Origin of the sequence: Mycobacterium sp. M26 (assembly GCF_001494595.1) — a bacterium.
Taxonomy (GTDB): Bacteria; Actinomycetota; Actinomycetes; order Mycobacteriales; family Mycobacteriaceae; genus Mycobacterium.
The window spans coordinates 1380178-1437848 of sequence record NZ_LN929908.1; the positions used below are offsets into that span (position 1 = coordinate 1380178).

Annotated in this window: 49 protein-coding genes, 2 tRNA genes and 1 pseudogene (2 of these 52 only partly in view); 35 read left to right on the forward strand and 17 right to left on the reverse strand. The window is 67.1% G+C overall.

Annotated elements, in window-relative coordinates; translation table 11 throughout:
- From BN3385_RS15865 to BN3385_RS15920, 11 genes and pseudogenes are all read left to right on the forward strand, one after another.
- A protein-coding gene (locus BN3385_RS15865) for a hypothetical protein (protein WP_156432773.1) crosses the window boundary here: on the forward strand, positions 1-23 show its end. It extends 238 nt beyond the left edge of the window; only the last 23 of its 261 coding nucleotides appear in the window; its start codon lies off the left edge, out of view; its stop codon occupies positions 21-23.
- 117 nt (positions 24-140) lie between these two features.
- A complete protein-coding gene (locus BN3385_RS15870; RefSeq protein ID WP_059022019.1) occupies positions 141-1610 on the forward strand; it encodes a wax ester/triacylglycerol synthase family O-acyltransferase in 1470 nt (489 codons plus the stop codon).
- A complete protein-coding gene (locus BN3385_RS15875) occupies positions 1607-3262 on the forward strand; it encodes an HAD-IB family hydrolase/lysophospholipid acyltransferase family protein (protein ID WP_059017965.1) in 1656 nt (551 codons plus the stop codon). The genes BN3385_RS15870 and BN3385_RS15875 overlap by 4 nt, the downstream gene beginning before the upstream one ends.
- Positions 3259-5595 (forward strand): glycerol-3-phosphate 1-O-acyltransferase, encoded by a 2337-nt coding sequence (locus BN3385_RS15880; RefSeq protein WP_059017967.1) that lies wholly within the window; start codon positions 3259-3261, stop codon positions 5593-5595. Before BN3385_RS15875 ends, BN3385_RS15880 begins: the two co-directional genes overlap by 4 nt.
- Positions 5579-7667, forward strand: a pseudogene (locus tag BN3385_RS29440) (bifunctional copper resistance protein CopD/cytochrome c oxidase assembly protein); the annotation flags it as partial. The gene BN3385_RS15880 and the pseudogene BN3385_RS29440, both read left to right, overlap by 17 nt.
- Positions 7668-7807: 140 nt before the next feature.
- Entirely contained in the window at positions 7808-8269 is a 462-nt protein-coding gene (locus tag BN3385_RS15895) for a single-stranded DNA-binding protein (protein WP_059017969.1), read from the forward strand.
- Between the two features lie 112 nt (positions 8270-8381).
- The gene (ettA, locus tag BN3385_RS15900; RefSeq protein WP_059017971.1) at positions 8382-10055 is read left to right on the forward strand and encodes an energy-dependent translational throttle protein EttA; all 1674 of its coding nucleotides are present in this window, start codon (positions 8382-8384) and stop codon (positions 10053-10055) included.
- Between the two features lie 53 nt (positions 10056-10108).
- Complete coding sequence (locus tag BN3385_RS15905) at positions 10109-14977, forward strand: NAD-glutamate dehydrogenase (protein ID WP_059017973.1); 4869 nt, start codon at positions 10109-10111, stop codon at positions 14975-14977.
- On the forward strand, positions 14970-15383 hold the full coding sequence (locus BN3385_RS15910) for an acyl-CoA thioesterase (protein WP_156432927.1): 414 nt from the start codon (positions 14970-14972) through the stop codon (positions 15381-15383). The genes BN3385_RS15905 and BN3385_RS15910 overlap by 8 nt, the downstream gene beginning before the upstream one ends.
- Entirely contained in the window at positions 15380-16015 is a 636-nt protein-coding gene (locus tag BN3385_RS15915; RefSeq protein WP_059017977.1) for a DUF8010 domain-containing protein, read from the forward strand. The genes BN3385_RS15910 and BN3385_RS15915 overlap by 4 nt, the downstream gene beginning before the upstream one ends.
- Before the next feature lie 96 nt (positions 16016-16111).
- Complete coding sequence (locus BN3385_RS15920) at positions 16112-16768, forward strand: DUF1345 domain-containing protein (RefSeq protein ID WP_059017979.1); 657 nt, start codon at positions 16112-16114, stop codon at positions 16766-16768.
- On the opposite strand, the gene BN3385_RS15925 is transcribed toward BN3385_RS15920, so the two are convergent.
- Genes BN3385_RS15925 through BN3385_RS15935 form a run of 3 tightly spaced genes read right to left on the reverse strand, consistent with a single transcriptional unit; the run spans position 16765 to position 19422 of the window.
- The gene (locus BN3385_RS15925; protein ID WP_059017981.1) at positions 16765-18312 is read right to left on the reverse strand and encodes a glycoside hydrolase family 13 protein; all 1548 of its coding nucleotides are present in this window, start codon (positions 18310-18312) and stop codon (positions 16765-16767) included. The genes BN3385_RS15920 and BN3385_RS15925 overlap by 4 nt on opposite strands.
- 6 nt (positions 18313-18318) lie before the next feature.
- Positions 18319-18975, reverse strand: coding sequence for a TetR family transcriptional regulator (locus tag BN3385_RS15930; RefSeq protein ID WP_059017983.1), 657 nt, complete (start codon positions 18973-18975; stop codon positions 18319-18321).
- Between the two features lie 51 nt (positions 18976-19026).
- Complete coding sequence (locus BN3385_RS15935) at positions 19027-19422, reverse strand: globin (RefSeq protein ID WP_059017985.1); 396 nt, start codon at positions 19420-19422, stop codon at positions 19027-19029.
- 129 nt (positions 19423-19551) lie between these two features.
- Between BN3385_RS15935 and BN3385_RS15940 the strand changes: the two genes are divergently transcribed.
- The 3 genes from BN3385_RS15940 to BN3385_RS15950 are packed head-to-tail and all read left to right on the forward strand — an operon-like array spanning position 19552 to position 20909.
- Complete coding sequence (locus BN3385_RS15940) at positions 19552-20184, forward strand: HNH endonuclease (protein ID WP_059017986.1); 633 nt, start codon at positions 19552-19554, stop codon at positions 20182-20184.
- Positions 20168-20443, forward strand: coding sequence for an aa3-type cytochrome oxidase subunit CtaJ (ctaJ, locus tag BN3385_RS15945; protein ID WP_502688070.1), 276 nt, complete (start codon positions 20168-20170; stop codon positions 20441-20443). Before BN3385_RS15940 ends, ctaJ begins: the two co-directional genes overlap by 17 nt.
- A complete protein-coding gene (locus tag BN3385_RS15950; RefSeq protein ID WP_059017991.1) occupies positions 20430-20909 on the forward strand; it encodes a DUF5130 domain-containing protein in 480 nt (159 codons plus the stop codon). Before ctaJ ends, BN3385_RS15950 begins: the two co-directional genes overlap by 14 nt.
- Here BN3385_RS15950 and BN3385_RS15955 read toward each other — a convergent pair.
- Together BN3385_RS15955 and pepN are read right to left on the reverse strand one after the other, a co-directional pair.
- Positions 20866-21228, reverse strand: coding sequence for an HNH endonuclease (locus tag BN3385_RS15955; RefSeq protein ID WP_059017993.1), 363 nt, complete (start codon positions 21226-21228; stop codon positions 20866-20868). The genes BN3385_RS15950 and BN3385_RS15955 overlap by 44 nt on opposite strands.
- Positions 21229-21251: 23 nt before the next feature.
- Positions 21252-23828, reverse strand: coding sequence for an aminopeptidase N (gene pepN / locus BN3385_RS15960; protein WP_502688071.1), 2577 nt, complete (start codon positions 23826-23828; stop codon positions 21252-21254).
- A gap of 76 nt (positions 23829-23904) precedes the next feature.
- Between pepN and BN3385_RS15965 the strand changes: the two genes are divergently transcribed.
- The 7 genes from BN3385_RS15965 to BN3385_RS15995 are packed head-to-tail and all read left to right on the forward strand — an operon-like array spanning position 23905 to position 30389.
- A complete protein-coding gene (locus tag BN3385_RS15965; protein ID WP_059017997.1) occupies positions 23905-24513 on the forward strand; it encodes a mycothiol-dependent nitroreductase Rv2466c family protein in 609 nt (202 codons plus the stop codon).
- Positions 24514-24558: 45 nt separating this feature from the next.
- Entirely contained in the window at positions 24559-25968 is a 1410-nt protein-coding gene (locus tag BN3385_RS15970) for a purine-cytosine permease family protein (protein WP_059017999.1), read from the forward strand.
- On the forward strand, positions 25965-26411 hold the full coding sequence (locus tag BN3385_RS15975) for a nucleoside deaminase (protein ID WP_059018000.1): 447 nt from the start codon (positions 25965-25967) through the stop codon (positions 26409-26411). The genes BN3385_RS15970 and BN3385_RS15975 overlap by 4 nt, the downstream gene beginning before the upstream one ends.
- Positions 26408-27361 (forward strand): isopenicillin N synthase family dioxygenase, encoded by a 954-nt coding sequence (locus BN3385_RS15980; RefSeq protein ID WP_059018003.1) that lies wholly within the window; start codon positions 26408-26410, stop codon positions 27359-27361. The genes BN3385_RS15975 and BN3385_RS15980 overlap by 4 nt, the downstream gene beginning before the upstream one ends.
- A gap of 23 nt (positions 27362-27384) precedes the next feature.
- The gene (locus BN3385_RS15985; protein WP_059018006.1) at positions 27385-27858 is read left to right on the forward strand and encodes a ribose-5-phosphate isomerase; all 474 of its coding nucleotides are present in this window, start codon (positions 27385-27387) and stop codon (positions 27856-27858) included.
- A gap of 2 nt (positions 27859-27860) precedes the next feature.
- The gene (locus BN3385_RS15990) at positions 27861-28652 is read left to right on the forward strand and encodes an Fpg/Nei family DNA glycosylase (RefSeq protein ID WP_059018008.1); all 792 of its coding nucleotides are present in this window, start codon (positions 27861-27863) and stop codon (positions 28650-28652) included.
- 45 nt (positions 28653-28697) lie between these two features.
- Positions 28698-30389 (forward strand): cation:proton antiporter, encoded by a 1692-nt coding sequence (locus BN3385_RS15995; protein ID WP_059018010.1) that lies wholly within the window; start codon positions 28698-28700, stop codon positions 30387-30389.
- Here the strand turns inward: BN3385_RS15995 and BN3385_RS16000 are convergent.
- From BN3385_RS16000 to BN3385_RS16010, 3 genes are all read right to left on the reverse strand, one after another.
- Positions 30386-31303 (reverse strand): hypothetical protein, encoded by a 918-nt coding sequence (locus BN3385_RS16000; protein ID WP_059018012.1) that lies wholly within the window; start codon positions 31301-31303, stop codon positions 30386-30388. The genes BN3385_RS15995 and BN3385_RS16000 overlap by 4 nt on opposite strands.
- A gap of 54 nt (positions 31304-31357) precedes the next feature.
- Complete coding sequence (locus BN3385_RS16005) at positions 31358-32539, reverse strand: serine hydrolase domain-containing protein (RefSeq protein WP_059018014.1); 1182 nt, start codon at positions 32537-32539, stop codon at positions 31358-31360.
- Positions 32540-32675: 136 nt separating this feature from the next.
- Entirely contained in the window at positions 32676-33920 is a 1245-nt protein-coding gene (locus tag BN3385_RS16010) for a carboxylate--amine ligase (protein WP_059018016.1), read from the reverse strand.
- A 150-nt stretch (positions 33921-34070) separates the two neighbouring features.
- On the opposite strand from BN3385_RS16010, the gene BN3385_RS16015 reads away from it, so the two are divergent.
- A complete protein-coding gene (locus BN3385_RS16015) occupies positions 34071-35606 on the forward strand; it encodes a hypothetical protein (protein ID WP_059018018.1) in 1536 nt (511 codons plus the stop codon).
- A gap of 2 nt (positions 35607-35608) precedes the next feature.
- On the opposite strand, the gene BN3385_RS16020 is transcribed toward BN3385_RS16015, so the two are convergent.
- Entirely contained in the window at positions 35609-36439 is an 831-nt protein-coding gene (locus BN3385_RS16020; protein ID WP_059018019.1) for a hypothetical protein, read from the reverse strand.
- Positions 36440-36558: 119 nt separating this feature from the next.
- Positions 36559-36629, reverse strand: a tRNA-Gly gene (locus tag BN3385_RS16025).
- Positions 36630-36765: 136 nt separating this feature from the next.
- Between BN3385_RS16025 and BN3385_RS16030 the strand changes: the two genes are divergently transcribed.
- The 5 genes from BN3385_RS16030 to clpX all read left to right on the forward strand — a co-directional run bounded on the left by BN3385_RS16030 (position 36766) and on the right by clpX (position 41295).
- A tRNA-Pro gene (locus BN3385_RS16030) sits at positions 36766-36839 on the forward strand.
- Positions 36840-36888: 49 nt separating this feature from the next.
- Positions 36889-38304: a trigger factor gene (gene tig, locus BN3385_RS16035; RefSeq protein ID WP_059018021.1), complete on the forward strand. Its 1416-nt coding sequence runs from the start codon at positions 36889-36891 to the stop codon at positions 38302-38304.
- A gap of 129 nt (positions 38305-38433) precedes the next feature.
- Positions 38434-39024, forward strand: a complete 591-nt coding sequence (locus BN3385_RS16040) for an ATP-dependent Clp protease proteolytic subunit (RefSeq protein WP_179967456.1) — start codon at positions 38434-38436, stop codon at positions 39022-39024.
- The gene (locus tag BN3385_RS16045) at positions 39017-39679 is read left to right on the forward strand and encodes an ATP-dependent Clp protease proteolytic subunit (protein ID WP_059018025.1); all 663 of its coding nucleotides are present in this window, start codon (positions 39017-39019) and stop codon (positions 39677-39679) included. The genes BN3385_RS16040 and BN3385_RS16045 overlap by 8 nt, the downstream gene beginning before the upstream one ends.
- Positions 39680-40014: 335 nt before the next feature.
- Positions 40015-41295, forward strand: coding sequence for an ATP-dependent Clp protease ATP-binding subunit ClpX (gene clpX / locus BN3385_RS16050; protein ID WP_059018027.1), 1281 nt, complete (start codon positions 40015-40017; stop codon positions 41293-41295).
- A gap of 9 nt (positions 41296-41304) precedes the next feature.
- Here clpX and BN3385_RS27715 read toward each other — a convergent pair whose 3' ends face one another.
- Positions 41305-41679, reverse strand: a complete 375-nt coding sequence (locus BN3385_RS27715) for a helix-turn-helix domain-containing protein (RefSeq protein WP_082690503.1) — start codon at positions 41677-41679, stop codon at positions 41305-41307.
- A gap of 137 nt (positions 41680-41816) precedes the next feature.
- Here BN3385_RS27715 and BN3385_RS28245 point away from each other — a divergent pair, with 137 nt between their 5' ends.
- A complete protein-coding gene (locus BN3385_RS28245) occupies positions 41817-42251 on the forward strand; it encodes a hypothetical protein (RefSeq protein ID WP_156432775.1) in 435 nt (144 codons plus the stop codon).
- 281 nt (positions 42252-42532) lie between these two features.
- On the opposite strand, the gene BN3385_RS16055 is transcribed toward BN3385_RS28245, so the two are convergent.
- From BN3385_RS16055 to BN3385_RS16075, 5 genes are read right to left on the reverse strand one after another with little or no spacing between them, the layout of a single operon-like run.
- Complete coding sequence (locus BN3385_RS16055; RefSeq protein WP_059018029.1) at positions 42533-42982, reverse strand: hypothetical protein; 450 nt, start codon at positions 42980-42982, stop codon at positions 42533-42535.
- 2 nt (positions 42983-42984) lie between these two features.
- A complete protein-coding gene (locus tag BN3385_RS16060) occupies positions 42985-43962 on the reverse strand; it encodes a ferritin family protein (RefSeq protein WP_059018032.1) in 978 nt (325 codons plus the stop codon).
- 44 nt (positions 43963-44006) lie between these two features.
- A complete protein-coding gene (gene fdhD, locus BN3385_RS16065; protein ID WP_059018033.1) occupies positions 44007-44834 on the reverse strand; it encodes a formate dehydrogenase accessory sulfurtransferase FdhD in 828 nt (275 codons plus the stop codon).
- Positions 44822-47137, reverse strand: coding sequence for an FdhF/YdeP family oxidoreductase (locus tag BN3385_RS16070; protein WP_059018035.1), 2316 nt, complete (start codon positions 47135-47137; stop codon positions 44822-44824). The genes fdhD and BN3385_RS16070 overlap by 13 nt, the downstream gene beginning before the upstream one ends.
- Before the next feature lie 60 nt (positions 47138-47197).
- Complete coding sequence (locus BN3385_RS16075; protein ID WP_059018037.1) at positions 47198-48256, reverse strand: hypothetical protein; 1059 nt, start codon at positions 48254-48256, stop codon at positions 47198-47200.
- A gap of 327 nt (positions 48257-48583) precedes the next feature.
- On the opposite strand from BN3385_RS16075, the gene BN3385_RS16080 reads away from it, so the two are divergent.
- Positions 48584-50758 carry a glutamine synthetase III family protein gene (locus BN3385_RS16080; RefSeq protein ID WP_059022021.1) on the forward strand — a complete coding sequence of 725 codons (2175 nt, stop codon included), beginning with the start codon at positions 48584-48586 and terminating at the stop codon, positions 50756-50758.
- 185 nt (positions 50759-50943) lie between these two features.
- Here BN3385_RS16080 and BN3385_RS16085 read toward each other — a convergent pair whose 3' ends face one another.
- On the reverse strand, positions 50944-51411 hold the full coding sequence (locus BN3385_RS16085) for a nitroreductase family deazaflavin-dependent oxidoreductase (RefSeq protein WP_502688103.1): 468 nt from the start codon (positions 51409-51411) through the stop codon (positions 50944-50946).
- 359 nt (positions 51412-51770) lie between these two features.
- Between BN3385_RS16085 and BN3385_RS16090 the strand changes: the two genes are divergently transcribed.
- From BN3385_RS16090 to BN3385_RS16115, 6 genes are all read left to right on the forward strand, one after another.
- The gene (locus BN3385_RS16090; RefSeq protein ID WP_231748745.1) at positions 51771-53204 is read left to right on the forward strand and encodes a DHA2 family efflux MFS transporter permease subunit; all 1434 of its coding nucleotides are present in this window, start codon (positions 51771-51773) and stop codon (positions 53202-53204) included.
- Positions 53201-53956: a dihydrofolate reductase family protein gene (locus tag BN3385_RS16095; protein ID WP_059018043.1), complete on the forward strand. Its 756-nt coding sequence runs from the start codon at positions 53201-53203 to the stop codon at positions 53954-53956. Before BN3385_RS16090 ends, BN3385_RS16095 begins: the two co-directional genes overlap by 4 nt.
- 25 nt (positions 53957-53981) lie before the next feature.
- On the forward strand, positions 53982-54359 hold the full coding sequence (locus BN3385_RS16100; protein WP_059018044.1) for a VOC family protein: 378 nt from the start codon (positions 53982-53984) through the stop codon (positions 54357-54359).
- A gap of 43 nt (positions 54360-54402) precedes the next feature.
- Positions 54403-55215, forward strand: a complete 813-nt coding sequence (locus BN3385_RS16105; protein WP_059022023.1) for a PfkB family carbohydrate kinase — start codon at positions 54403-54405, stop codon at positions 55213-55215.
- A gap of 308 nt (positions 55216-55523) precedes the next feature.
- Entirely contained in the window at positions 55524-57446 is a 1923-nt protein-coding gene (locus BN3385_RS16110) for a 2-oxoacid:acceptor oxidoreductase subunit alpha (protein WP_059022025.1), read from the forward strand.
- On the forward strand, positions 57443-57671 hold the beginning of the coding sequence (locus BN3385_RS16115) for a 2-oxoacid:ferredoxin oxidoreductase subunit beta (RefSeq protein ID WP_059018046.1). The gene runs 845 nt beyond the window's last position; only the first 229 of its 1074 coding nucleotides appear in the window; it begins with the start codon at positions 57443-57445; its stop codon lies off the right edge, out of view. Before BN3385_RS16110 ends, BN3385_RS16115 begins: the two co-directional genes overlap by 4 nt.

Sequence of the window (57671 nt, forward strand, 5' to 3'; positions counted from 1 at the left end):
TGCCCCCGCTCTGCGTGGCCTGAGGTCACAGACGACTCACAATCCCCACCACCACCGGCGCGGGCCGACTAGCGTGGTTGGCGCGTTTCATGTCGGCCTTGTGGGTACAGGAGGGTGCTGGTGTCGATGAGGAGGGATCGATGAGCCGACCCGTCGACGAACTGGGCCCCCTGGACATGCTGCTGCATCGCGGTGAAGCCAACCCCCGCACCCGTTCCGGGATCATGGCGTTGGAGATCCTGGACACGACCCCGGACTGGGACCGGTTCCGCGCCTGCTTCGAGAACGCCTCGCGCAAGGTCCTGCGGCTGCGTCAGCGCGTGGTGGTGCCTACGCTGCCTACCGCACCGGCCCGCTGGGTCGTCGACCCGGACTTCAATCTCGACTTCCACGTCCGCCGGGTCAGGGTGCCCGAGCCGGGCACCCTGCGCCAGGTGCTCGACCTCGCCGAGGTCAGTCTGCAGTCACCGCTGGACATCTCCCGGCCGCTGTGGACGGCCACCCTCGTCGAAGGTCTGGAAGGCGGCAAGGCCGCGACCCTGCTGCACCTGAGTCACGCCGTCACCGACGGCGTCGGCGCCGCCGCGATGTTCGCCGAGATCTACGACCTGGAGCGCGAACCTCCGCCGCGGCCCGCGCCGCCCATGCCGGTGCCGCAGGACCTGACACCCAACGATCTGATGCGCGAAGGGCTCAACCAGATCCCGGGCGCTGTCGTCGGCGGGGTGCTCGGTGCGGTGGCCGGCGGGCTGTCGGTGATCGGACGCGTGGTGCGCAGTCCGGGCACCGCGGTCTTCGACGCGGTCGACTATGCGCGCTCGGGTCGACGGGTGATGGGCCGGGCCGCCGAGCCGTCGCCGCTGCTGCGCCGGCGCAGTCTGTCCTCTCGTAGTGAGGCCATCGAGATGCGGCTGGCCGACCTGCGGGCGGCCGCGCACGCTGCCGGCGGATCGATCAACGACGCCTACCTCGCCGGGTTGTGCGGCGCGCTGCGGCTCTACCACGAGGCGCTCGGCGTCCCGGTGAACAGCCTGCCCATGGCGGTCCCGGTGAGTCTGCGGGCCGAGGCCGACCCGGCCGGCGGCAACCGGTTCGCCGGGGTCAATCTGGCCGCTCCCATCGGTGTCGCCGACGCCGCGCTGCGGATCCAGAAGATCCGCAAGCAGATGACCTCGCGCCGGGAAGAGGCGGCCATCGACCTGATCGGCTCGGTGGCGCCGGTGCTCACCCTGCTGCCCGACGCCGTGCTCGAAGCGATGAGCGGGTCAGTGGTCGCCTCCGACGTCCAGGCCAGCAACGTTCCCGTCTACGCCGGCGACACCTACATCGCCGGGGCGAAAGTGTTGCGGCAGTTCGGACTTGGTCCACTCCCCGGTGTCGCGATGATGGTGGTGCTGGTATCCCGCGGCGGCTTTGTCACCGTGACCACCCGCTATGACCGCGCATCGATCACCAACGAAGCCCTGTTCGCCCAATGCCTGCGACGCGGGTTCGACGAAGTGCTGGCGCTGGCCGGTGATCCGCCTCCGCGGGTGGTGCCGGCATCGTTTCCTGATTCCGCCGACGACTCGGCGTCCACCCCTGCGAGCGGATCGGTGGCTTACTCATGAGCGAGAAGAACATGCGCCTGCCCGGTTCGGTCGCCGAGGTGATGGCCAGCCCACCCGGCCCGAAGATCGGGGCGTTCTTCGATCTGGACGGCACCCTGGTGGCCGGCTTCACCGCGGTCATCCTGACCCGGGAACGGTTCCGCAGCCGCGACATGGGGATCGGCGAGCTGATCACGATGATCTCCGCCGGGCTCAACCATCAGCTGGGCCGACTGGAGTTCGAGGAACTGATCACCAAAGCCTCCCAGGCCCTGCGCGGTCGTGCGCTGTCGGATCTGCACGAGATCGGTGAGCGGCTCTTCGTGCAGAAGATCGAAAAGCGGATCTACCCCGAGATGCGCGAACTGGTGCACGCCCACATGGAACGCGGACACACTGTGGTGCTGAGTTCGTCGGCGCTGACTCTTCAGGTCGAGCCGGTGGCGCGCTTCCTGGGTATCGAGAACACGCTGACCAACCGCTTCGAGGTCGACGAGGACGACGTGCTCACCGGTGAGGTGGTCCGGCCCATCCTGTGGGGACCGGGGAAGGCCAACGCGGTGCAGAAGTTCGCCGCCGACAACGACATCGACCTCAAGAAGTCCTACTTCTATGCCGACGGCGACGAGGACGTCGCGCTGATGTACCTGGTGGGCAACCCGCGCCCGACCAACCCCGAGGGCAAGATGGCGGCCGTTGCTAGGCGCCGCGGCTGGCCGATCCTGCAGTTCAACAGCCGCGGCAGCGGCGGGGTGTTGGGCCAGGTACGCACGCTGCTCGGTGTCGGATCGCTGGTGCCCGCCGCCTACGGTGCCCTCGGCTGGGGTCTGCTGACCCGCAGCAGGCGCCGCGGCGTAAACTTCTTCACCACCGCATTCCCGAACATGTTGTTGGCGGCCAACGGGGTTCGGCTCAACGTGCTCGGCGAGGAGAACCTCACCAAGAAGCGGCCCGCGGTGTTCATCTTCAACCACCGCAACAACTTCGATCCGGTCATCTCCGCGGCCCTGCTCAAGGACAACTGGACCGGGGTGGGCAAGAAGGAGCTCGAAAGCGACCCTGTCATCGGCACATTGGGCAAACTGGTCGACACCGTCTTCATCGACCGGGAAGATCCCAAGGCTGCTGTCGAGTCGCTGCAACATGTCGAGGATCTGGTCAGCAAGGGGTTGTCGATCCTGATCGCGCCGGAAGGCACCCGGCTGGACACCCGCACCGTCGGCCCGTTCAAGAAGGGGCCGTTCCGGCTGGCGATGGCTGCCGGCGTGCCGATCGTGCCGATCGTGATCCGCAACGCCGAGGTGATCGCACCGCGTGATTCCTCGACGATGAGCCCGGGCACCGTCGATGTGGTTGTCTATCCGCCGATTTCGGTGCAGGACTGGACGCTGGAGGACCTCCCGGACCGGATCGCCGCGGTACGTCAGCTCTACCTGGACACCCTCAAGGACTGGCCGGAGGACACGCTGCCAGTACCGGACGTCTACAAGAAAACCCCCGGCAAGAAGGCTCCGGCTAAGAAGGCGCCCGCGGACAAGGCGGCCGCCAAGAAGGCTCCGGCCAAGAAAGCGGCGGCGAAGAAAGCTCCGGTGAAGAAGGCGGCGGCCAAGAAGGCGCCTGCCAAGAAGACTGCGGCACAGGGTGAGACGCCCACGGTCAGGGGACGGCGATGACCTCCAGCGACCACTTGGCCGACTTCAGCACCACCGACGACGCGCTGGTGCTCGCCTCGGTGTCGTCCAAAGCCGAGTTCGATCTGCTGCATGACTGGCTGCACGCCCAGCGCCAAGCCCACCCCGACACCAAGGTCGAGGTGCTGCAGCTTCCCGCCGGCGATCCGCCCCCCGGGGTGGTGGCCCAGCTCGTCGAGGAACTCGCCGGCAGCGAGGACCGGCTGGTGGTTCCGGTGCGGGTGTTCTGGGTGCCCGGCGGACTGCCGACCCGGGTAAAAGTGGTCGGCTTGATCTCCGGTCGCGACACCTACCGGCCGCCGGAGATCCTGCAGCGCAGCATCCTTCGCAAGGATCCGTCCCGGGCCCGCATCGTCGCCGGTGAGCCGGCGAAGGTCTCCGAGCTGCGTCAGCAGTGGCAGGAGAACACCGTCGCCGAAAGTCCGCGGGACTTCGCCCGCTTCGTGCTGCGCCGGGCCACCCTGGCCATCGAACGGATGGAACTGCGGCTGCTGGGCCCGGAGTACAAGTCGCCGCGGCTGATCACCGATGAGCTGATGGCGTCGTCGCGGTTCATGGAGGGGCTCGAGAAGATTCCCGGCGCCAGTCCCGCCAAGGCCGAGGAGATGCTCAACGAGCTGGCCACCGGTTGGAGCCGGTTCTCGGTCGACCTGATTCCGAACCTCGGACGTGCGATCTTCAGCCGGGGCTTCGACCCACGGATCGACTACGACCCGGCCGAGATCGAGTCGATGCGGCGCTCGCTGGAGGACCATCCGGCAGTTCTGCTGTGGTCGCACCGGTCCTACCTCGACGGTGTGATCGTGCCGGTGGCCATGCAGGAGAACAAACTTCCGCCGGCGCACACCTTCGCCGGGATCAACCTGTCCTTCGGATTCATGGGCCCGTTGATGCGGCGGTCCGGGGTGATCTTCCTGCGCCGCAAGCTCGACGACCCGCTGTACAAGTACGTGCTGCGCCAGTTCGTCGGCTTCATTGTGCAGAAGCGGTTCAACCTGAGTTGGTCGATCGAGGGCACCCGGTCGCGCACCGGAAAGATGTTGCCGCCCAAGCTCGGTCTGCTGGCCTATGTCGCCGACGCCTACCTGGACGGCCGCAGCGAGGACATCCTGCTGCAGCCGGTGTCGATCAGCTTCGACCAGTTGCACGAGACCGCCGAGTACGCGGCCTACGCCCGCGGCGGGGAGAAGACGCCCGAAGGCGCGGAGTGGCTCTACAAGTTCATCAAGGCTCAGGGCGAACGCAACTACGGCAAGATCTACGTGCGTTTCCCGGATGCGGTGTCGATGCGCCAGTACCTCGGGGAGCCGGGTGGGCCGGTCGGATCGGACCCGGCCGCCAAACGCCTTGCGCTGCAGAAGATGGCGTTCGAAGTCGCCTGGCGGATCCTGCGGGCCACCCCGATCAACGCCACCGGTCTGGTCTCGGCGCTGCTGCTCACCACCCGCGGGCGCGCGCTGACACTGCAGCAGTTGCACCACACCCTGCAGGACTCGCTGGACTATCTCGAGCGCAAGCAGAGCCCGATCACCAACTCCGCGTTGCGACTTCGCACCCCTGAAGGAGTGCGTGCGGCCGCTGACGCGCTGTCCAACGGCCACCCGGTGACCCGGGTCGACGGTGGCCATGAGCCGGTGTGGCGGATCGCTCCCGAGCACGAGCATGAGGCGGCGTTCTACCGCAACTCGATTATCCATGCGTTCCTGGAGACCGCGATCGCCGAACTGGCGCTGGCCCACGCCGGCCGCGCGCCTGACGGGGATCGGGTGGCGGTGTTCTGGGAGCAGGCGATGCGGTTGCGCGATCTGCTGAAGTTCGACTTCTACTTCGCCGACTCCGCCGCGTTCCGTGAGCATCTCGCCGAGGAGCTCGCCTGGCAGGAGGATTGGGAGATCCAGGTCTCCGCGGGCGGCGACGCGGTGGACCGCCTGCTGCGGGCCAAGCAGCCGCTGATGGCACACGCCATGCTGCGCCCGTTCTTCGAGGCCTACGAGATCGTCGCGGACGTGTTGTGTGACGCCCCGGCCGATATCGGCGAGAAGGAACTGTCCACCATCGCGCTCGGCGTCGGCGCCCAGTACGCCGCGCAGGGCCGGATCCGCAGCAATGAGTCGGTGTCGGCGCTGCTGTTCGCCACCGCTCGGCAGGTGGCCGCTGATCAGAACCTGCTGGCCGCGGCCCCCGACCTGCGCGAGCGGCGGCAGGCCTTCCTGCACGAGCTGCGTGCCATCCTGGGTGACATGGACCGCATCCACGAACTGTCGACCGAACAGTTCTACGCCCGTGAGCTGTCGGTGCGTGACCAGGCAGGCTGATCGCAGCTCGGTGTGGCCGCTGCTGTCGGTGGTGGCACTGCTCGCCGGGACCATCGCCGCCGGTATCGGGGCGCTTGCGCTGGCCGACGCGCTGTCGGCGACGGGGCTGCCCGACCCGGGACCGGTGACCACCCTGGGCTTGCCGTTCGTGCGGGCGGCCGGTGAGATCGCCGCCGTCCTCGCCATCGGATCATTCCTGCTGGCAACGTTTTTCGTGCCGCCCCAGCAGACCGGCGTGCTCGACGTCGCCGGCTACCGCGCGCTGCGTCTGGGCACCGTGGCGTCCGGGGTGTGGACGGTGTGCGCGGCGCTGCTGGTGCCGCTGACCATCTCCGACGTGTCGGGACAGCCGCTCAATGACCACCTTAACCCGGTGCAGCTGTGGGCGGTGACGAGCCTGGTGGATACCGCGAGTGCCTGGCGGTGGACGGCGTTCCTGGCGTTGATCGTCACCCTCGCCAGTTCGGCGGTACTGCGGTGGGGGTGGACGCCGTTCCTGCTGGCCGGATCGCTGATCACGTTGATCCCGTTGGGGCTCACCGGGCATTCATCGGCGGGCGGGTCGCACGACCTGGGTGCCAACAGCCTGCTGATCCATCTGGTGGCCGGCGCGTTGTGGGCCGGTGGGCTGCTGGCCCTGCTGGCCCACGCGATGCGCGGCGGCGAGTACGCCGATCTGGCGGCCCGACGCTTCTCGGCGGTGGCGCTGTGGTGCTTCGTGGCGATGGCGTGTTCCGGAGTCATCAACGCCTTCATCAGGATTCGGGTCTCCGACCTGTTCACCACCGAGTACGGCGCGCTGATCCTCGCCAAGATCATCGCGCTCACCGCGCTGGCGGTGTTGGGCTGGCGGCAGCGCCGCACCGCGGTCGCGGCACTGCAGGCCGATCCGGAGAACCGGCGTCCGCTGATCCGGCTTGCCACTGTCGAGGCTCTGATCTTCGGGGCGACGTTCGGCATCGCGGTCGGGCTGGGGCGCACCCCGCCACCCCCGCCGGTGAACGCCAACCCGTCGCCCACCGAGGTCGCGATCGGTTACGACCTGGCCGGCCCGCCAACGGTGGCGCGGATCCTGCTGGACTGGCGGCTCGCCCCCCCCGCCGGTGAACGCCAACCCGTCGCCCACCGAGGTCGCGATCGGTTACGACCTGGCCGGCCCGCCAACGGTGGCGCGGATCCTGCTGGACTGGCGGTTCGACCTGATCTTCGGCACCGCGGCGATCGTGCTGGCCGCGGTCTACGTCGCCGGGGTGATCCGACTGCACCGCCGCGGCGACCCGTGGCCCGCGGGGCGCACGGCGGCCTGGCTGCTGGGCTGCGCGCTGTTGTTGTTCACCACCTCGTCCGGGCTCGGGCGCTACATGCCGGCGATGTTCAGCGTGCACATGACGGCGCACATGCTGCTGTCGATGCTGATTCCCATCCTGCTGGTCCTCGGAGCCCCGGTAACGCTGGCCCTGCGGGCGTTACCCGCTGCGGGCAAGGACAATCCGCCCGGACCGCGCGAGTGGCTGCTCGACGGCCTGCACAGCCACTGGTCGCGGTTCTTCACCCACCCCGTCGTCGCCACGATCATGTTCGTCGCCGGGTTCTATGCGCTGTACTTCGGCGGCATCTTCGACGCCGCGGTCAGCCACCACGGCGCACACGTGCTGATGAACCTGCACTTTCTGATGAGCGGCTACCTGTTCTACTGGGTGGTGATCGGGGTCGATCCCGCGCCGCGTCAACTGCTGCCGGTGGCCAAGATCGGGATGGTGTTCGCCACCCTTCCGATGCACGCGTTCTTCGGTGTGGTGCTGATGGGCATGAAGCAGGTGCTCGGTGAAAGCTTCTACCGCTCACTGCAATTGAGCTGGCATACCGACCTGGTGGGGGATCAGCATCTCGGTGGATCGATCGCGTGGGCGGCCGGTGAGATCCCGCTTGTGGTGGTGATGATCGCGCTGCTGGTGCAGTGGAGCCGCAGTGACCGGAGGACCGCGAAACGGACGGACCGCGCCGCCGAGCGCGACCACGATGCGGATCTGGCCGCCTACAACGCGATGCTGGCCGAGCTCGCGCGGCGCGACGCCGGCGGCTAGCGCGGCTGGGTTGTCCACAGTCCCGGATTGATCCACAACCGGCTTGGCTCAGCTGATGATGGCCGGCCGGCTGTCGGTGGGCTGAGGCCCACTGAGGGTCCAGTGATCAACCAGAAAGGACCCCAGCCATGTTCGAAACCCATCTGACGGTCGTCGGCCGCATCGTCACCGACCTTCGCCGCAGGATCGTCAACAACCAGGAACTGATCAGCTTCCGGGTGGCCAGCAACTCGCGCCGCCGCAACGGCGAGGGCACCTGGGAGCCGGGCAATTCGCTGTTCATCACGGTCAACTGCTGGGGCAAGCTGGTCACCGGCGTGGGCGCCGCGTTGTACAAGGGCGCGCCGGTGATCGTCGTCGGCGACGTGTTCACCAGTGAGTACGAGGACAAGGACGGTCTGCGACGGTCATCGCTGGAGATGCGCGCTACCGCGGTGGGCCCGGATCTGTCCCGGGCGATCGTCCGCATCGAACAACCCCAGCCCAAGCCTGCCGAAGCGCCCGTCGAGGAGCCGGCCCCCGATGTCGCCGACGTGATCGACGAGATCGACGAGGCCGACGAGGAGCCGGAGATGGCGCTGTCGGTGTGAGGGGGCAGGCGGCCGCGCGGGGGAGACCCGGCGCGGCCGCTCAGCCGCGGTCTGCAGCCGCCTAGGATGGTCCGCGAGATATACGCAAAAGACGGAAGGCGACACCGCGGCAATGGCCGAATACATCTACACGATGCGGAAGGTCCGCAAGGCACACGGCGACAAGGTCATCCTCGACGACGTCACCCTGGCCTTCCTGCCCGGAGCCAAGATCGGCGTCGTCGGCCCCAACGGTGCGGGTAAGTCCAGCGTGCTGCGCATCATGGCCGGCCTCGACCAGGCCAACAACGGCGATGCGCTGCTGGCGCCCGGCGCCACGGTCGGCATCCTCATGCAGGAGCCGGTGCTCGACGAGACCAAGACGGTGCGCGAGAACGTCGAGGACGGCGTGGCCATCAAGGCCAAGCTCAACCGGTACAACGAGGTCGCCGAATTGATGGCCACCGACTACACCGACGAGCTGATGGACGAGATGGGCAAGCTCCAGGAGGAGCTGGACGCCGAGGACGCCTGGGATATCGACTCCCAGCTGGAGCAGGCGATGGATGCCCTGCGCTGCCCGCCGCCCGACGAGCCGGTCACCCACCTCTCCGGTGGTGAGAAGCGCCGCGTTGCCCTGTGCAAGCTGCTGCTGAGCAAGCCCGACCTGCTGCTGCTCGACGAGCCCACCAACCACCTCGACGCCGAGAGCGTGCTGTGGCTCGAACAGCACCTGGCCGCCTACAAGGGCGCCATCCTGGCCGTCACCCACGACCGGTACTTCCTGGACAACGTCGCCGAGTGGATCCTCGAGCTAGACCGCGGCCGCGCCTACCCGTATGAGGGCAACTACTCGACCTACCTGGAGAAGAAGGCCGAGCGCCTCGAGGTGCAGGGCAAGAAGGACCAGAAGCTGCAGAAGCGCCTCAAGGAGGAGCTCGCCTGGGTGCGCTCGGGGGCCAAGGCTCGGCAGGCCAAGAACAAGGCCCGCCTCGGCCGCTACGAGGAGATGGTCGCCGAGGCCGAGAAGACCCGGAAGCTCGACTTCGAGGAGATCCAGATCCCGGCCCCGCCGCGACTGGGCAACGTCGTGGTCGAGGTCGAGCACCTCGACAAGGGCTTCGAGGGCCGCACCCTCATCAAGGACCTGTCGTTCACGCTGCCGCGTAACGGCATCGTCGGTGTCATCGGCCCCAACGGTGTGGGTAAGACCACCCTGTTCAAGACCATCGTCGGCCTCGAGCAGCCCGACAGCGGCACCGTGCGGGTCGGCGAGACCGTCAAGCTCAGCTACGTCGACCAGTCCCGCGCCGGTATCGATCCCAGCAAGACGGTGTGGCAGGTGGTCTCCGACGGCCTGGACTACATCGAGGTCGGCCACAACGAGATCCCGTCGCGCGCCTACGTCTCGGCATTCGGCTTCAAGGGCCCGGACCAGCAGAAGCCGGCCGGGGTGCTCTCCGGTGGCGAACGCAACCGGCTCAACCTCGCGCTGACCCTCAAAGAGGGCGGCAACCTGATCCTGCTCGACGAGCCCACCAACGACCTCGACGTCGAGACGCTGTCGTCGCTGGAGAACGCGCTGGAGAACTTCCCCGGCTGCGCCGTGGTCATCTCCCACGACCGCTGGTTCCTCGACCGCACCTGCACGCACATCCTGGCGTGGGAGGGCGACGAGAAGAACGAGGCCAAGTGGTTCTGGTTCGAGGGCAACTTCGGGGCCTACGAGGAGAACAAAGTCGAGAGATTGGGAGCCGACGCGGCCCGTCCGCACCGGGTGACCCACCGCAGGCTCACACGCGACTAATGTGGTCGGCTGCGGACCAGCGTGGGTTCGCAAGCTGATCAGGAGTTCCAGGTATGACGGTTGACCCCAGAACTACCAGCCTCGACTTGCCGGTCGAGTGGACCCATCTCAGCCAGGCCGCCCTCGACGAGAAGGCGTCGGCGATGGGCGCGGCCTACCTGGCCACCTATCGTGGTCCGCACGGCGGCGCACCGCAGAGCGATGCCGACGCCGCCGACACCGGCCCGCTGACCCAGGTCAGCATCGACGACGTGGTGCCCCCGGCACTGATCGCGGCCCAGGAGCGGCTGGCGCATGGCCGGGCACCAGCGGAGACGCTGGTCGCGGTCTACGGCAGCGACGACCCGGGTGGCTTCGGTCCGGCGCTGCAGATCGTCACCGAGCAGGCCACGATGCTGCTCGATTCGGTGACGGTGCTGCTGCACCGCCTCGGGGTGGCCTACGTGGCGTTGATGAACCCGGTGTTCCAGGTTCGGCGCAGCGCCAGCGGTGAACTGCTCGACGTGCGGCCCCAGCCCGCCGACCCCGACCTGGCCAACGGGTTCCCCGAGTCGTGGATCCATGTCCAGCTGGCCCGCTCGGTCAACCGCAAGGCCCTGGCCGAGGCGCAGCGGCTGCTGCCGATGGTCGTCGCCGACGCCCGGCAGGTGGCCCTGGACTCGGTGTCGCTGAGCGAGGTGCTGCAGAACCTGGCCCGCGAGATGGACGCCGACACAGGTGTCCGATTCCCCAGTCCCGATCGCCGCGACGTGGCCGACCTGCTGCGCTGGCTGGCCGACGGCCACTTCGTGCTGCTCGGCTCGCAGCTGTGCTCGGTGTCCGACGGTAAGGCCACCGTCGACGAGACCAGTCGCCTGGGCGTGGCACGGCTGCGCACCGAGGTACTGCCTGAGCTCACCGAGCCGGGGGACCTCGTGGTGCTGGCACAGGCCACCATGCCCAGCTTCCTGCGGTACGGGGCCTACCCGTACATCGTGGTGGTCCGCGACAAGCGTGAGACCGGCGATGTGGAGCACCGCTTCGTCGGCCTGTTCACCGTGGCGGCCACCAGTGCCAACGTGCTCGACATCCCGCTGATCTCGCGGCGGGCGCGCGAGGTGCTGGAGCTGACTGCCAACGACCCCAGCCATCCCGGTCAGTTGATGCTCGACATCATCCAGACCATCCCGCGCTCCGAACTGTTCTCGCTGACCGCCGAGCAGATGCGGGCGGTGGCCAGCGCCGTGGTGGAACTCGGATCGCGCCGCCGCGCCCTGCTGTTCCTGCGGGCCGACCAGCTCGGCCACTTCGTGTCCGGACTGGTCTATCTTCCGCGCGATCGCTACACCACCGTGGTGCGGCTGGCCATGCAGGACATCCTGGTGCGCGAGTTCGGTGGCGAGTCCATCGACTACACCGCGCGGGTCAGCGAATCACCCTGGGCTGTAGTGCATTTCACCGTCCGGCTGCCCGACGAGCCGAGTCGGCAGGCGATCGACACCTCCGAGGCCAACCGCACCCGGGTGCAGGGGCTGCTTACCGAAGCATTGCGGACCTGGGGTGACCGGCTGATCGGTGCGGCGCGCAACGGCTCGATCGATCAGGCGATGGCCGAGCACTACGCTGATGCCCTGCCCGAGGAGTTCAAACAGGCCGTCACCCCGATCGAGGCGATCACCGACATCGGTTTCATCGAAGGGCTGCAGGAAGATTCGGTCAAGCTGCAGTTCGAGCCGGGCGACGACGGTCGTGACGCTTTCCTGACCTGGTACCTGGGCGGATCGACGGCAACGCTGAGCCATCTGCTGCCGATGCTGCAGTGCATGGGTGTCGAGGTGCTCGAGGAGCGGCCGTTCACTGTGGTGCGCCCCGACGGGCTGAAGGTCTGGATCTACCAGTTCAAAATCCGCCCGGACGCCTCCATCCCGGACGCGGTGACCACCGAGGAATTCGACGCCACCGCGCAGCGGTTCGCCGACGCGGTCACCGCCATCTGGCAGGGCCGCGCCGAGATCGACCGGTTCAACGAGCTGGTGCTGCGCGCCGGACTGACCTGGCAGCAGGTCGCCGTTCTGCGGGCGTACGCAAAGTACCTGCGGCAGTCGGCATTCCCCTACAGCCAGGCCCACATCGAGAGCGTCCTCAACGACAACGCCGGCACTGCGGCCTCCCTGGTCGCGCTGTTCGAGGCGATGTTCGACCCGGACTCGGCGGCCAAGGGCCTGGACGCTCATGCCGCTGCGGCAGCGGTTACCGCTGACATCGACGCGCTCGTGAGTCTGGACACCGACCGGGTGCTGCGAGCGTTCGCCTCGATGATCCAGGCCACTCTGCGGACCAACTACTTCGTCGCGGACCCGACGTCCGTCCGCGCGCAGAATGTGCTGTCGCTCAAGCTCAATCCGCAGCTGATCGACGAATTGCCGCTGCCCAGGCCCAAGTTCGAGATCTTCGTGTACTCGCCCCGGGTCGAGGGTGTGCATCTGCGGTTCGGGCACGTCGCGCGCGGCGGCCTGCGCTGGTCGGATCGTCGTGAGGACTTCCGTACCGAAATCCTCGGCCTGGTCAAGGCGCAGGCTGTCAAGAACGCCGTCATCGTGCCCGTCGGCGCCAAGGGCGGCTTCGTCGTCAAGCAACCGACCCCGCCGACCGGTGACGCCGCCGTCGACCGCGACAACTTCCGCAACGACGGCGTCGCCTGCTACCGGCTGTTCATCGCCGGACTGCTCGACATCACCGACAACGTCGACCGGACCACCGGCCAGGTCGTGCCGCCCGCAGGGGTGGTGCGCCGCGACGGTGACGACGCCTACCTGGTGGTCGCCGCCGACAAGGGGACGGCCACCTTCTCCGATATCGCCAACGACGTGGCGCAGTCCTACGGCTTCTGGCTGGGAGATGCGTTCGCCTCGGGCGGCTCGGTGGGTTACGACCACAAGGCCATGGGCATCACCGCCAAGGGCGCGTGGGAGGCCGTCAAGCGGCACTTCCGCGAAATGGGGGTGGACACCCAGAGCGAGGACTTCACCGTCGTCGGCGTCGGCGACATGAGCGGCGACGTCTTCGGCAACGGCATGCTGCTGTCGCATCACATCCGGCTGATCGCGGCCTTCGACCACCGGCACATCTTCGTCGACCCCAACCCGGATGCGGCCCGGTCGTGGGAGGAACGCCGCCGGCTCTTCGAGCTGCCGCGGTCCAGCTGGGAGGACTACGACGCCAGCCTGATCAGCGAGGGCGGCGGGGTGTTCAGCCGCCAGCAGAAGTCGATCCCGATCAGCCCGCAGATGCGCGAGGCGCTGGGCATCGAAGACGGGGTCACCGAGGTGACGCCGCCGACCCTGATGAAGGCGATCCTGCAGGCCCCCGTCGACCTGTTGTTCAACGGCGGTATCGGCACCTACATCAAGGCCGAGTCGGAATCCGACGCCGACGTCGGCGACCGCGCCAATGACACCATCCGCGTCAACGGAAATCAGGTGCGCGCCAAGGTCGTCGGCGAAGGCGGCAACCTCGGCGTCACATCGCTGGGCCGGGTCGAGTTCGACCTGTGCGGTGGGCGGATCAACACCGACGCGATGGACAACTCCGCCGGCGTGGACTGCTCCGACCACGAGGTCAACATCAAGATCCTGGTCGACTCGCTGGTCACCACGGGCAAGGTCAGCGCTGCCGAACGTACCGAGTTGCTCACCTCGATGACCGACGAGGTGGGCCGGCTGGTGCTGACCGACAACATCGACCAGAACGATCTGATGGGCACCAGCCGTGCCAACGCGGCTGCACTGCTCAACGTGCACGCCCGCCAGATCCGCGAGCTCGAGGATCAGCGTGGGCTCAACCGTGAGCTCGAGGCGCTGCCGTCGAGCAAGGAGATCCGCCGGCGTCAGGAGGTAGGCCTGGGCCTGACCTCGCCGGAGCTCGCGACCCTGATGGCTCACGTCAAGCTGGCGTTGAAGGACGAGGTTCTGGCCAGTGACCTGCCCGACCAGGAGGTGTTCGCCTCCCGGCTGCCGCAGTACTTCCCGAGCCAGCTGCGCGACAACTTCGCCCCGGACATTCGCAACCACCAGCTGCGTCGCGAGATCGTCACCACGATGCTGGTCAACAACGTCGTCGACACCGGCGGGATCACGTTCGCCTACCGGGTCACCGAGGACGTCGGCGTCGGCTACGTGGATGCGGTGCGCACCTTCGGCGCCACCGACGCGATCTTCGGGATCGGCGAGACCTGGCGGCGGATCCGCGACGGCGGTCTGCCGGTCAACGTCTCGGACCGGATGACGCTGGATCTGCGGCGGCTGCTGGACCGGGCCGCGCGCTGGCTGCTGAACTACCGCCCGCAGCCGCTGGCCGTCGGCGCCGAGATCAACCGGTTCGCCGCCACGGTGGCCGCACTGACCCCGCGGATGCCGGAGTGGCTGCGCGGCGACGACCGGGCCATCGTGAACAAGGAGGCTGCGGAGTTCGCCGCACACGGCGCTGACGCGGATCTGGCGTACACGGTGGCTGCCGGGCTCTACCAGTACAGCCTGCTCGACGTGATCGACATCGCCGACATCCTCGAGCGTGACCCGGCCGAGGTGGCTGACACCTACTTCGCGCTGATGGATCACCTGGGTACTGACGGACTGCTCACGGCGGTGTCCGGCCTGCCCCGTGATGATCGCTGGCATGCGTTGGCGCGCTTGGCGATTCGCGACGATATCTACGGCTCCCTGCGGGCATTGTGCTTCGACGTGCTCGCCGTGGGAGAGCCCGACGAGACCGGCGAACAGAAGATCGCCGAGTGGGAGCACACCAACGGGTCGCGGGTGGAACGTGCGCGCCGTACCCTGGCCGAGATCTACGAGGATGACGAACGCGATCTGGCCACGCTGTCGGTGGCGGCACGCCAGATCCGCAGCATGACCAGGACGAGTGGAACAGGAACAAGTGGTTAACGGCTTCACCACGGGCGTGCACGTCCGCTGGTCCGACATCGATATGTACCAGCACATCAACCACGCCACGATGGTGACGATCCTGGAAGAGGCGCGGGTGGACTTCCTGCGCGAGCCGTTCGCCGACGACATCGCCACCATCGGTCTGCTCATCCACGAGGTCCAGGTGCTCTACAAAGGGCAACTGCGACTTGTCGATTCGCCACTGCAGGTGACGATGTGGACCAAGCGGTTGCGGGCGGTGGATTTCACCTTGGGCTATGAGGTGCGTTCGGTGGGAGCCGAACCGAATTCGCGGCCGTCGGTGATCGCCGAGACCCAACTCGCGGCGGTACACATCGAGGAGCAGCGACTGGTCCGGCTCTCGCCGACGCACCGAGAGTATCTGCAGCGTTACCTGCGATGAGCCTCACCATTGCCGACCCGGTCCAGCGCAATGACCTGGCCGCCTTCGTCGAACGGGCCCTGCGCCTGGATGAGACGGCGGTGGTGCGGCTGCGCCAGCGCGCCGACGGCCTGATTGCGGCGTGGGTGGTGACCGGACTCGATGTCCTGGCGGTGCGGGTGGTGGCCGGCCAGCTGAGTCCGGCCGACATGTCCTGCGGTGCCGATCAACTGGCGCGCGGTCTGCGGGAGGCTGATGCCGCGGGGGGCGTCGACACCGGTTTTCCGATGGACTCCGCCTGGCGCGGTGTGCTGCCGCCGGACACCGGCTTCGCGCATCTGGACGACGTACCGGCCGCGGTGCTGGTGGATCTCGCCCGGCAGGGGGCTGAACTCGCCAAGGACCAGGGCAGCAAGTACGGGCCGCCCGCCTCGCTGCTGGACCAGGACGTGTTGCAGGTCAGCGCCGGCGACGTGACCGCCGGCGTGCCGATGCGCTGTGTGTTCGCCTTGACGGCAATGGGTTTCGTGCCCGAGTCGCCGCCGGCCGAGGAGATCGTGCGGGTCCGGGTGCTGCCGGCCTGGTTGCGCATCGACGCCAGGTTCGGGTCGGTGTTCCGCCGCCGCGGCGACCCGGCGCTGGTGCTGCGTTAAACATCCGCCAACGGGTTCGCGGGAGTAACCTCACGGCGGGAAAACCGGCGCTTCGGCACCGTGAGGTTACTGTCGGCGCACGCAAAGGGGGGACCGATGGAAAACAAGACACCCAACGGGTTGCCGTTGAGTCAAAGCCCCGCGGCACGGCTCGTTCTCGGGGCTGTCGCGGGCACCGTGGTCTCGGCATTGCTGTGGCCCCGCCAAGGACCGCTGTCGTTGCTTGGCGGGTGGGCTGTGCTCGCCTTTGTCTTCACCGGCTGGACCTGGAGCTTGTTGTGGTGTTTCAGCCCTCACGCAACTAAACGGCATGCGGGGCAAGAGCAGTTGGGGCATCGGCCCGCCATCGTGATGATCCTTGTTGGCGCGTTGGCGAGTCTCTCGGGGGTATGGGTTCTCTTCACGCGTGGTCATGATGATGGTGACTACGCACCTCGCTTACTGGCTGTCGGAAGCGTCCTGCTGTCTTGGCTTACCATCCACACGCTCTTTGCGCTGATCTACGCGAAGAGTTTCTACGCGGACGGGCACGGCAGCGGAATCGACTTCAATCGCCCGCATGGGAACCATGAGCATCCGAGTTATCCGGACTTCTTCTACGTGGCCTTTGCAATCGGCGTAAGTTTCGCGATCTCTGACACGAACCTCACATCGAGGCGGATGCGGAAGATAGCGCTTGGCCACAGCCTGCTGTCCTTTGTGTTCGGCGCGATGATCATCGCATCCGTCGTGAATCTTCTTTCGTCGCACTAATCCGGCACGATCCACGCCGCCGCGTCGGCAGGTAACGCACCGTCGTTCACCGCGGAGCTGGCGGCGAGCACCGTCCCGGCAGGCAACCGCACCGGCGTCGTCCCGGTGTTCAGCACGCACAGCACCCCGCCGGACAGGAACGCCAGCACATCGGAGCGTAGTGCCAACCATTCCACGTCATTCTCGGTGACGTGAAAAGCGCTGCGCCGCAATCCCAGAATGGTCCGGAAGAACGCCAGCGTAGACTCCGGATCGGCGGCTTGGCGTTCCACGGTCAACTCCCGCCAGTCGGCGGGGATCGGCAGCCAGGTATCCGGGTTGGCCGAAAAACCGAACGGGGGAGCGGTTCCCGCCCACGGCAGCGGAACCCGGCAGCCGTCGCGGCCTCGCTCGGTGTGCCCCGAACGCTCCCACACCGGATCCTGCAGCACCTCGTCGGGCAGGTCGACATTCGGCAGCCCGAGTTCCTCACCGTTGTAGAGGAACACCGCGCCGGGCAACGCCAGCATCACCATGGCCATCGCCTTAGCCCGCGCCAGACCGGCAGTACCGCCGCCGTATCGGCTCACCTCGCGGTCGACGTCGTGGTTGGACAGCGTCCAGGTCGGGCTGGCTTCGGCTAATGATGCTGCCGCCAAGGCATTTTCGATCGCCTCATGGATGCTGACCGCGTCGAAGTCGGCCCGCACGAGCCGGAAGTTGAAGCCCATGTGCAGCTCGTCGGGCCGCAGATACTTGGCGAAGTCCTCGTTGTCGAACACCCAGATCTCGCCGATCGACACCGCATGCGGATAGTCGTCGAGCACCGAGCGGATGCCGCGGTGGATGTCGTGGACGCCCTCGTGGTTGAACCGCGGATCGTCGTCCTGCGAGGTGAGCATCTCGACGTCGGGGTTGCTCATGTCGGGAAGCCCCGGAGGCTTGGACATCCCATGCGCGACGTCGATGCGGAAGCCGTCCACACCGCGGTCGAGCCAGAACCGCAGCGTCTTCTCCAGGTCCTCGAACACCTCCGGGTTGTCCCAGTTGAGGTCGGGCTGTTCGGCGTCGAACAGATGCAGGTACCACTGTCCGTCGGCAACCCGGGTCCAAGCAGGCCCACCGAACACCGACACCCAGTTGTTGGGCGGCTCGTCACCGATCCCGTCCCGGAAGATGTAGCGCTCGCGCTCCGGACTTCCCGGCGGCGCCGCAAGGGCAGCCTGGAACCAACTGTGTTGGGAGCTGGTGTGATTGGGCACCAGATCCATCGTGACCCGGATACCCCGGTCGTGGGCCTGGGTGATCAGCTGCTCCAGTGCACCGAGCCCGCCGAACAGCGGGTCCACATCGCGGGGGTCTGCGACGTCGTAGCCGTGATCGGCCATCGGCGAGACCATCACCGGGTTCAGCCAGATCGCGTCGACTCCAAGGGAGCTGAGGTGATCCAGATGGGCCACCACACCGCCGAGGTCACCCACGCCGTCGCCGTCACTGTCGGCGAACGAGCGGGGATAGATCTGATAGAAGATCGCGTTCGTCCACCAATGCGGTTCAGCGGTCACGCTCTCTCATTGTGCCGTGAGTGGCGCGTGCGCGTAGACCTGGTAGGTCCGGGCCACGAAATCGCGGAAGTACGGCAGGGACTCCGGACGCACGATGCCACCGAGCAGCACCCGCCAACCACGGGCCAGCCGGGCCAGGACGTCGTCACCGATGGCGTCGGAGAGCAGGTAGCAGCCGAGCACGGTGGCCCAGATCGATTCGCCGACATCGTCGACGTCGACGTCGACCCTCAGGTCGCCGCGGGCGAGCGCCTCGTGGGCCTGAGCGACGAACAGCGCCGTCGCGTCCAGGAAGACCTTCGGCCCGCGGTCGCTGACCTGGGTGAGGGACTGCGCCAGGAGTTTGCCCACCGCGACCGTGCGATCGGTGGCCATCAGGTCGGCGGCCGCGAACGTGGCACGAATGATGTTCTCCAACGCCGGCGAGGAGGACGTCACGATCGCCATCGCGGTCTCGGCGATCTTTCGATAGGTGTCATCGATGATCGCGGCGGCGACGGCTTCCTTGGAGTCGAAGTGGTAGTAGAAGGCGCCCTTGGTGATGTCGGCGCGCTGCAGAATCTCGGCGAGGCCGGTCTCGCCGTAGCCAGGGTTGATGAACAGCTCGACTGCGGTGTCGATGATGCGCTGTCTGGTTGCCTCGGCCCGGGCCTGACGTGCCATCCTCGGACCCCCTTTCCGCACCCCCAACCTGACGGTAGCGCGTCGAGGGGCTCAGAACGGTGAGTTGACCATGGAGTTGGCGGCCATTTCCAGGTAAGCGAGCAGCTCGCGGCGGTGCTCGTCGTCCATCGTCGCCGAATCGATCGACGCCACCGCGGTGTGCATGCTGCGCAACCAGGCGTCACGCTCGATGAACCCGATCTTGAAGGGGACGTGCCGCATCCTCAGGCGGGGGTGTCCGCGCAGCTCGGAATAGGTGCGCGGGCCGCCCCAATACTGCTCGAGGAACATCCGCAGCCGGTCTTCGGCGGCATCGAGCTCGTCTTCGGGATACAGCGGCAGCAGCACCTCGTCCTCACGAACCAGCTCGTAGAAACGAGACACGATCGTGCGGAACGTTGCGGCACCACCGACCGCGTCGTAGAACGTCTGCGGATCTTCGGGCACCCCACCATTGTGACGGTGGCCCTGACCCGAGTCGTCGTCACCCGATGTTCACGGATTCGACCAGCGAACACGACCCAAATTGCCGTGCACTCGCGGCCGATCCGTGGTGCACTGGTTCGCGGAGGACGCATGTCGCAGCGCAAACGGAACCGCGGCCACCGTGCCGCGGCGGGGACCGTCGGGTCCCTTCCGGGGTCAGGCCTGCACGCCGACCCTCACATACCCAGCCCGGCTGACGGTTCAGTGTGGGGACGTCGCCGGGTATTGCTGCTGAACTCGACCTACGAACCGTTGACCGCGTTGCCGATGCGCCGCGCGGTCATCATGCTTTTGTGCGGAAAAGCCGATGTCGTCCACGATGATCCGGCCGGTCCCGTCATCCACTCCGCCTCCCGGGTGATCGTCGTGCCTTCGGTGATCCGGCTGCGCACCTACGTGCGGGTTCCGTACCGGGCGCGCATCCCGATGACCAGGGCCGCGCTGATGCACCGCGACCGCTTCCGGTGCGCCTACTGCGGATCCAAGGCCGACACCGTCGACCATGTGGTGCCGCGCAGCCGCGGCGGTGAGCACTCCTGGGAGAACTGCGTCGCGGCGTGCGCGACGTGCAACCACCGCAAGGCCGACAAGCTGCTGACGGAATTGGGTTGGACGCTGCGGCTGGTGCCGACACCGCCGAAGGGTCAGCACTGGCGGCTGTTGTGCACGGTCAAGGAGCTCGACCCCGCGTGGGTGCGTTACCTCGATGAGGGCGCTGCCTGACGCTGCTACCGTTTGCATCGTGAGCACTGCAGCCATTCACTCGATGATGGGCGGGGTCCCGCTGCTGGTGGTAGCGATACTCGCCGCACTGATCTTCGCCCGAAAAGGCAACCATCCCGCCACCTACAAGCTTTCTGAGCCCTGGACGCATGAGCCGATCCTGTGGGCGGCCGTCGACGAGGTCGTACCCGGCGACGGACATCACGGGCATGGTTCGAACGAGGAGATCGTGGGAGGTGGCGCAAGTGGCAAGTGGTGACCATTCCACAGCAGTGGCCCACGTCGACCCGGCGAACCTGCCGGAAGGCTGGGCGGTGACGGCCAGCGGCCGGCTCTCGGGGGTGACCCAACCCGGTGAGCTCTCGGTGAACTACCCGTTCCCGATCAAGGACCTGGTGGCCCTCGACGATGCGCTGAAGTTCGGCAGCAGGCAGTCCAAGGCCCGCTTCGCGGTCTACATCGGCGACCTGGGTGCTGACACCGCGGCCCGTGCACGCGAGCTCCTTGCTGACGTGCCGACCCCGAACAATGCTGTGCTACTGGCTGTTTCGCCGGATCAGCGGGCCATCGAGGTGGTCTACGGCGCCGATGTGCGCGGCCGTGGAGCCGAGTCGGCGGCACCGCTGGGCGTCTCGGCGGCCGCCGGGGCGTTCAAGGAGGGCAACCTGATCGACGGGTTGGTCAGTGCGGTGCGGGTGTTGTCGGCTGGGATCTCCCGGCCCTGATCGCCACGTAGCGCTCCAGGAACGCCTTCTCGTCGAGACGTTTACGGCGCATCCAGCTGGTGACCTCGTCGTTGCACTTGCTGGCATTGCACGCCGCGCAGGCGGGTACGACGTTGTCCATCGTGTAGCGGCCGCCGCGGGAGATCGCCATCACGCAGTCGCGTTGCAGCGGCGTGCCGGTGGCCCCGCAATAGGCACAGCCGTTCCACGCGACCTTCAGCGCCGCCCACTGCTCCTCGGTCAGATCGTTGACCGCGGCCTTGACGCGCCGGGCACGCCTACGCGCGGCACGCGCTCGCCGACTGTTGGGGGCCGCCATGGCCCGATCTTCTCAGCGCGCGGTCACCCGGCGTCGAAGGCGCGCGCTTTCAGCGATCGTTCGATACCGGCGCGGCCTTCGAGTACCAGCCGGCGCAGTGCCGAGGGCAGCTCACCGGACAGGAACTCATCAGCCGCGGCCAGCGCCTCGGCGCTGATGTCCCACGACGGGTACAGGCCCACGACCACGGTCTGCGCCACCTCGCTGGATCGCCGCTCCCACACCCCGGGGATGGCCGCGAAGTAGCGCGCGGTGAACGGCGCCAGCACCGCACCCTGCCCGGGCTGGGCGAAGCCGCCGATGATCGCGCGCGCGGTGATGTTGGCCAGGGTGTCATCTTCGACCACCTGCTGCCAGGCCTGCTCCTTGACCGCAGCCTGCGGGCGAGCCGCAGCTGCCGCGGCGGCATGCCGCTTACCGGCCGCGGTCGGGTCGCGCTGGGCCTCGGCGTCGATGAACGGGGTGGCGGTGCCGTCGGCGTCCAGGTCACCGGAGGCGGCCAGCGCGGTGACGATGCGCCAGCGCAGGTCGGTATCGATCACCAGCCCCGGCAGGTTCACCGCGGCGGGCTCGTTGTCCAGCAGCGTGGCCAGGACGGCGACGTGGTTACGCGAGAGCACCGAGGTGCACAGGGCGTTGACGAAGGCGAGCTGGTGATCGGAGCCCGGTGCCGACTCGCGGGCCAGGTCCAGCAGCCGGTCCCCGAACGCCGGCCAGCCGGCTTCCTTGGCCCAGCCGGGCTCGGCGTAGGAGTTCAGCGCGGTCTGTGCCTGCAGCAGCAACCGCTGCGCCACCCCGACCTCGGTCTCGGCCTGCACCCCGCTCATCACCAGCGCCACGAAGTCGCGTGCCTTGAGTTCGGCGTCGCGGGTCATCTCCCACGCCGCCGACCACACCAGCGTGCGGGGCAGCGGTTCGGCGATGTCGGCGATCCGGCTCAGCGCGGTACGCAGGGAATCCTCGTCCAGCCGCAGCGAGCAGTAGGTCAGGTCGTCGTCGTTGACCAGAACCAGCTTGCCCCGCGAAACACCCTGCAGGGCAGGAACTTCGGTGACATCGCCGGAGACGTCGAGCTCTTCGCGGTGCACCCGCACCAGCTTGCCGGTGGTCGGGTCGTCGTCGTAGATACCGACAGCCAGGCGGTGCACCCGGGTCTCCCCGGCGCCGGGCTTGGCGCCGCCCTGGGTGATCGCGAAACGGGTGAAGCGCCCGGCGTCGTCGACGTCGAACTCGGCCCGCAGGGTGTTCAGGCCGGTGGTCTTGAGCCACTGGCGGCCCCAGTCCGACAGATCGCGGCCCGAGGCCTTCTCCAGCGCACCCAGCAGGTCGTCGAAGGTGGCGTTGTCGAAGGCATGCGCGGCGAAGTAGTCACGCAGCCCGGCCAGGAAGTGCTCCAGGCCGACGTAGGCCACCAGCTGCTTGAGCACGCTGGCACCCTTGGCGTAGGTGATCCCGTCGAAGTTCACCTCGACGGCGTGCAGATCGGGGATGTCGGCGGCCACCGGGTGGGTGGACGGCAACTGGTCCTGCCGGTAGGCCCAGGACTTCTCGACGTTGGCGAAGGTGGTCCAGGCCTCGGTGTACTCGGTGGCGTCGGCCTGGCACAGCACCGAGGCGAACGTCGCGAAGGACTCGTTGAGCCACAGGTCGTCCCACCACGTCATGGTCACCAGATCGCCGAACCACATGTGGGCCATCTCGTGCAGCACCGTCTCGGCGCGGCGCTCGTAGCTGTAGCGGGTCACCTTGGACCGGAAGACGTAGTCCTCCAGGAACGTCACCGCGCCGGCGTTCTCCATGGCGCCGGCGTTGAACTCCGGAACGAACAGCTGGTCGTACTTGCCGAAGGCGTAGGGCACCCCGAAGTTGCGGTGGTAGAAGCCGAAACCCTGTTTGGTCTCGGTGAACAGCCGCTCGGCGTCCATGTACTCCGCCAGCGAGGAGCGGCAGAACAGGCCTAGCGGGATCTCACCGTGCTCATCGGTGTAGACGTCATCCCAGCGGGCGTAGGGGCCGGCGATCAGGGCCACCAGGTAGGTGCTCATCCGCGGGGTGGTGGCGAAGGTGTGCACCTTGTTCTCGCCGCTGTCCTCGACGGAGGTGGTGGCGCCGTTGGAGATCACCTGCCAGTGCGCGGGCGCGGTCACCGTCACGTCGTAGGTGGCCTTGATGTCGGGTTGGTCGAAGCAGGCGAACATCCGCTTGGCGTCGGCGGTTTCGAACTGCGAGTACAGGTAGACCTCGCCGTCGACGGGGTCGACGAAACGATGCAGACCCTCACCGGTGTTCGAGTAGCGGCAGTCGGCGTCGACCACCAGGGTGTTCTGCTTCTCCAGCCCGCGCAGCGCAATCCCGGTGGACTCGTCGTAGCCGGACACGTCGATCGAATGGCCGTTGAGCACGGCGCTGTGGACGGCGTCGGCCGCCAGGTCGATGTAGGTGTCGGCGCCGGGCAGCGCCTCGAAGGTGACGGTGGTGGTCGACCGGAACGTCTTCTGGTCGGAGGTCAGGTCCAGGACGATGTTGTAGTTGTCGACGGTGACCAGAGCGGCCCGCTCGATGGCCTCATTGCGGGTGAGATTGGGAAGCACGCGTTCCAACCTATATGGACCGGGAACACTCGACGGTGTTGATGAGTTGTGCTCGACGTCATACCCCTGACCTGGAGGAGCCCGTATGTCCGAGAAGTCCCGCGCCGATTTCTGGTTCGACCCGCTGTGTCCCTGGTGCTGGATCACCTCCCGCTGGATCCTCGAGGTGGAGAAGGTGCGCGACATCGACGTCAACTTCCACGTCATGAGCCTTGCCGTCCTCAACGAAGGACGTGACCTGCCCGAGCAGTACCAGGAGCTGATGAAGAAGGCGTGGGGCCCGGTGCGGGTGGCCATCGCCGCCGAACAGGCCCACGGCCCCGAGGTGCTCGACCCGCTCTACACCGCGATGGGCACCCTGATCCACAACGAGGACAACAAGAACCTCGACGAGGTGATCGTCACGTCGCTGGAACGCGCCGGACTGCCCGCCGATCTGGCCAAGGCCGCCACCGACGCCAGCTACGACGACGCGCTGCGCAAGAGCCACCACGCCGGCATGGACGCCGTCGGCGACGACGTCGGCACGCCGACCATCCACGTCAACGGGGTCGCGTTCTTCGGTCCGGTGCTCTCCCGGATCCCGCGCGGTGAAGAGGCCGGCAAGTTGTGGGACGCGTCGGTGATCTTCGCCTCCTACCCGCACTTCTACGAACTCAAGCGCACCCGCACCGAGCCGCCGCAGTTCGACTGAGCCCTTCCGGTTGCGGGTTGGGCCGTCAGGGACGACCTTTAGTCCATGACAGTGGCTGACTCGGCTGAACCGAGCGTGCAGAGCGACGGCACCTATCGCGACAAGCTGGTGGCCGTCGAACCCGGTGGTAATGAGTTCATCTCGCACGAAGACCGGCACGGGCATCCGCGTCAGCTGTTCTGGACGTGGACCTCGCCGAACCTCGAGTTCGCCACGATCTTCGTCGGCATGCTCGCGGTCCTGGCGTTCGGGATGACGTTCTGGCAGGCGGTCGCCGGGATCGTGGTGGGCACCGGGCTCGGCGCGATCGCGCACTACTTCCTGTCCGCCCGCGGCCCGCTGCACGGGGTACCGCAGATGGTGCTGGGCCGCTTGGCATTCGGCTTCAAAGGCAACGCTCTGCCGGCCGGGCTGATGTCGGTGACCGCCGGTGTCGGCTGGTTCGCGGTCAACAGCGTCAGCGGCGCCTTCGCCCTGGCCACCCTGTTCGGTATCGGTCCGCTGCCGGCGCTGGTGATCGTGGTGCTGTTCCAGACCGGGTTCGCGTTCTTCGGGCACAACCTGGTGCAGGCCTTCGAGCGCTGGGCGTTCCCGGTGCTGGCGATTGTGTTCGTCATCGCCTCGATCGCGATCTTCGCCCACGCCGATCTGGGATCGCCGGTGGCCACCGCAGGCGGCGGCGGGGTCGGCGGATTCCTGCTGACCGTGGGCACCTCCTTCGGCTATGCGGCCGGCTGGACTCCGTATGCCGCCGACTACACCCGCTATCTGCCCTCGACGGTGTCCACGGCGCGCACCGGGCTGTTCGCCTCGCTGGGCCTGTTCGTGTCGTGCGTGGCGCTCGAGGTGGTCGGCGCGGCGTCGGTGACCACCGGCGAGGCCACGCTGGCCGACCCGACCGGGTCGTTCACCTCCGAGCTGGCGTCACCGCTGGCCAAGGCCACGCTGCTGGCCATCGCGATCGGGGCGATCGCCGCCAACTGCATCAACATCTACTCCGGGGCGATGGCGTTCGTGACTATCGGCATCAAACTGCCGGCGCACGTCGCGCGCGCCTTGGTGACGGTGTTCTTCGGTGTCGCGGGATTCCTCATCGCCTGGTGGGCGTTGGCCGATGCAGCCCACAGTTACGAGGCGTTCCTGCTGATCATCGCCTACTGGATCGGGCCGTGGCTGGGCGTGGTGTTCGCCGACCAGTACCTGCGCCAGGGGCAACCCGTCGCCACGTTCTTCTACGACCGGGCTTACACCAACTGGGGCGGGCTGGCCTCCTTCGCGATCGGCCTGGCGGCCTCGGTGCTGCTGTTCGCCAATCAGGAGAAGTTCGTCGGCATCATCGCCAAGGCGGTGCCGCAACTGGGCGACATCACCTTCTTCGTCGGCTTCCTGATCGCTGGTGCGAGTTATCTTGTGCTGTGCCGATCGAAGATCGCCGCGGAGCGCGCCGCGGTATGACCCCGCAGGACATGCTCGACGTCGCCTACGAGGAGGCCCGAAAAGGCTTGGCGGAAGGTGGAATCCCGATCGGGGCCGCGCTGTTCAGCGCCGACGGGGTGTTGCTGGGCAGTGGCCACAACATGCGGGTGCAAAGCGATGACCCGTCGATCCACGCCGAGACCTCCGCGTTCCGCAACGCCGGCCGTCAGACCGACTACCGCTCGACGATCATGGCCACCACGCTGTCGCCGTGCTGGTACTGCTGCGGACTGGTCCGCCAGTTCAACATCGGGGCGGTGATCATCGGCGACGCCCGCACCATCGTGTGGGGCCATCCGGAGTTAGCCGCCCTCGGGGTGAAGGTCACCGTGCTCGACGACGACCGCTGCTTCGACATGCTCAACACGTTCATCGCCGACAAGCCCCACCTGTGGAACGAGGACATCGGAGTCGCCGAATGATCGCCACCGTCGACATCTCCCGCTGGCACGCCGGGGGAGCGGAAGCCGACGCCGTCGCCGCCGAACTCGACGCGGGACTGCAGCAGGCCGGCTTCATCCTGGTCACCGGCCACGGCATCGACCCGGAGCTCAGTGCCGCGGTGCGCGGGGCGGCCCGGGAGTTCTTCGCCCTGCCCGACGTGGTCAAACGCCGCTATTCGGTGGCTGTCGGCGGGCACGGCTGGATCGCCCCCGGGGCCGAAGCCAACGCCTACGCCGAAGGCACCGAAACCCCGCCCGACCTCAAGGAGAGCTACAGCCTGGGTGCTGAGACGGCCGTCGGCGATCCGGAGGTGGACCGGATCTGGTTCGCCCCGAACGTCTGGCCGGACGAGGTGCCCGAACTGCAGGCCCTGGTCACCACCTACACCCAGGCGATGCGGACGCTGGCCGATGACCTGCTGGCGCTGATGTCGCATGCGCTGCTGCTGCCGGGCAACCCGTTCGCCACGCTGGCCGACCGGCCGACCTGGACGATGAATATCAACCACTACCCGCCCGTCAGCGTGGTGGGCGAGCCCGAGCCCGGCCAGTTCCGGATCGGGCCGCACACCGACTTCGGCACCGTGACCATCCTGGACCGCGAGCCGGGAGCCGGTGGGCTGCAAGTGTTTTCCGAAGCCGAGGGCTGGGCGGACGCGCCGTACGACCCGGCGGCGCTGACCGTCAACATCGGTGACCTGCTGGAGTACTGGAGTGGCTACCGCTGGCCGTCCGGGCGGCACCGGGTGCTGCCGCCGCAGCCGCACGCCCCCGAAGAGGACCTGGTCTCGCTGATCTACTTCTACGAGGCCAACCACGACGCGCTGGTGACGCCGCTGGAGCCGCCGGTGGGCAAGGTCGCGGGGCTGGCACCGGTGACGTGTTCGGCCTTCATCAAGGAACGCCTCGACGCGATCACCGTGGGCTGAGCAGCGTCAGTAAGGTATCGGCCATGCGTGTCTACCTCGGCGCCGATCATGCCGGATACGAACTCAAGCAGACCATCATCGAGCACCTGCGCAAGACCGGCCACGACCCGGTCGACTGCGGTGCCTTCGACTACGACGCCGATGACGACTACCCGGCCTTCTGCATCGCCGCCGCGGTGGCCACGGTGGCCGATCCGGGCAGCCTGGGCATCGTGCTCGGCGGCTCGGGCAACGGTGAGCAGATCGCGGCCAACAAGGTGCCCGGCGCCCGCTGTGCGCTGGCGTGGAGCACCGAGACCGCGTCGCTGGCCCGCGAGCACAACAACGCCCAGCTGATCGGTATCGGCGGCCGGATGCACACCGAAGAGGAGGCGCTGGCCATCGTCGACGCCTTCCTGAGCACGCCGTGGTCGCAGGCCCCGCGCCACCAGCGGCGCATCGACATCCTCGCCGAGTACGAACGCGACCACGTGCCACCGCCGGTGCCTGGCGCCTAACCGTGCCGGAGGGACACACCCTGCACCGGCTGGCCCGGCTGCACCACCGCCGGTTCGCCGGCGAACCGGTCGCGGTGTCCAGCCCGCAGGGCCGGTTCACCGATGCGGCCGTGGTCGACGGCCGGGTGTTCACCCGCGCCTCGGTATGGGGTAAGCACCTCTTCCACCACTACGACGGCGGCCCGATCGTGCACGTGCACCTCGGGCTGTACGGCACGTTCACCGAGCGCCCGGTCCCGATGCCGCTGCCGGTTGGCCAGGTGCGGATGCGGATCGTGGGTGCCGAGTACGGCACCGACCTGCGTGGCCCGACGGCCTGCGAGCTGCTCGACGAGGCCGAAGTGTCGGCGATCATCGCCCGGCTGGGGCCCGACCCGCTGCGCCGCGATGCCGACCCTGATCTGGCGTGGACGCGAATCGCCAAGTCCCGCAAGCCGATCGGCGCGCTGCTGATGGACCAGAAAGTGATGGCCGGCGTCGGCAACGTCTACCGCAGTGAGCTGCTGTTCCGCCACCACATCGACCCGTACCGCCCGGGCCGCGACGTCAGCGCCGACGAGTTCGCGCAGGCGTGGGCCGACCTGGTGGAGTTGATGAAGGTCGGGGTGCGCCGCGGCAAGATCGTGGTGGTGCGCCCCGAGCATGACCACGGTGCGCCGTCCTACCGGCCCAACCGGCCGCGCACCTACGTCTACCGCCGCGCCGGTGAGCCATGCCGGGTGTGCGGCACGCCGGTGCGCACCGCCGAACTCGAAGGCCGCAACCTCTTCTGGTGCCCGACCTGCCAGGTCTGAGCACTTCGGCCTGCATCCTCGCAGTGCGGCCGCGAGAATGCCTCCATGGAACTGATTCTCGTGGTCGTCGGCGCGATCGTGGTGACGGCGATCGCGAGTCGGCGAGGGTTCGAGCCGGCGCTGGTCATCGTCGTCGTCGGGATCGCGGCATCGTTCCTGCCCGGATTCGAAGCGCCTGAACTGGATTCGCACATCCTGCTGACGGTGGTCCTGCCGCCCCTGCTCTACTCCGCCGCTCTGGACTTCTCGTTTCCGACGTTCATCCGCAACATCAAACCCATCCTCGGCCTGGGGGTGGGCCTGGTCCTGGTCACCGCGTTCACGGTTGCCGCGGTGTCGGCCTGGGCGGTGGTGGTGCCCCTGACATTCGGTACCGCTCTGGTGCTCGGGGCCATCGTCGCCCCGCCCGATGCCGTCACCGCCGTCGCGGTCGGCCGCAAGCTGGGCCTGCCCAAGCGGGTGATGGCGATCCTGACGGGGGAGAGCCTGATCAACGACGCCGCCGCGCTGGCGCTGTTCCTGGTGGCGGTTGCCCAGGTGGCCGGCACCCACACGTTCATCGAGAACCCGGTGCTGCTGTTCGGCTACAGCGCCATCATCGGGCCCGCCGTCGGCGCCTCGCTGGGCTACGTCACGCTGTGGATCCGCAAACGACTCAACAATCCCGGCCTGGAGACCATTCAGGGCCTGATGGTGCCGTTCGCGGCGTTCCTGGCGGCCGAGGAGTTACACGCCTCGGGGGTGCTGGCCGTCGTGGTGGCCGGCTTCGTGGTCGGCAGCGGAACGTTGGGTGCGGGATATCAGACCCGGCTGCAGGAACGCTACGTCTGGCACGCCCTCGACGTTCTGTTGGAGGCGTTCGTCTTCGCCTACATCGGCCTGCACCTGCGCTTCGTACTCGAGGATCTGCGGGAGAACCACGAGTCGCTCGGCGAGGTGGCGATCGCCTCGGCCATCGTGCTGTTCATCGTGCTGGCCATCCGCCCGCTGTCGGTGTTCCTGATGTTCGGTCGCGGTGTGTTGCTGCGCCACGTCGACCGCACGTTGTCGGTGCCGATCCCGGCCGCGGGTGGTCGCGGCGCGCTGGGCACCCGGAAGCGGGAGAAGCCGGTGGGCAAGTGGCGCTCGATGATCGACCACCGTGCGCTGAGCTGGCGGGAGAACGTCGTGGTGTCGTGGACCGGCATGCGCGGGGTGGTGACCTTGGCCGCCGCGGCCGGTATCCCGCTGACGATGGCCAACGGTGAGCCGTTCCCCGAGCGGGCGACCATTCAGGCCATCGCGTTCGTCGTCGCGGTGGGAACCCTTCTGCTGCAAGGCTGGACGCTGCCGCCCCTGATCCGCCGCCTGCAGCTGTCCGGTCAGGAAGACGATCAGGCCTACGAGCGTGACGAGACACTGAAGGCCGAGCGGGTGGTCCACGATGCGGCCGACGAGGTGCTCACCGAATTCAGGTCCAACCCGCCCGAGGGGCTCGATCCGCGGGTGCTCGCCGAGATCCGCAACACGATCGCGCGGCACTCCCAGGACGCCGACGAGATGCCCGACCCGGAAGCACACACGTTGCGCGCCGAGGTGTTCTCCGCGCTCTACCGCGATGTGCTGGCCGCGCAGCGGGCCGCGCTGATCACTGAACGTGACGCCGGAAACATCGACGACGAAGCGGTGCGCGCCATGCTCGAACGGCTCGACCTGCAGGAGGCCGGTGTCACCGCGCGGCTGGAGAGCCGGCTCTAGAAGTCGCCGAACCCGCCGAAGTCGCCGCCACCGAAGTCACCGATGCCGCCGCCGTCGCCGCCCCAGCCACCACCGCTGTCGGCCCAGCCACCGCTGTCACCGCCCCAGCCGCCGCCGTCGCCACCCCAACCGCCGTCCTGGCCGCCTGCGGCGTCGAGCCCCTGGTCATAACCCTGGTCGAAGCCCTGGTCGAAACCGGAGCCGTAGCCGTTCTCGAAGCCGGAGGCGTCATAGCCGACTCCGCCCATGCCGGAGAACAGCGCGTCGAACAGCAGCACCGAGCCCACGCCCCAGGCGCCGGCCACCAGTGCGGTCTTCCACAGCGCGTCGAACAGCAGCACCGAGCCCACGCCCCAGGCGCCGGCCACCAGTGCGGTCTTCCACCACGGCTCGGAGTACCAGCCGGCCGGCACCGGGCGTCCGGCGACCCGGCCGCCGGGGTAGTAGTTCGGGGTGTTCGGGGTGGGCACCGGCGAGGCTTCGATCTCCCGGCCGTCGAACTGAACCTTGCGTTCCTCGGTCACTGTGCCCGCGGACTTCTGCCCGGAGATGCTCTCCAGCTCCGGACCCGGGTCCATACCCATCGCGGTACGCGCCGCGCGAACGTAGTACAGCCCCTCGAGCGCGCTCTCCTTGGCCAGCTGCGCCTGCTTGGCCGTGGTGGCCTGCTCGATCTGTGAGGAGGCCGCGGTGAACCGCTCGGAGGCATCGGCCAGCGCCTGGGTGGAGGCTTCGTTGGAGCCGTTGAGGTTGAGCACCTGACCGCCGAGGCGTTCGATCACCCGGCGGGCGTCGGCCTTGGCGTCGGCGAGTGTGGCGGCATTGCGATTGCCTGAGGCGCGCGACGAACTCCACACCGCCAGCGCGATCGCAGCGACGACCACCAGGATGAGCACTACGAGCACACCATTCATGGCACCCACAGTACCGAGCCGCCGGCAGTGCGCCGCGGGATGAGAATTTGCCTGTCAGAGAACGCCGATAGCGCGGTAGACCTCGTCGGACAGCGCGGTGCTGCGCGGGTCGGCATTGCACTTGGTGGCGTCGAAGTAGTTCATCACGTAGGCGTAGCCGATCCGGTTCTCCAGGTCGACGAAACCGTAGGAGCCACCGGAGCCGCCGTGACCGAAACTGCGCAGGTTCGGTCCGGCCACGCCGCGCTGATTGAGCATGTAGCCCAGGCCCCAGCCGTGGTCGGCCACCCGCGGGCCGAGCACCACGTCGGTGTCGAAGCCGCCCTGCGAGACGCGCGCGATGTCCATCTGCTCGCGACTGAGCAGCTTCTCCTGCGCCAGACCGTTGTAGAAGGTGGCCAGCCCGAGGGCGGAGACGTGGCCGTTGGTGCCGGGGAATTCGGCTGTGCGCCAACGGGTCAGCTCGTTGGAGCCCAACTCGTCGTCGGGGACGAAGCCCATCGCGATGGCCAGACCGGCCATCGGATGCTCGTCGAGGGACACCGGGTGCCCGGGCGCCTGACCACGGGCCAGCACGTCGCGGATATGCGGCTTGTTGACCATCTCGGCACAGCGCGAATGCTCGGCGGCGGGCAGACCGATGTGGACGTCGATGCCCATCGGCTCGGCGATCTCGGTGCGCAGATACTGCCCGATGCTGCGACCGGTGACCCGGCGGACGACCTCGCCGAGGATGAAGCCGAAGCTGACCATGTGATAGCCCTGGGCGGTGTCGGGCGTCCACCACGGGGCGGCGGCGGCGAGTTCCCCGCACACCCGATCCCAGTCGCTGGTGTCGCTCCAGTGCAGCCGCGTGCTCGGGCCGATCACCCCGGAGCGGTGGCCGAGCACCGAGGCGATGGTGATGTCCTGTTTGCCGTTGACGCCGAACTCCGGCCAGTAGGCGGCCACCGGCGCGTACAGGTCGATCTCGCCACGGTCGGCCAACAGGTGCACGCAGGTACTGGTCAGTCCCTTCGTTCCGGAGAAGACGCTCGCCAGGGTGTTCTGCCGCCAGTGCCGGCGGCGGCGTGCATCGCTGTAGCCACCCCACAGGTTGACCACGAGGTCGCCCTCCACCCACACGGCCACGGCCGCGCCGACCTCGTCATGGTCAGTGAAGTTCTGCACGAAGGCGTCGCGGACCGCCTCGAATCCCGCGACGCACGCGCCGCCGATAGGGATGGGGTTGCTCACCGCGCCTCCTGGTCGGATATCCCTGACCGGCGTCGGGAACCGCACCTGAATCTACGGCCGCCGAGGGTAGCCGCCGATCCTGCGAACTCGATTGGAGCCGAACCGACATCGTGTCGTGACCAGCGGGTTCAGTCGTTCAGCGGGAAAGAAACGGCAGGCGTGAGGCAAGCGAGAGATACAACTGGCACACGATGACGGCGAGGATCGGGATCGGGTCGTCGGCTGCCAGATAGGCCAGCCGAGCCCGGCCGAAGCCGCCCAGCGCCGGCCGGTCCTTGCGACGATGCGCCACCCAGTTGGCGAAGTCCCACGGCTCGATGATGAACCGCTCGCCGATGACCTGGGAGCCGGGCGGGATGGGGCGGCCGGACAGGTCCAGGTGCATGGCGCGCACCACGTCGACGCCCGCGTCGTTCTCGAACATCCGGAACTGGGCGCCGGGGCGGGGATTGAAGTCCAGCAGCTTGTACTTGCCGGTGCGCAGGTCACGCCGCCAGTCCATGTCGAAGATGCCGCGGTAGCCGATGTCCTTGCAGAACGCCGTTGCCATGTCGGCCAGTGTGCTGTTCACCGCGGTGAACCCCGCCGACGCAGCGCCGCCCCTGGCCGGCCATGCCCGGGACTTGCGTCCGGTGAACACCGGCCGGGCGGTGGCGCTGGCGTCGCAGTAACCGACGGTGAACCAGTCCTCGCCGTACTCGTCGGGCAGGTACTCCTGGATCGTCAGGTCGAAGGGCTCTTCCAGGGTGCTCGCCAACTCCCGCAGGGCGGTGCGGTCGGGCACCACCAGGGTGTTCTCCACTCTTCGGCTCGGCCCGCGGGGACCGGCGCTCTTGACGATCGCCGGCTCGTCCAGGTCGCCGATCACCGCCTCGAGCTCGGCCATGGTGTGGACGAAGGCCGAGCGTGGCACCGGAACACCGTGTTGCAGGCACAACCGGTCGAGCTGGCGTTTGTCGACCAGCTCGGCGGGCAACTCCGGCGCGACCGCCGGCAGGACGTAGCACTCCTCGAGCGCCTCGCGATGGCGTGCAGCGAATACCGCCATGTCATCGCTGGTGCAGACGATCAGGCACTTCGTGCTGAGCGTGCGGCCGAACTCCAGGAGGCGCTGCAGGAGCTCCGCCTCGCCGTCGCCGCGATGCGGTCGCCACACGACGCGCCCCTTGACGTAGCGCGACCAGGCTGCCGGTGCGTAGCGATGCCCAACGACGGCGTAGGCGGGAACGCCGGCGCGGCCGAGGCTGCGGAAAACACCCAGGCTGCCGTGCTGCAGCGGGAACTGCGACACCCACAGGACCATCACCGGCATCGACGTGTCGAGGTGCAGGCCGGGGCGGGAGGTGTCCAGCCGCGGGATGCGGTCGATCAGGGCCGTCACGCGTGCCTACCGGCCCAGCGCAGACGGGTGACCCCCCGAAAACAGGTCATTCGCCGGATTCTGCCACGCCCGCCCGTTCCCGGACCGGTACTCGCCAGTCTGGCCGCTGTGCCTCACACTCGACGCCAACACCGAGGTCCTGGGAGGACGATGAGCAGCAATACCGACGTGCACACCGCCGTGGTCTTCGTGCACGGTCTGCTCGAACGCCGGCCCACCGACATCCTCGATGCCTTCGCCAAGTCGGTGCTGACACCGCACCACGGCCGCTGGGAGTACTACCCCCAACCCATCGAGGTCACCGACTCCTACGAGGCACGGCGGTACTCCGCCCCGTCGGCCGGCGTCGACCTCTTCGAATACGACTGGTCGTTCCTGGCGACCAGCACGCGCTACGCCGGCTTCGCGCCGGCGCTGCTGCGGGTGCTGCTGCGACGCCCACGGCATGTGCCCGACCAGATCTTCGGCATCTGGCGGGCCGCCTGGCTGACGCTGCTGATCCCCGCCTCCGTGCTGATCACCCTGTTCATCGTCGGCGGGTACCTGCTGCACACCGGAATACCGGGCTGGATTCTCGGTGTGGTCAGCAGCGTGGTGGTGCTCAGCATCGCCGTCGCGGTGTTCCGGATGTTGCCGCGGGCGCTGACGAGGAGTTTCCTCACCACCGGATTCGTTTCTGTCGCGCGCTATTTCGATCTGCAACCGGAGTCTTTGGCGGCCCGGCGGGCCACCCGGGGCGGTCTGGTGGACTTGCTGCACACCCTGCATCAGGGCAGCTACGCCCGGGTGGTGGTGGTCGGCCACGGGGTGGGCGGGTTCATCGCGTACGACGCGCTGACGACCTTGTGGGCCGAAATGCATGAGCTGCATGCTGATTCGGCCTCGGGGCTGAGCGCGCTGGCGCCGGTCGAGGCGGCGGCCGGCGGTGAGATCGGCGAGTTCCAGGACGCGCAGCTGCGGCTGTGGCAGGACCTTCGGTCGCAGGGAAATCCCTGGCGTGTAACGGATTTCGTGACCATCGGCACGCCGATGGCATTCGCCGACCTGTTTGTGTCCCGCCCGCCGATCCTGGCCGGTTTGGGGCGGGTCGACGCCCGCCAGGGAAATCCCTGGCGTGTAACGGATTTCGTGACCATCGGCACGCCGATGGCATTCGCCGACCTGTTTGTGTCCCGCCCGCCGATCCTGGCCGGTTTGGGACGGGTCGACGCCCGCCACGCGTTGTTCGACCGGCTGAGCCGCAGGGGAGTGGTGCTGCGTTGCCCGCCGCGCTCAGAGGCGCTGACGGTCGACTCGGATGAGGACGGGCCGGTGTCCTACGGCTGCGGTCCGGTGTTGGGGGCGCAGTCGCTGTTCGCCGTGACCCGCTGGACCAACCTGTGGTTTCCGGTGGCTCGCGGCAGCGTGTCCGGGGACTGGTTCGGCGGGCTGCTGGCGCCGTTGTTCGGTGCCGGCGTCCGGGATATCGCGGTGACGGGCAATCTGCCCGAACGGCGGCGGCCCGGGGCAGCCCAGACCCAGTACTTCACCCACCCCGAGCACGACGCCCACGGGGACGTCGCGTGGCATCTACGCGCCGTGCTGGCGCTGGACCGTGGTGACCTGCAGGCCTCACTGGACGCGCCGGAGGCAGACCCTGCGACGGTGCGCCGGGTGGTCTACCGCTCCTGGCAGCGCAGCATGTGAACTCAGTCGGCGGAGGTCTTCTTGCCCCGCTTGCTGCTGCCGGTCGCTGCCGACGGCGCCGACTTCGTCGCGTCGCGGGCCGCAGTGGTGGTGGTGTCGTGCGGGCTCTCACCCGATGATGCGGTGGCCGGGGTTGCGACTTTCTTGACCGTCGGAGCCGCAAGGGCGCTGCGGGCGCTGGCGCGGTTGCTTCGTCCCACACTTCGGGGAGCGGGTGCGACGGCGGTGTCGCCGGAGTCGGTCACCGTCGCCTCGGCTGAGGCCGGTCGGGCCTGCGCGGCGGCCGCTGCAGCCCCGCAGTTCTGGCCGACGAAGCAGACCGGGAATGTCGGCACCTTCGGGATGTGCAGAAAGTCCAGGACGGGGTTGACCAGACCGGCGAAGCCGTTCCAGGCGTAGGCGACGGCGCCCAGGGTCACCGCGATCCCGCCCAGGCCGATGGCCAGCAGGCCCGGCAACGGGCCCAGTCCGAGGCTGTTGAGGTAGTCGAGGAACTGTGCGGCCAGAGCCAGCAGGTCCGGCGGCGACGTCGTGTCCGAAGCAGTGCTCGCCGCGGCGGGCCGGACGAGGGTTTGACTCGATGCCGCGGGGCGCGCCGACACGACCACGGGTTGAGGCGCGGCAGCCAACGCGGAGACGATCCGCACCACATCGGCACTCGCGTCTGCTGCCGTCGCTCCCGCGAGTTGCACCAGGTGACGTTCGATATGCGGCGCCGCAACGTGCGTCATCGGCGGTGCGGTGAGCAGGCCGAGGGTCACGATGCCGACACCGGCGACAGCCAACCCGGCGGAGTAGGGACGGACAGACGGGTACTCGAATGATCGGGGCATCGTTACCTCTGGTCGGCGGTCACACGAACGCGATCGATCCTCGCATCGGGAGCGCGAATGAAAGCCGATTCACGCAGAAAAGGCTCTGAACTGCAGGTGCAGGTCAGAGCCTTCGTCGGAGCGGGCGACGGGAATCGAACCCGCGTAATCAGTTTGGAAGACTGAGGCTCTACCATTGAGCTACGCCCGCGTACTTTGCGCGAGCCCAAATGTACCGGCGGCGACCAGATCAAATCCAGTCGGCCCTGTCGAACCCTCTTCGACAAGGTCGATTGAGGCTGAGCAGCGGTTGGGCCGTAGGATCGCGGGCGCGAGAAAGCACAGCACGGGGTGTAGCGCAGCTTGGTAGCGCATCCGCTTTGGGAGCGGAAGGCCGCAGGTTCAAATCCTGTCACCCCGACACGCCCTACAACCACGCGTCAACGAAGAACTACATGAGGAGCACCGCAGTGAAGAGCACCGTCGAGAAGTTGAGCCCGACCCGGGTTCGCATCAACGTGGAGGTGCCCTTCACGGAATTGCAGCCCGACTTCGACCGCGCCTACAAGCAGCTGGCTCAGCAGGTCCGGCTGCCCGGGTTCCGCCCGGGCAAGGCTCCGGCCAAGCTGCTGGAGGCCCGGATCGGTCGGGGCGCGGTGCTCGAGCAGGTCGTCAACGACGCGCTCCCGAGCCGCTACAGCGAGGCCGTCACCACCACCGAGGTGCGCCCGCTGGGTCAGCCCGATATCGAGATCACCAAGATCGAGGACGGCGAGGAGCTGGTCTTCACCGCCGAGGTCGATGTGCGTCCCGACATCGAGCTGCCCGACCTCTCGGAGCTCAAGATCGAGGTCGATCCGATCGAGGTCACCGATGAGGACGTCGACGCCGAGCTGCAGTCGCTGCGCGCCCGCTTCGGCACTCTCAAGGGTGTGGAGCGTCCCGCGCAGGACGGCGACTTCGTGTCCATCGACCTGTCGGCCACCGTCGACGGGGAGGATGTCCCGGAGGCCTCGACCGAGGGGCTGTCCCACGAGGTCGGTTCCGGCCAGCTGATCGACGGCCTCGACGAGGCGATCGTCGGGCTGTCCGAGGGCGAGTCGAAGGTGTTCACCACCAAGCTGGTCGCCGGCGAGCACGCCGGTAAGGACGCCGACGTGACCGTCACCGTCAAGTCCATCAAGGAACGCGAACTGCCCGAGCCGGACGACGAGTTTGCCCAGCTGGCAAGCGAATTCGACACAATCGAAGAGCTCAAGGCCAACCTGACCGAGCAGGTCGAGCGGGTCAAGCGCATCCATCAGGCCGAGAAGATCCGGGACAACGCCCTGGAACTGCTGCTGGAGAAGATCGAGGTGCCGCTGCCCGAGGCGATCGTGCAGGCGCAGGTCGACGAGACCGTCCACAACGCCATCCACGGCCTGGACCACGACGAGGCCAAGTTCGCCGAGGCGCTGGAAGCCCAGGGCAGCTCGCGTGAGCAGTTCGACGCCGACACCCGCGAGGCCGCCGAGAAGGCCGTCAAGACCCAGCTGCTGATGGACGCCATCGCCGACGATCTCGACATCCAGGTCGGCCAGAACGACCTGACCGAGCGGCTGGTGCTGATGTCGCGCCAGTACGGCATCGAGCCGCAGCAGCTGCTGCAGATTCTGCAGCAGAACAACCAGCTGCCGGCGATGTTCGCCGACGTGCGCCGCGGTCTGACCGTGGCCGCGGTGGTCGAGGCGGCCACCGTCACCGACACCGACGGCAACGTCGTGGACACCAGCGAGTTCTTCGGCCCGCCGGCCGGCGCCGAGGCGGCCGAGTCCGCCGAGGTCGAGGACGAAGCCGGCGAGTCTAGCGATGAGGACGCCGACGGCAAGGCCGACGAGGCTGAATAACGCCGACAGCGAAAGCGCGCTCCTCTGGGAGTGCGCTTCGCGGTTGGTTGGTTAGGGTCGAGTAGAACGTGGAGTAGAACTCCAGTTGGTTCAAGGTCTGTAGAAAGCAGGTATCAAGTCGTGACTCATATGCGTTCGGGCGGCGCGCCAGGGCTGAACCTCACTGACTCGGTGTATGAGCGGTTGCTCGCCGAGCGCATCATCTTCCTTGGCTCGCAGGTCGATGACGACATCGCCAACCGGCTGTGCGCTCAGATCCTTCTGCTCGCCGCGGAGGATCCGACCAAGGACATCTCGCTGTACATCAACTCGCCCGGCGGCTCGATCAGCGCCGGCATGGCGATCTACGACACGATGGTGCTCGCGCCGTGCGACGTGGCCACCTACGCGATGGGTATGGCCGCCTCGATGGGCGAGTTCCTGCTGGCCGCGGGTGCCAAGGGCAAGCGTTTCGCCCTGCCGCACGCCCGCATCCTGATGCACCAGCCGTTGGGCGGCATCACGGGTGGGGCCGCGGACATCGCGATCCAGGCCGAGCAGTTCGCGCTCATCAAGAAGGAGATGTTCCGGCTCAACGCCGAGTTCACCGGCCAGCCGATCGAGCGCATCGAGGCCGACTCCGACCGCGACCGGTGGTTCACCGCTCAGGAAGCCCTCGAGTACGGCTTCGTCGACCACATCATCACCCGCGCCCACGTGAACGGACTGTCCAATGCCTGATACCAATCCCTTTTCTGAGGCGAACCCCCGGTTGGCGCCGCAGTCGCGCTACATCCTGCCGTCCTTCGTCGAGCACTCGAGCTGGGGCGTCAAGGAGTCCAACCCGTACAACAAGCTCTTCGAGGAACGCATCATCTTCCTCGGCGTGCAGGTCGACGACGCGTCGGCCAACGACATCATGGCCCAGCTGCTGGTCCTGGAGTCGCTGGATCCCGACCGTGACATCACCATGTACATCAACTCGCCCGGCGGCTCGTTCACCTCGCTGATGGCGATCTACGACACCATGCAGTACGTCCGCGCCGACATCCAGACCGTGTGCCTGGGTCAGGCCGCCTCGGCGGCCGCAGTGCTGCTGGCCGCGGGCACCCCCGGCAAGCGCCTGGCGCTGCCGAACGCCCGCGTGCTGATCCACCAGCCCTCACTCGGTGGTGTCATCCAGGGCCAGTTCTCCGACCTCGAAATCCAGGCCGCGGAGATCGAGCGGATGCGGACCCTCATGGAGGAGACGCTGGCTCGCCACACCGGCAAGGATGCGGCCGTGATCCGCAAGGACACCGACCGCGACAAGATCCTCACCGCGGCCGACGCCAAGGAATACGGGATCATCGACACCGTCTTGGAGTACCGGAAGCTCTCGGCGCAGAACGCCTGAGCAATTCCGCGCTCCGCGAACCCGGTGTGACCACGGGCTTCGGTATCGTGGGCAACGGAGAACACCGCGACGCAACTCGCCGTTCGCCGTTGCCATTCCGGGCGCGTGCCCTCTCGGTTGGGTAACGGCGGCGACACGCCAGTAACACAGGTGCGCGTTCCGAAGCGACGAGAGCCGTGTCAGGGGATATGTTCACCATCACGAATACCACTGGCGCTATTCGGCTCTATCTGTCGCACCGCGGCGGAGCGAACGGGTAGCGTCGGGACATACACCACAGACAGTCGATGGCAACGATCGAAGACCGACGGCGAAGGAAGTAGGACCCCACCACCATGGCGCGCATCGGAGACGGCGGTGACCTGCTGAAGTGCTCGTTCTGCGGTAAGAGTCAGAAGCAGGTGAAGAAGCTCATCGCGGGTCCGGGCGTGTACATCTGCGACGAGTGCATCGACCTGTGCAACGAGATCATCGAAGAGGAGTTGGCCGACGCCGACGACGTCAAACTCGATGAGCTTCCCAAGCCGGCCGAGATCCGGGAATTCCTGGAGAACTACGTCATCGGGCAGGACACCGCCAAGCGCACGCTGGCCGTCGCCGTCTACAACCACTACAAGCGCATCCAGGCGCAGGAGAAGCACCGTGACTCCCGCGCCGAGCCTGTCGAGCTGGCCAAGTCCAACATCCTGATGCTGGGTCCCACCGGCTGCGGCAAGACCTACCTGGCGCAGACGCTGGCCAAGATGCTCAACGTCCCGTTCGCCATCGCCGACGCCACCGCACTGACCGAGGCGGGTTATGTCGGTGAGGACGTCGAGAACATCCTGCTCAAGCTCATCCAGGCCGCCGACTACGACGTCAAGCGCGCCGAGACCGGCATCATCTACATCGATGAGGTCGACAAGATCGCCCGCAAGAGCGAGAACCCGTCGATCACCCGCGACGTCTCCGGCGAAGGTGTTCAGCAGGCGCTGCTGAAGATCCTGGAGGGCACCCAGGCTTCGGTGCCGCCGCAGGGCGGACGTAAGCACCCGCACCAGGAGTTCATCCAGATCGACACCACCAACGTGCTGTTCATCGTGGCCGGTGCGTTCGCGGGTCTGGAGAAGATCGTCTCCGACCGGGTCGGCAAGCGCGGCCTGGGTTTCGGCGCCGAGGTGAAGTCCAAGGCCGAGATCGACACCCAGGACCACTTCGCCGAGGTCATGCCCGAAGACCTGATCAAGTTCGGGCTCATCCCCGAGTTCATCGGCCGTCTGCCGGTGGTCGCCTCGGTGACCAACCTGGACAAGGACTCGCTGGTGCAGATCCTGTCGCAGCCGAAGAACGCTCTGGTCAAGCAGTACACCAGGCTCTTCGAGATGGACGGCGTCGAGCTCGAGTTCGACGAGGATGCGCTCGAGGCGATCGCCGATCAGGCTATCCACCGCGGGACCGGTGCCCGCGGCCTGCGCGCCATCATGGAAGAAGTCCTGCTGCCGGTGATGTATGACATCCCCAGCCGTGACGATGTCGCCAAGGTCGTGGTGACCAAGGAGACCGTCCAGGACAACGTCCTGCCGACGATCGTGCCGCGCAAGCCGGCCCGGCCCGAGCGCCGCGACAAGTCCGCCTAGGTCTACTCGTTAGCCTTCATTCTCTGGGGTAGTCAAGGCGGCTGCCTCGGCGGCTGTACGCCCCAACCGTCTCTTTGTCTCTCTAGCTCGTGTCGAGTCGAGTTGGTCTAGAGCCGAATCGGACTGGTTGAACATGCCTTCGATCAGTTCAGGCACGGTTATCCCCAGCACTTCGCTAAGTGCAATCAAAGTTGAAAGACGAGGGTTGGCCGGTTTGCGCTCGCCTCGTTGGCCTATACCGCATTCAAGTAGCTGGTAATGGTTGCGACTGATCCCCGCCGCTTGCGCGACGGTTTCCTGGGTTAAGCCTCGGGCCTGCCGGAGTTCGGCGAGCCGCCTGCCGAGTGTCTCGGCTACATCTCGCTCAATCGAAGACTCCGACACTCCAGCAACATCGTTGCCTCACGCCAATCAGTCGACCATCTATAGATGGCATTCCACTGTGAGATGCGATAGCCTCTGCTGAGAAAGAAGCCATCTATAGATGGCAACCGACTTCTCGTAGATGAGGGAGATTTCACATGGCGGTGCGACGTAGCTTGTCAGTACTACTGGTAGGCGTGGTTGCCGGGTTAGCTTCTGCTGTCGCGATAGCGGGTGCCGCTGCGGCCTCGGCGGACGGTCTGACGACGCAGACGGGCGGTTCGGTTGACTACGACGGCACGCAGGGTTCTTTCGACAACGACGGCACAAGCGGTACGAGTCGCAATCTGACAACGTCTTCGACCGGTGGCCACGCCATCGTCAGTGATGCGTGCTTCGTTAAGCAGAATCCGCACTACTGCCCGCCTCCCGCGAGTTTCGACCCGAGCTATATCTCGTCTGTTTCGGGCGCGAGTGACCAGGTAGGGAGCGCGCTGGACTCTGACGGTTACCAGGCCGACCATGCGTTCGGCCCGAATATCACCGCGGTGCCAGGCTCGAAGGCAACGCCGCCCAAGGGCTTTTACCACTGACTCGTCTGAGCAAGCCGGAAAACCTCGTGCGAGCAACTGCGGCTCTGGCCCTGCTGATCCTGGGAATCACCGGTTTGGTGTCTGCGTGTGATGCCCGCCAAGAGAAAGCGCCGCCGTCTCCGCAAACCAGCACTAGCGTTGCCCCGCCGTCGCCAACAGAAAAGGCTGTCACTCCTGGCGGAGGCAATAGCTTTTCGCCCACAGTCAAAGCCCCGCCGGCCCCCACGGCGATCCCCGGAGACAACTAATAGCACCGTTAAGGTATCGGCCAGCCCGGTCTCTTACGCAAACGGCACTCTGGCGATCGTCGCCAGGGACTCGGCGAAGAAGTAGATCGCCTTGAAGAATTCGAGCAGTTCGCCGCGCTCCAGCGTCATCCGGCGGTCTGTGATGGTCCGCAGCACGTCGTAGCCCTCGCACAGGGCCTTCCAGTGGGTGTAGTCGGCCATCAGTACATAGGTCGCGTCCACGGGTTCGGAACCGGGCAGCACCCGGCACTCGCGGACGAAGTAGCCGGCCCACGCGATGTACAGGTAGCGATCGCCGCCGCCGAGTTCGGCGGGCAGGTTGCGCACGCCGAGCGCCCATGACGCGGTGTATTGCGCCCGCACGACGTCGTAGACATCCCAGTACTGCGTCAGCTTGCCGGCCAGGGTGGCATCGTCAGGCCCGGCATCCAGCGCGGCCCGGACGTCCTGCGCCCACTCGTCGCTGAAGAAGGCCGACGGCACGCTCAGCCGCCGGGGGCGATGTGGCCGATCGGCACGAGCATCCGTTCGAGGTCCGCGGTCAGCGCGACGCCGAGTTCGGCACACCGGCGGCGCAAACTGCTCGACACCAGCATGCGCATCTCGCCCTCACTCCACCCGAGCGGCTCGTGGAAGGCTCGGCGGCTCGATACCCCGCTCACCGTCAGGATCGTGCGCAGGGTGTCGTGAATCTCGTCGGCCAGCGTGGGATCCGCACGAAGCTCCTGCTGCAGGAACAGCAGCCCGCCGCGGACATGCCGGGAGTGATCGAGGTACGCCGACCGCGCTCCGTCGACAAATCCCGGCAGCACCCCGCGACCGGCGGCAAAGCCCATCAGCACACTGAAGAAGGACGTCGCCAGAACACCCTGGATCCACAGGAAACACGTTGTGGCGTAACGGACCCTGGCTCGCGGGTCGTGGGGCTGACGACGCAACTCCTCGGCCTGGAACGCCAACAGCCCGAACGGGCCGACGAAGGTCTCCTGCACCCGGGGATACGTCTCGTCCAGCATTCCCATGATGGCGGCGCCCTGAGCGCCGACGGCCTCGCGAAAGAACCTGCCGAAGAACACGATGTGCCGTGCATGCGTTTCGATCTGCGCGGCGATGTGGAGCTTGTGCTCCTCGGCTGAGCCGGCCATGAACTCCGGCAGGTTCGCTTCGAGTTGGCGACTGCCGTGCAGAAAACTCGCAGCGATACCCACGAACGACTCGCGCTCGTCATCGGCGATCGTGCGCACCCAATCCTTCTGGTCCTGGCCGAAATCCAGGCTGAAGACTTCCCAGCGGTCCCTGACGTACTGGCGATAGAGCAGCACGAAAGCCGACGGCGCGTTGAGTTCGTCGCCGGCGGCCGCACACCCGCTCAGGTCAGCGCGGGTAATGCCAATATGGTCACGGTTGAACAGCGTTCGCGTTCTCTCGTGATGCACCGAGATCGGTGCGTCAACCTCTGTCACCGCGTCCTCCCACCGTGCGTGACGAGCAATACCCCCGTATTGTCTCAGCCGATCACACGATCCGCTCGGCTGTAGACGTTCATTGAGTCACCCCGTAAGAAAGCGATCAGAGTTAGACCCGACTGGGTAGCCAGGTCAACGGCCAGCGATGACGGCGCTGACACCGCGGCCAACACCGGAATTCCGGCCATCACCGCTTTCTGCGTCAATTCGAACGAGGCCCGGCCGCTCACCAGCAGGATGGTTCCGCCGAGCGGAATCCGCTTGGCTTCCAACGCCCATCCGATCACCTTGTCGACCGCGTTGTGCCTGCCGACATCCTCGCGCACCACCAGCAGTGTGCCGTCGGCGGTGAACAATGCGGCGGCATGTAGTCCGCCGGTGCTGGCGAATACCTTCTGTGCCGCGCGCAATTGGGCCGGCATTGCCGTCAATGCCGCCCTCGACACCGCGGACGGATCATCGCCGGGGGAGTAGCTGCTGGACAGCCGAACCGCCTCGAGTGACGCTTTACCGCACACCCCGCACGACGACGTTGTGTAGAAGTTGCGGGTGACATCGGTATCCGGCGGGGGCACGTCGGGGTGCAGGGTCACGTCGAGCACGTTGTAGGTGTTGGTCCCGTCTGCGGTTTCGGCGCCCCGGCAGTATTGTACGGTCAGGACATCACCCCGTCGGCTGATGACACCTTCGGTGAGCAGAAAGCCTTGCGCCAGTTCGACATCGGAACCGGGCGTTCGCATCGTCACCGTCACCGGAACAGAGTTCACCCGGATCTCCAGCGGCTCCTCGACGACGAGTGTCTCGGGCCGCTCGGAGGCGCTGTCCGCGGTGAGGTGGCTGACTCGGCGCCGGGCGGTTACCCGTCCCATGTCTTCTCCAGCCGGATGACGATCGCCTTCGACACCGGTGTATTCGACTTGAGCGCAACATGATCCAGCGGCACCAGCGGATTGGTCTCTGGGTAGTAGGCGGCCGCATTGCCCACCGGTGTGGAGTACGGCACCACCAGAAAGTCCTTGGCGCGCCGTTCCTGAACCTCACCGCGGGCATCGGTGAACTCCGAGACCAGATCCACCCGATCGCCGTCGCTCAATCCCAGCGACGTGATATCGGCGGGATTGACGAAGATCACCCGCCGGCCGCCCTTCACGCCGCGGTAGCGGTCGTCCAGACCGTAGATCGTGGTGTTGTACTGGTCGTGGCTGCGCAGCGTCTGCAGCACCAAACGCCCCGCGGGCACCGGAACCCACTGCATCGCATTGACCGAGAAGTTGGCCTTGCCGGTGATCGTCGGGAACTCGCGGGCGTCCCGCGGCGGGTGCGGCAACTGGAAGCCATCGGGCTGACGCACCCGGGTGTTGTAGTCCGCGCATCCCGGCACCACGGCCGCGATGGCGTCGCGGATCCGGTCGTAGTCGGCGGTGAACGATTCCCACGGCACCGGATGATCGGCACCGAGGACCGCGCGCGCCACCTGACAGATGATCGCCACTTCACTGCGCACCTGATCGCTGGGCGGCGTCAGCGAGCCTCGCGAGAGGTGCACCATCGACATCGAGTCCTCCACGGACACAACCTGTTTGCGGCCGTCGACCAGATCCCGGTCGGTGCGCCCGAGCGTCGGCAGGATCAGCGCGGTCCGTCCGTGCACCAGGTGGCTGCGGTTGAGTTTTGTCGACACCTGCACCGTCAGCGCGCAGGAACTCAACGCCGCCTCGGTGACCGCGGTGTCGGGGGTGGCCGAGGCGAAATTGCCGCCCATGCCGATGAATACCGAGGCCCGGCCGTCGCGCATCGCCCTGATGGCATCCACCGTGTCATAGCCGTGTTTGCGCGGGCTGGCGATGCCGAACCGGCTGTCCAAGGCGGCCAGGAAGCTCTCCGGCACCTTCTCCCAGATGCCCATGGTCCGATCGCCCTGCACGTTGGAATGGCCGCGCACCGGGCATACCCCGGCGCCGGGCTTACCGATCATTCCGCGCAGGAGAAGGACATTGGTGATCTCGCCGATGGTCGCCACTGCGTGGGTGTGCTGGGTGATGCCCATGGCCCAGCACACGATGGTGCGCTGCGAGCCTGCCAGCATCGCGGCGACGCGGTCGAGTTGTGCCCGGTCGATCCCGGTGGCCTCGAGGACGGTGTCGAGATCGACGCCACGGGCCTCGGCGAGGTAGTCCTCGAAGCCGTGGCAGTGCCCGTCGACGAAGTCGCGGTCGATCACGCTGCCGGGCGAGCGGTCGTCGGCCTCGACCAACAGCCGGCCCAGCCCCTTGAACAGCGCCAGGTCCCCACCAATGCGGATCTGGACGAACTCGTCGGCGATCGGCACACCGTGGCCGACGACACCGTGCACCTTCTGCGGATCCTTGAAGCGGATCAGCCCCGCCTCGGGCAGCGGATTGATCGCAATGATCTTGGCGCCGTTGGCCCGCGCCTTTTCCAACACCGACAGCATCCGCGGGTGGTTGGTGCCCGGGTTCTGCCCGGCGATCACAATGACGTCGGCGTGCTCGACGTCATCGACGGTCACCGACCCCTTGCCGATCCCGATCGAGTCGATCAGCGCGGTGCCCGACGACTCATGACACATGTTCGAGCAGTCCGGCAGATTATTGGTGCCGAAGCTGCGCACCAGCAGTTGGTAGAGGAACGCCGCCTCGTTGCTGGTCCGTCCGGAGGTGTAGAACACCGCCTCATCCGGTGACGCCAGCGCGTTCAGATGCTCGGCGATCACCGCGTACGCGTCGTCCCAGCTGATTGGCTGGTAGTGCTGCTCGCCGGGCCGCAACACCATCGGGTGCGTCAGGCGGCCCTGCTGGGACAGCCAGTACTCCGGTTTGGCGGCCAGTTCGGCCACCGTGTGCCGGGCGAAGAACTCCGGGGTGACGCGGCGTTTGGTCGCCTCCTCGGCTACCGCCTTGGCGCCGTTCTCGCAGAACTCCGCCAGCTTGCGGCCGCCGTGCTCCTCGGGCCATGCGCAGCCCGGACAGTCGAAGCCGTGGCGCTGGTTGATCCGCGCCAGGGCTTCGACCGTACGTACCGGGCCCATCTCTGCCAGTCCGCGCCGCAGCGACACCAGGACGGCCGGCACCCCGGCCGCCTCGAGCTTGCGGGCGCCGATGGTGACCGCATGCTCGTCGTAGCCGGCATCGATGTCGCGACCTTCACCCATGCCTCTCAATCTAGGCCGACTGGCTCACGATCGGCACGCGGCCTCGGGCGTCCGCGGGTGTCAGTCCGCCGACTTGTGGGCGCCCCGCTTGCCCGATGCCCGGCCCGAGCCGCCCGAGGCTCCGGAGGAGGACTTCTCCGCACCGGCGCTGGCCGGCGAGTCGGACTCCTTCTTGGCGCCGGTCGCTGCGGCGGCAGCCGCCCGCGTGGTCCGGGCGCTGCCCGCCTTGGCCGGGGCCGAGGCGTCGCTGTCGTCCTCGGATGCCTCGGTGTCGTTCTTGGTGGGTTCGGCGGCTTCGACTTCGGGGGCTTCGGTGTTCTCCTTGTCGGCCACCGGAGCCGACGCGGTGTCCTCAGTACTGGAGGGGGTGGCGGTGCGCAGTACGGCGGTGGCTGCCGTGGCGGTCGCCGTCTGGCCGGTGAGCACCTTCTGGATCACCGCGGTGATGGTCGAAATGCCCTGGGCGACGGCGGTGGTGACGTTTTTGATGCCGGTCTGGATGACGGTGCTCAGATCGGTGGTTCCGATGGCACCCAGCACGTCGCTGACGGCGGCGGTGACGGCGGTGACGACAGGCGCGACGGCATCGGGCAGTGCGGCGGCGATGGTCAGTGCTCCGCTGATGAGTTTGGGCGCGAGCGTCAGCAGCTGGCCGATCTTGTCCAGGCCTTGCTGGATGGCCGTTCCCACGTTGCCGCCGATGGCTGAGGCCAGCTGTTGGCCGGCGTTGGCCAGCGCCTCGGCGATCGTCGAACCATTGGCCAAATCGGCGATCACGGCGCTCACCGCGGTCTGGATGGCCGTCAGCAGAGCACCGTTATTGGCCGTCAGTTGTTCGACGATGGTCGCCAAAAGCCCGCTCAAGTCGAGGTTGAATCCGCCGCCCCACCAATTCTGGGAACCGCCGTGGCCGCCCCAATCCTCTAAATCCCCGTCCCCGTGGTCGTGACCCCCGGACCAGGCTCCGGAATAACCATCGGACAATTGTTCAGTCGCATGGGTCAGCGCGATTTCGACCGACGTGAACGCGGCGGCCTGGCTGTGTTCCAGCGCGGGAACAGCCCCTGCGACCAGCGTGGCGACGGCAAAGGGCGCGACGATCCGCGAAGCGTGCATCATGATTTCCCCTTAAGAGTTTCCGACCCATGAACTCAAGCGGCATCACCATAACCCCACTTAGACCGCATTCGCGCGCCGTTTCGTAAAGGTCTTCCCGGGTTTTTCTCGGATTGCGGAACGGGCTTGAATTCGGTGTCCAGGAATTGCGGTGGCATTCCGTTATCCCGCGACGTTGCTAGAAATGCGGGGTGCCGGGAGATACGCCAGCGTGCGCCGCATTCTGCCGTTGACGCGGACGTAACAAGTTTGGAACCGAAGCTTCCTACTGTGGGCCGGTCGCATGCCCGCGAAGCAGACGCGGGTGTCTTGGGTGAAGAGGAAACACAGTTGAGCGGAAACACCGTCAGGCTTCAGGCGATCAATAGCGTCGAGGCATATGTACCCCCGGCGATCAGCTTCGACCCCGCTGAGGAGCCCGGGGAGATCTTCGGATCCAACGTGTTCACCAAGGCCGAGATGCAGCTGCGCCTGCCCAAGTCGATCTACAAGTCTGTCGTCGCCACCATTGAGAAGGGCGAGAAGCTCGATCCGGCCATCGCCGACTCGGTCGCGGCGGCCATGAAGGACTGGGCCCTGGAAAAGGGTGCCACCCACTACGCCCACGTCTTCTATCCGATGACCGGACTGACCGCCGAGAAGCACGACAGCTTCCTCGAGCCGGTTTCCGACGGGCAGACGCTGGCCGAATTCGCCGGCAAGACGCTGATCCAGGGTGAGCCGGACGCCTCCAGCTTCCCGTCGGGTGGTCTGCGCAGCACCTTCGAGGCCCGCGGTTACACCGGCTGGGACGTCACCAGCCCGGCCTACATCCTGGAGAACCCGAACGGCAACACGCTGTGCATCCCGACGGTATTCGTCTCGATGACCGGTGAGGCGCTGGACTACAAGACCCCGCTGCTGCGCAGCCAGCAGGCGATGGGTACTCACGCCGAGCGCATTCTGAAGCTGTTCGGCCACAAGGATTTCGACCACATCGTGTCGTTCTGCGGCCCTGAGCAGGAGTACTTCCTGGTCGACCGCCACTTCTTCCTGGCCCGCCCCGACCTGATCAACGCCGGGCGCACCCTGTTCGGCGCCAAGCCGCCCAAGGGCCAGGAGTTCGACGACCACTACTTCGGCTCGGTGCCTGACCGCGTGCTGGCCTTCATGATGGACACCGAGCGTGAGCTGTTCAAGCTCGGCATCCCGGCCAAGACCCGGCACAACGAGGTCGCGCCCGGCCAGTTCGAGATCGCCCCGATGTTCGAGCGGGCCAACATCGCCGCCGACCATCAGCAGCTGCTGATGACCACGTTCCGCAACATCGCCAAGAAGCACGGCATGGAGTGCCTGTTCCACGAGAAGCCGTTCGCCGGCGTCAACGGGTCGGGCAAGCACGTCAACTTCTCGGTGGGCAATGCTCAGTTCGGCAGCCTGCTGGTGCCCGGTGACACCCCGCACGAGAACGCCCAGTTCCTGGTGTTCTGCGCCGCGGTGATTCGCGCGGTGCACAAGTACGCCGGTCTGCTGCGGGTGTCGGTGGCCTCGGCCACCAACGATCATCGCCTGGGTGCCAATGAGGCTCCGCCGGCGATCATCTCGATCTTCCTCGGCGAGCAGCTGGCCGATGTGTTCGAGCAGATCGCCAAGGGTGCGGCCACCTCGTCAAAGGGCAAGGGCAGCATGATCATCGGCGTCGACACGCTGCCGGAGCTGCCGACGGATCCGGGCGACCGCAACCGCACCAGCCCGTTCGCCTTCACCGGCAACCGGTTCGAGTTCCGCGCCCCGGGCTCGGGCCAGACCATCAACGTGCCGATGATCATCCTCAACACGATCATGGCCGACTCGCTGGATTACATGGCCACCGTGCTGGAGAAGGCGGTCGGCGAGGGCGAGGACTTCGACTCCGCGGTCCAGACGCTGCTCACCGAGATCATCACCGAGCACGGTGCCGTGGTGTTCAACGGTGACGGCTACTCGGAGAACTGGCAGATCGAGGCCGCCGAGCGGGGTCTTCCCAACCTGAAGACCACCCCGGACGCCATTCCCGAGCTGATCAAGCCCGAGGCGGTCGCGCTGTTCGAGAAGTACGGCGTGTTCAACGAGCGCGAGCTGCACAGCCGCTACGAGGTCCGGCTCGAGCAGTACGTGCTGACCATCGCCGTGGAGGCCAAGCTGGTTCTGGAGATGGGGACGACGGTCATCCTGCCCGCCGCCATCCGCTACCAGACCGAGCTGGCTCAGAACGTCGCCACCCTCAAGGCGGCGGGTGTGGATGCCGACACCACGCTGCTGACCGAGGTGTCGGGTCCGATCTCGGCGCTGACCGCGGGACTCGCCGACCTCAAGGCCGCGTTGGGTACTCACGTCGAGGGCGCTGCCGAGGAGGCGCTGCACTACCGCGATGTGGTGCTGCCGGCCATGACGGCGGTGCGCGAGGCGGCCGACGGGCTCGAAGGCCTAGTGGCCGACGACCTGTGGCCGCTGCCGACCTACCAGGAGATGCTCTACATCCTCTGAGTTAGTTGTTCACGGGGCACTTACTGCTGGCTGGGTCCGCAGTAAGTGCCCCGTTCAGCATCTGGGCCGCAGCTTTCGCCGTCGAGTTTCACGTTTTGCCGCCAAAGATCGAGTGGACCGCCGCAAAACGTGAAACTCGCGGCACAGCGGCGAACTACCGGTGTCGGAGAGGCGGTTTCGGCGTTTCAGGGCCGGCGGCGCAGCGCGAAGACCCGCAATTCGCGGCTGGTGCGGGTGCGATACGACTTGTACATCGGGTAGGCCAGGAACCGCTGCAGCGCCCGGTCCCGTTCTGTCCCGGTGAGAAGTGCTGCCGAGACGGGGATTTCGACGCCGTTGATCGCCACCACCGCCTCAGGGTCGGCGATCAGATTCGCCGACCACGCCGGGTGGTGTTGTTGGCCGAAGTTGCTCCCCAGCACGAGTAGCCGGTCTCCGTCGCGCAGGTAGCTCAGTGCCGCCAACCGCGGCTGACCCGATTTTCTGCCGGTGGTCGTCAGCAACAACTCGGGCAGTGAGGTGGGGCCGAACAACGTGTACTTGCCTCGGGTGGCCCGCAGCACCCGCCGGTCCAGCGGAACGAGCAGCCGGACGAACCGTGACCCGGCAGGGGAGGAGGCCAGGGCGTAGAAGGGACGGAAGATCGTCAGCATCCGTTCCTTGCCCCAGTGGGCGTCGGGAAAATCCTGCGGCACGGATGTCATAGTGCCCGATCCCGACGCCACTGACGGGGCGGATCCCACCACAGGTGGCCACGGGCACCTGAGTCGAGCGCCGGCGAAGGTTTCAGCCTTGGCTAGATCACGCCGACACCACCGAAACACGTCACCGGACGCTTGCGGACGGAACAAGGTGGCGATGCTGGCCTGGCGTTGGCAAATCAGATTCGCGAACTGGCTCGAAACCTCCTGGCTGGCTTGATAGTTCGACGATCTGAGTTCGAGAGCGGGCCGCCGTCCGGTGTGTGAAGATCGGCTTCGAGCTGTTATCTCCAGCAGTGGCGGGAGGGATGATGTCGCCATCGACCGGCGTGCATCCTTTTCGGGCGCTGTGGGCCATGATGATCGGGCTCTTTCTCATCGTGGTCGACTCGACCGTCTTCGCGGTGGCCAATCCGGTCCTGAAACAGGAGTTGGGTGTCGACTACGGCTCCGCCCTGTGGGTGACGAGCGGCTACCTGTTGGCCTTCTCGGCGCTGCTGTTGGTCGGCGGGCGGTTCGGGGACCGGTTCGGGCCGAAGCTCATCTATCTGCTCGGGTTGGCGATCTTCAGCGCAGCATCGGTGTGGTGCGGCATGTGCTCGTCGCTGGAGATGCTGACCGTCGCGCGGGTCGCCCAGGGCGCCGGTGCTGCATTGTTGGTGCCACAGATCTTCACCACGATCACCCGTGCCTTTCCGTCCGAGCGGCGCGGTATGGCGATGAGCGTCTGGGGCGCCACGACGGGGTTGGGTTTGTTCGCGGGCCCGATACTCGGCGGCCTTCTGCTGGGTGGGCTGGGCTGGCAGTGGATCTTCTTCATCAACGCGCCGATCGGCGCGGTCGGTTTCGTACTCGCGGCGTTGTTCGTTCCGGCACTGCCGGGTCGGCGGTTGGACTTCGACCTTCTCGGCGTGCTGCTGTCCGGGGCGGGTATCTGCCTCATCGTTTACGGCCTCCAGGAAGGCCAGAACGCCCAATGGTCGGCAGGGATCTGGCTGACGATCCTCGGCGGGCTGGCCTTGATCGCACTGTTTTTCGGATGGCAGGCCATCCACCCGAACGAGCCGCTGATTCCGCTTCCGCTCATCGTCGACCGGAACTTCGTGCTGTCCAATGCCGGTGTCGCCCTGGCCAGTTTCACGTTCGTGGCATTCGTCGTCCCGCTGATGATCTATCTGCAAGAGGTGCGGGGGTTGGAACCGGTGCGGGCGGCCGTGCTCGCCGCGCCGATGGCCATCGCCACCGCTGTGCTGGCGCCGGTGGTGGGCTGGATCGTCGACCGGGTTGATCCGCGTCCGATCGTGATTCTCGGTTTCGCGATGCTCGCGGTCGCCCTGTTCTGGCTTGCGCTGGACATGACGGCGGTAACCCCGGTGTGGCGGCTGGTGCTGCCCCTGGCGTTGGTCGGCGCCGCAGGAGCGTTCACGTGGGAACCGCTGGCGGTCATCGCATCACGGGCGCTGCCCACCGATCTGGCGGGCGCGGGGTCGGCGGTGTGTAACACGGCCCGGCACTTCGGGGCAGCGCTATCCAGCGCCAGTGTCGCTGCGCTGATGGCCGCCCTGATCGGTGACGAGCAGTCCAGCGGGGTGCTCGCCGAGGCGATGCCGCGCTCGATGTTGTTGCCGGCGTGTGCCGCCGCGGGCGGCGTCCTCACCGCGCTGTTCCTGGTGCGCCGTGATCGCTCACCGGCTCAGGTTGTTCTGCAAGAGCTTCCGAGCAGACCAGCGAGCGTGCCCCGATGACCATTCTTGCCGGCGAATCACCTCCGATGGTCCATGACGCCGAGACGCTCACCGACGAGGACTTGCGCGATCTGTTCGCCTACCCGGCGGTCCTTCGCAGCCCGCTGTTTCGGGCCAACTTCATCGCGAGCATCGACGGGGCGGTGACCCTCGAGGGCTCTGGGCGCAAACTCGGTACGCCGACGGATCGCCGCGTATTCGGCCGGCTGCGTGAAGTCGCTGATGTGGTGCTGGTCGGTGCGACCACAGCGTGGTCCAAGCCCTACGTCGATATCCGGATGTCCACCGAGGCAGCGTCCTGGCGGCTCTCGAGGGGCCTGGCCGCCGCGCTGCCGGTGGCGGTGGTGTCCAGTCGCGGGGTTCTGCCGCCTGCGGTGCTCGGCAATCCGACGGCGCCCCCGGTGGTCCTCGTCTCGGAGAATGCCGACATTGCCGCGCGACGTGCGCTGCACCGATCCGGTGCCCGGGTGACTGAGCTCCCGGGAGGCCGCATCGATTCGGCGGCAATCCGAAGTGCGCTGGCAGAACTCGGCCTGCATCGTGTGCTCGTCGAGGGTGGTCCGACGCTGTTCTCTCAGCTCGTCTCCGACAACGAGATTGACGAGCTGTGTCTGACGACGAGTCCCAAGCTGGTGGCCGGACCGGCACGCCGCATCGCCGCGGCCGATGGCCACGTCGAGATCAACATGCAACGCAAAGGCATCCTGGCCGGTGGCGACGGAACCGTCATCGTCCGATGGGCCCGCTGCTGACCTCTGCCCCGAATACGCTCCCTTCATGGATGCGGTCCTCTACGTTGTCGACCTCGCGCGGATGGTCGCCTTCTATCGGGATGGGCTGCGCCTTGCCGAGTTGAGCCGCCACGATGGCGGAGCCGAGCTGCGGTGTGGGGCGTGCACCCTGCATCTGGTGACGGTCCCGGAGTCGGTGGCAGCCGAGATCGTCATCACCGACCCTCCGGTACGGCGGGAGGAGACGCCGATCAAGCTGATCGTGCCCGTCGAGAACTTGGCCGAGGCAAGGCGGCGTGCCGAAGAACACGGTGGCGTCGTCGACGGCCCCGACCATGAGTGGGTGTGGGCGGACAGCTGGCGCGTGGACGCCGTCGACCCCGAAGGCAACGTTGTGCAACTAGCGGCGCCGCGGCAGCACTAGCATTTCGCCCGTGCCGCCGCAGCCCGCCCCGCTCGTCGCGGGTGTGACCGTGCTGGGCAACCTCGCTGTCGACATCATCGATGGAGGGGATCCCACTCCGGGCGGGTGCGCGTCGTTCGCCGGGGTAGCACTGCAGGCCGCCGGCGGCCACGGTCGGATCGTGGGACTCGCGGCTGAGCCGGACCTGCCGCTGTTCGCGCCGCTGCTCGACCGATTCGGCTCGATCCTGACAATCCTGACCGCCGAGCGGACGAGCTCGTTCCGGCTGGACTACGACAATCTGGACCACCGCAGGATGTCGGTCGAGGCGATCGGTCCGGTCTGGGGTCCACGGGACGTCGACGCCGCCGGGCCGGACACCACGTGGGTGCATCTGGCGCCGCTACTGCGTACCGACTTCCCCGCCGACACCCTGGCGCTGCTGGCCCAGCGCGGGCACCGGGTGGCCTACGACGGGCAGGGTCTGGTGCGCGCCGACCGGCTGGGGCCGCTGGTCGTCGACCGGCACTACCCACCCGAGCTGGTGGCCGGCATCGACATCCTCAAGCTCGCCGAGGATGAGGCCGTCATCGTTGCCGGCGGCCCCTTCGGCCAGGCCGCCGCCGACCGGCTGGGTGTCCCCGAGATCCTGGTGACGTTCGGATCGCAGGGGTGCGACATCTACACAGGGGGCAGTTGCGTTCGTGTTCCTGCAGCGTGGCGCGTCGACGACGTGCACACCACCGGCGCCGGCGACATGTTCACCTCCTGTTATGTGGCCAACCGCGCGGCGGGGGCGGAGCCGGTCTGGGCGGCCAGGGCCGCCAGCGAGCTCGTTGCCGCCGAACTCGAGAAGCGGCGCCACGACGCGTCGTAGCCGTACGCATCGGAACGGGCGCGGCGCGGAGCTACTCGCGAGTAGCGAAACTCTTAGAGTTAACAAGCTCGTAAAAGTGACGAACGACACACCGATGTCTCATTCCGCCGTCCATCATGGCTGTGAGCTGTGACTTTGTCCCCTTGATTTCGGCGTGTCAGGTCTCACCCGCGGTATAGCTTGCCTAAGAAAGTGCAATAATCGGTACTGCGAGTGACAGCAACTGAAGACGGCTGTCCGATTTCGCTGGCGCGTCGTTGGACCGCGACACGGAATTGGCCCCAGAAGAACCAATGAAAGGCGGGCACGTGGGTCCGAACGGCAACGGAGCTACGGGTAACCGGCAGAAACTCGAGAAGGTTGTCATCCGGTTCGCCGGCGACTCCGGCGACGGTATGCAGCTGACCGGTGACCGGTTCACCTCGGAGGCCGCGCTGTTCGGCAACGACCTTGCGACGCAACCGAATTACCCCGCCGAGATCCGCGCCCCCCAGGGCACGCTGCCGGGTGTCTCGTCCTTCCAGATCCAGATCGCCGACTACGACATCCTGACCGCGGGTGACCGCCCCGACGTCCTGGTCGCGATGAACCCCGCGGCGCTCAAGGCCAACATCGACGACCTGCCGCGCGGCGGCCTGGTGATCGCCAACTCCGACGAGTTCACCAAGCGCAACCTGGCGAAGGTCGGCTACGAGAGCAACCCGCTCGAGGACAGCAGCCTCTCCGAGTACGTCGTGCTGCCCGTCGCGATGACCACCCTGACCCTCGGCGCCGTCGAGGAGATCGGGGCGTCCAAGAAGGACGGCCAGCGCGCCAAGAACATGTTCGCCCTGGGTCTGCTCTCGTGGATGTACGGCCGCCCGATCGAGACCAGCGAAACCTTCATCCGGGAGAAGTTCGCCCGCAAGCCTGATGTCGCCGAGGCCAACGTGCTGGCGCTCAAGGCCGGCTGGAACTACGGCGAGACCACCGAGGCCTTCGGTACCACCTACGAGGTGGCCCCGGCCAAGCTCGCGCCCGGCGAATACCGGCAGATCTCCGGCAACACCGCCCTGGCGTACGGCGTGATCGCCGCCGGTCAGCTCGCCGACATCCAGGTGATCCTGGGCAGCTATCCGATCACCCCGGCCTCCGACATCCTCCACGAGCTGTCCAAGCACAAGAACTTCAATGTGCTGACCTTCCAGGCCGAGGACGAGATCGCCGGCATCGGTGCCGCCATCGGCGCCTCCTACGGCGGGGCGCTGGGCGTGACCAGCACCTCTGGCCCCGGCGTCTCGCTGAAGTCCGAGGCCATCGGCCTGGCCGTCATGACCGAGCTGCCGCTGCTGGTCATCGACGTCCAGCGTGGTGGACCGTCCACCGGCCTGCCGACCAAGACCGAACAGTCCGATCTGCTGCAGGCGCTGTTCGGCCGCAACGGTGAATCGCCGGTCGCGGTGCTGGCGGCCAAGTCCCCGTCGGACTGCTTCGAGGTGGCCATCGAGGCCGCCCGGATTGCGCTGACCTACCGGACGCCGGTCATCCTGCTGTCCGACGGTGCGATCGCCAACGGCTCGGAGCCCTGGCGGATCCCGGACGTGGGCAGCTTCGCCCCGATCGATCCCAAGTTCGCCCAGCCGGGCGAGGATTTCGCGCCCTACAACCGCGACCCGGAGACGCTGGCCCGCCAGTTCGCCATCCCGGGCACACCGGGTCTGGAGCACCGCATCGGTGGCCTGGAGTCGGCCAACGGTTCGGGCAACATCTCCTACGAGCCGGCCAACCACGACCTGATGGTCCGGTTGCGTCAGGCCAAGATCGACGGCATCTCGGTGCCCGACCTCGAGGTCGACGACCCGACCGGTGACGCCGAACTCCTGCTCCTGGGCTGGGGTAGCTCCTACGGCCCACTCGGTGAGGCCTGCCGCCGCGCCCGCCGGCGGGGCATCAAGGTGGCCCACGCCCAGCTGCGCTACCTCAACCCGTTCCCGGCCAACCTCGGCGAGGTGCTCGCGCGCTACCCGAAGGTCGTCGTTCCCGAGATGAACCTCGGCCAGCTGGCGCTGGTGCTGCGCGGCAAGTACCTGGCCGACGTCCAGTCGGTGACCAAGGTGCAGGGCATGGCTTTCCTCGCCGACGAAGTCGAAGGCATCATCGACGGAGCCCTCGACGGAACGCTCAGTGAGACCGAAAGTGACAAGGCGAAGTTCGCCAGGCTGGCGGCTGCGACTGCGGGAGTGAACGCATGACCGACCTGATCGGAACAGACCTTCTGGCCCCGGCGTCGAAGACCGCCGGCGTCCCCACCACGGACGAGCCGCAGAAGGCCAAGGACTTCACCACCGACCAGGAAGTGCGCTGGTGCCCGGGGTGTGGCGATTACGTCATCCTCAACACCATTCGCAACTTCCTGCCCGAGCTCGGGCTGCGGCGGGAGAACATCGCCTTCGTCAGCGGTATCGGCTGCTCCAGCC

What these genes read in the sequence shown, in the direction of transcription:
- BN3385_RS15870 (WP_059022019.1), top strand. Translation starts at nt 141, where the DNA reads ATGAGCCGACCCGTCGACGAACTGGGCCCCCTGGACATGCTGCTGCAT.
- BN3385_RS15875 (WP_059017965.1), top strand. Translation starts at nt 1,607, where the DNA reads ATGAGCGAGAAGAACATGCGCCTGCCCGGTTCGGTCGCCGAGGTGATG.
- BN3385_RS15880 (WP_059017967.1), top strand. Translation starts at nt 3,259, where the DNA reads ATGACCTCCAGCGACCACTTGGCCGACTTCAGCACCACCGACGACGCG.
- BN3385_RS15895 (WP_059017969.1), top strand. Translation starts at nt 7,808, where the DNA reads ATGTTCGAAACCCATCTGACGGTCGTCGGCCGCATCGTCACCGACCTT.
- ettA (WP_059017971.1), top strand. Translation starts at nt 8,382, where the DNA reads ATGGCCGAATACATCTACACGATGCGGAAGGTCCGCAAGGCACACGGC.
- BN3385_RS15905 (WP_059017973.1), top strand. Translation starts at nt 10,109, where the DNA reads ATGACGGTTGACCCCAGAACTACCAGCCTCGACTTGCCGGTCGAGTGG.
- BN3385_RS15915 (WP_059017977.1), top strand. Translation starts at nt 15,380, where the DNA reads ATGAGCCTCACCATTGCCGACCCGGTCCAGCGCAATGACCTGGCCGCC.
- BN3385_RS15920 (WP_059017979.1), top strand. Translation starts at nt 16,112, where the DNA reads ATGGAAAACAAGACACCCAACGGGTTGCCGTTGAGTCAAAGCCCCGCG.
- BN3385_RS15930 (WP_059017983.1), bottom strand. Translation starts at nt 18,975, where the DNA reads ATGGCACGTCAGGCCCGGGCCGAGGCAACCAGACAGCGCATCATCGAC.
- BN3385_RS15940 (WP_059017986.1), top strand. Translation starts at nt 19,552, where the DNA reads ATGTCGCAGCGCAAACGGAACCGCGGCCACCGTGCCGCGGCGGGGACC.
- ctaJ (WP_502688070.1), top strand. Translation starts at nt 20,168, where the DNA reads ATGAGGGCGCTGCCTGACGCTGCTACCGTTTGCATCGTGAGCACTGCA.
- BN3385_RS15955 (WP_059017993.1), bottom strand. Translation starts at nt 21,228, where the DNA reads ATGGCGGCCCCCAACAGTCGGCGAGCGCGTGCCGCGCGTAGGCGTGCC.
- BN3385_RS15965 (WP_059017997.1), top strand. Translation starts at nt 23,905, where the DNA reads ATGTCCGAGAAGTCCCGCGCCGATTTCTGGTTCGACCCGCTGTGTCCC.
- BN3385_RS15970 (WP_059017999.1), top strand. Translation starts at nt 24,559, where the DNA reads ATGACAGTGGCTGACTCGGCTGAACCGAGCGTGCAGAGCGACGGCACC.
- BN3385_RS15975 (WP_059018000.1), top strand. Translation starts at nt 25,965, where the DNA reads ATGACCCCGCAGGACATGCTCGACGTCGCCTACGAGGAGGCCCGAAAA.
- BN3385_RS15980 (WP_059018003.1), top strand. Translation starts at nt 26,408, where the DNA reads ATGATCGCCACCGTCGACATCTCCCGCTGGCACGCCGGGGGAGCGGAA.
- BN3385_RS15985 (WP_059018006.1), top strand. Translation starts at nt 27,385, where the DNA reads ATGCGTGTCTACCTCGGCGCCGATCATGCCGGATACGAACTCAAGCAG.
- BN3385_RS15995 (WP_059018010.1), top strand. Translation starts at nt 28,698, where the DNA reads ATGGAACTGATTCTCGTGGTCGTCGGCGCGATCGTGGTGACGGCGATC.
- BN3385_RS16000 (WP_059018012.1), bottom strand. Translation starts at nt 31,303, where the DNA reads ATGAATGGTGTGCTCGTAGTGCTCATCCTGGTGGTCGTCGCTGCGATC.
- BN3385_RS16015 (WP_059018018.1), top strand. Translation starts at nt 34,071, where the DNA reads ATGAGCAGCAATACCGACGTGCACACCGCCGTGGTCTTCGTGCACGGT.
- BN3385_RS16020 (WP_059018019.1), bottom strand. Translation starts at nt 36,439, where the DNA reads ATGCCCCGATCATTCGAGTACCCGTCTGTCCGTCCCTACTCCGCCGGG.
- BN3385_RS16040 (WP_179967456.1), top strand. Translation starts at nt 38,434, where the DNA reads ATGCGTTCGGGCGGCGCGCCAGGGCTGAACCTCACTGACTCGGTGTAT.
- BN3385_RS16045 (WP_059018025.1), top strand. Translation starts at nt 39,017, where the DNA reads ATGCCTGATACCAATCCCTTTTCTGAGGCGAACCCCCGGTTGGCGCCG.
- clpX (WP_059018027.1), top strand. Translation starts at nt 40,015, where the DNA reads ATGGCGCGCATCGGAGACGGCGGTGACCTGCTGAAGTGCTCGTTCTGC.
- BN3385_RS28245 (WP_156432775.1), top strand. Translation starts at nt 41,817, where the DNA reads ATGGCGGTGCGACGTAGCTTGTCAGTACTACTGGTAGGCGTGGTTGCC.
- fdhD (WP_059018033.1), bottom strand. Translation starts at nt 44,834, where the DNA reads ATGGGACGGGTAACCGCCCGGCGCCGAGTCAGCCACCTCACCGCGGAC.
- BN3385_RS16070 (WP_059018035.1), bottom strand. Translation starts at nt 47,137, where the DNA reads ATGGGTGAAGGTCGCGACATCGATGCCGGCTACGACGAGCATGCGGTC.
- BN3385_RS16075 (WP_059018037.1), bottom strand. Translation starts at nt 48,256, where the DNA reads ATGATGCACGCTTCGCGGATCGTCGCGCCCTTTGCCGTCGCCACGCTG.
- BN3385_RS16085 (WP_502688103.1), bottom strand. Translation starts at nt 51,411, where the DNA reads ATGCTGACGATCTTCCGTCCCTTCTACGCCCTGGCCTCCTCCCCTGCC.
- BN3385_RS16090 (WP_231748745.1), top strand. Translation starts at nt 51,771, where the DNA reads ATGTCGCCATCGACCGGCGTGCATCCTTTTCGGGCGCTGTGGGCCATG.
- BN3385_RS16095 (WP_059018043.1), top strand. Translation starts at nt 53,201, where the DNA reads ATGACCATTCTTGCCGGCGAATCACCTCCGATGGTCCATGACGCCGAG.
- BN3385_RS16100 (WP_059018044.1), top strand. Translation starts at nt 53,982, where the DNA reads ATGGATGCGGTCCTCTACGTTGTCGACCTCGCGCGGATGGTCGCCTTC.